Genomic DNA, 57671 nt, shown 5'->3' on the forward strand with positions numbered 1-57671 from the left:
TTTGTGTGGTGGGGGGGTTTGGAATATGTTTTTTGGTTTTGGTGGCTGGCGGAGCCTGCCCTATTGCGCATCTATACGCCATCGCCATGAGGCCTCAAAAAAAAATCCACCCGGAGCCACCAACCCACCGCCCCACCCCACCCCCAACCACACAACAACCCCCACCCCACAAAACAGCCCCCACCCCATCCCCAACCGAACAACAACCCCCACCCCTCACCGCAAACCCCACCCCCCGGCAACCGCGCGGCGCGGGCACCAGAACCACAACCGCACCCACCCACCCACCCACCCACCAACAGATCCAACCCGCACACCCGACATACCCGGAACCCTTGAAGCTGAGAGGGCACGGAGGCTTAGGCTGGGGCGATGAGGGCGTGGTTGCTGCGCGGGCTGGTGCTGGCGGTGGTGCACGCGGCGGTGCAGACCGGCGAGGCCTGGGTGCGGGCCGGCAACCCGGCGGCGATCGGCTGGCTGCGGCCGACGGCGCTGGGGGTGCTGGTGGGCGTGGCGGTGCTGTGGGCCGGCTTGGACGGCTGGCTGGGCCGGGAGCGCTACGGCATGGTGTGGTTCAAGGCAGCCTTGCTGGCGGGGCCGGTCGGCGGGGTGCTGGGTGTGATCGGCCAGGGCCTGTTCGTGGACGACACGGGCGTGGAGGCGCTGCCGGTGGCGATCACCGGCGGGGCCGCGTTCATCGCCCTGCTGGTGTTGGTGCCGGCCGGGATCGGATTGTTGATCGGGCGGACCGCCCGGCCGGTTGGTGACAAGCCGTCAGTTACCTCGGAACGCTGACAGGTCGCCGCCCTGCGGGTGGGAGTCCCAGTCGGCGTCGCTCGTCTCGGTGACGGGTGAGGAGTTGGCCGACACCGCCGCCGGCCCGACCGGCCACAGCTTGCCGTCGGCGACGAACGCGTACGGCCGGTCGGGCGCGTGCAGCACCGGGGCGCCGGCCTTGATGGTCGCCACCACGGGCAGCGAGTCCAGCCCCGGCACCGGCTTGTCCAGCACCTTCACGGCGATCTGCGCGGACACGGACCGCCGCTCGATCTTCACCAGCCGGCCGCCGACGACCAGCACCACCATCCGGTCCGGCGAGGGCATGGCCACACCGTCGGCAGTGGCCAGCGACCGGCAGCCGTCGGCGTTGGCGATGTCCAGCCCGAACAGGCGCAGCGAGGTCGGCCCGTCACCGGTGTCGCCAGTGGCCCGCACCACGTCGACCGGCACCCGCGTGCACGGATCCTCGGCCCCGGCCGGGGCGTGCCCGTCGATGCGGCGCACCAGCCCGGGGCCCTCCTTCCATGGCCCGCCGAGCACCACGTCCTGGTACGGATGCGTGGTGAAGTCCCTGTCCCAGAACGAGATCACCGTGCCCTTGCCGTCCACCTCATGGGCGAGGGCGAAGGCGTTGAGGGCGTCCACCCACATCCAGTCGGCGCTGTAGGCGTCGGAGATGGACAACGACCGCCTGTCATGGGTATTGGCGACATCCTGGAAACCCGTGGGGGTCAACGCCTGCACGCTGGTCGCGAACGTCGCGTCCGGCGACCGGAGCACGAACTGCCCGGCCCCGGCCGAGTTCGCGGCGCCGGCGGTGGTGTCGGTGAACATCAGGTAGAACCAGCCGTCCAGCCGCAGCACCGACGGCTGCCCGACGCCGTAGGTGTTGGCCCGCTTGACCTCCATCGACGGCAGGACGACGGGAGTGGGCTTGCGGTCCCAGTGCACGCCGTCGCCGCTGGTCGCCAGGCCGATGGCATTGCCGAACGGCGCGTCGCCGGCGGCGCCGGTGTAGTACATGTAGTAGATGCCGTTGACCCGGATGACCGAGGGGTCGCAGGTGTGCACGGCGTCGAATCCCTCGCCGGAGCCGTGCAGAACCGCCGTTCCGTCGGGGAAGGGCCCGGTCGCCGCGCTCGCGGCGGACGTCAGCACGTCGTCGCCGGGGACCCCGACGCCGGGAAGCTGACTGCACCACCAGATCCGATACTGACCGCCGTCCAGCACGGCCGTCGGGGCGTAGTTGTACGGGGCGGCCGGCCCGCCGGACAGCAGCGTGCCGGCCGACTGTCTGGCCCGGTCGGTGCGTAACGGGGCCTCGGCGGCGTCCGCCGCCGGCTGGTCGGGGTGCAGCTGCACCGCGGTCGGCGCGGGCGGCGGCTGGGTGGTGCCCTCGGCGCTGCCGCACGCCGCCAGCAGGACAGCGGCGGCTAGGTAACCGGCCGTGCTCGCCATGGCCCTGAGGGGTCTCGGCATGCCGGGGCTACCTCCACGATCAGGTGACAGGGACTCCCGGCCAGTCTAGGGAATCCCGTCACCCGTGTGGGTTACACGTTCCTGGCGATCCAGCGCAGCGCCAACTCGTACCCGTCCACGCCGAGCCCGGCGATCACGCCCTCGGCCACCGCCGAGATCACGCTGTGCTGCCGGAACTCCTCGCGCTTGTGGATATTGCTGATGTGCACCTCGACCAGCTTCGAGGTCAGCTGCGAGCAGGCGTCCCGGATGGCGATCGAGTAGTGCGTCCACGCCGCCCCGTTGAGCACCACCGGGATCTCGGCGTCGGCGGCCTCGTGCAGCCAGCCGATCATCTCGCCCTCGGAGTCGGTCTGGCGCACCTCCACGTCCAGCCCCAGCTCCTTGCCGGCGTTCACGCACAGCTCCACCAGGTCGGCGTGCGTGGTGCTGCCGTAGATCAGCGGCTCACGCGCGCCGAGCCGGCCGAGGTTGGGGCCGTTGAGGACAAAAACCCGCTTCACAGCAAGACCTTTCCGCTGGGCGTGTCGTCGCCGGCGATCACCGAGTAGGCGGCGGCGATCAGGCTCGGGTCCGGGCCCTCCAGCCGGCCCGGCTTGGCCAGCCCGTCCAGCACCACGAAGCGCAGCACGCCGGCCCTGGTCTTCTTGTCGTTGCGCATGCCCTCCATCAGCTGCGGCAGCGCGCCCGGCTCGTAGTTCACCGGCAGCCCCAGCGAGGTCAGCACGGTGCGGTGCCGGTCGGCGGTCGCGTCGTCCAGCCGGCCGGCCAGCCGCGACAGCTCGGCCGCGAACACCAGGCCCACGCTGACCGCCGCGCCGTGACGCCAGCGGTAGCGCTCGCGGCGTTCGATGGCATGGCCCAGGGTGTGGCCGTAGTTCAGGAACTCCCGCTGCCCGGCCTCACGCAGGTCGCCGGACACCACGTTCGCCTTGTACTGGATGGCCCGCACGACCAGCTCGCCGATGACCTCGCCGGTCGGGTCCACCGCCGCCTTCGGGTCGGCCTCGATCAGCTCCAGGATCCGCGGGTCGGACAGAAAACCGGCCTTCACCACCTCGGCCATGCCGGCGACCAGCTCGTTGGGCGGCAACGTCTCCAGCGTGGCCAGGTCGACCAGCACCGCCGTCGGCTCATGGAACACGCCGACCAGGTTCTTGCCGGCCTCGGTGTTGATGCCGGCCTTGCCGCCGACCGCCGCGTCGACCATGCCCAGCAGCGTGGTCGGCACGTGCACGACCTTCACGCCGCGCAGCCACGTGCCAGCCACGAAGCCGGCCAGGTCGGTCACCGCGCCGCCGCCCAGGCCGATCACCGCGCCGGTGCGGTCCAGGCCGATGCGGCCCAGGACCTCCCAGGCGAAGCCGGCGACCGCGAGCGCCTTGCCGTCCTCGGCGTCCGGGATCTCCACCCGGTGCGCGTCGATGCCGGCCTGCTCCAGCTCCTCGCGGACCGCCTCTGCGGTCGCGGTCAGCGTCGGCTGGTGCAGGATCGCCACCGTCGGCACGCCCTTGAGCGTGTCGACCAGGTCCCCGAGCAGCCCTCGGCCGACGATCACGTCATAGGGACGCTCGGCGGCGACGTGGATCCGGGTCGGTTCGGACATCAGCTTCCCTCGTTGTTGGCCAGCGCCGCGACGACCTCGTCGACGATGCCCGCCGGTTCGTGCTTGTCGGTGTCGATCTCCACGGTGGCGACCTCGCGGTACAGCGGCAGCCGGGCCTCCAGCAGCGCCCGGAAGGTGGCCCGGGGGTTCACCCCGGCCAGCAGCGGCCGCGCGGTCGACAGGCCGGTGCGGCGCACGCCCTCGGCCATGCCCACGTTGAGGAACACCACCGTGTGCTCGGCCAGCAGCTTGCGCGTCTCGTCGGCCAGCACCGCGCCGCCGCCCAGCGCCAGCACGCCGTCGTGCTCGGCCAGCGCCGACGCCACGGCCTCCCGCTCGATGCGCCGGAACTCCGGCTCGCCGTCGTCGGTGAAGATGTCGGAGATCGGCTTGCCGGCCCGCTCGACGATGTCGGCGTCCACGTCCCGGAACGCCACGCCCAGCCGCTGCGCCAGCAGCTCCCCGACGGTGGTCTTGCCCGCTCCCGGCGGCCCGACGACGACCGCTCGGGGGCTCACCACCGGTCCTGGAGCGACTTGAGGTAGCCCTCCACGTTGTGCCTGGTCTCCGACAGCGAGTCGCCGCCGAACTTCTCCAGCAGCGCGTCGGCCACCACCAGCGCCACCACCGACTCCACCACCACGCCGGCCCGGGGCACCGCGCAGATGTCGGAACGCTGGTGGATCGCCACCGCCGGCTCGCCGGTCTGCACGTCGACCGTGGCCAGCGCGCGCGGCACGGTGGAGATGGGCTTCATCGCCACCCGCACCCGCAGCGGCTCGCCGTTGGTGATGCCGCCCTCCAGCCCGCCGGCCCGGTTGGACCGCCGCGTCACACCGGTCACGCCCGGGCCGCGGTCGATCTCGTCGTGGGCCTGGCTGCCGCGCCGGTGGGCGGTGGTGAAGCCGTCGCCGATCTCCACGCCCTTCATCGCCTGGATGCCCATCAGCGCGCCGGCCAGCCGGGCGTCGAGGCGGCGGTCCCAGTGCACGTGCGAGCCCAGGCCCGGCGGCAGGCCGTAGACGATCGCCTCGATCACGCCGCCCAGCGTGTCGCCGTCCTTCTTGGCCGCGTCGACCTCGGCCACCATCGCCTCGGTGCCGGCCGCGTCGAAGGCCCGCACCGGGTTCTCGTCGATGGCCGCCAGGTCCTCGGGCTTGGGCAGCGGGGCGTCCGGCGAGCACTCGGCCGCGCCGATGGACACCACGTGGCTGACGATCTCGGCGTTGAGCACCTGGCGCAGCAGGTTGCGGGCCACCGTGCCCAGCGCCACCCGCTCCGCCGTCTCGCGGGCGCTGGCCCGCTCCAGCACCGGCCGGGCCTCGTCGAAGCCGTACTTCTGCATGCCCGGCAGGTCCGCGTGGCCGGGGCGGGGCCGGGTCAGCGGCGCGTTGCGCGCGGAGCCCGCCAGCTCGGCCGGGTCCACCGGGTCGGCCGCCATGACCTTCTCCCACTTGGGCCACTCGGCGTTCTCGATGTGCACGGCGATCGGGCCGCCCTGGGTCCGGCCGTGCCGCACGCCGCCGAGGATCTCGACCTTGTCGGTCTCGAAGTCCATCCGGGGGCTGCGGCCGAAACCCAGCCGACGGCGGGCCAGTTGCACCGAGAGGTCCTCGGTGGTCACGGACACTCCGGCGATCATGCCCTCGAGCACACCCACCAGCGCGGGTCCGTGCGATTCTCCAGCGGTGATCCAGCGCAGCACCCCTGGATCCTTTCACATCGGCCCGCGGACCGGCCGAGGCCGGCATCCCGGGCCGCACTGGGTGACGCGGGATACACCCACCGTCACCGTCCACTGAGGACGCGAGTGGTCCTCCCGTCGGAGGAGGACCACTCCCGCGAGCTCAGCGCTGCCAGGTGAACAGCGCCTCGCCGGCCTCCACCGGGCCGGGCTCGCGCACGTCGACCAGGTTCTCCGCGGTCGCGTCCAGCGCCACCACCGGGCAGATCGGCGACTTGCCGCCCTCCTGCACCGCCGCCGGGTCCCAGCTGATCACCGGCTGGCCCGCGCGCACCGTCTCGCCCTTGACCACGTGCAGGGTGAAACCCTCGCCCTTGAGCTTGACGGTGTCGATGCCCAGGTGCACCAGCACCGCGGCGCCGTCCGCGGTCGCGACCACGAACGCGTGTGGGTGCAACGTGACCACCGTGCCGTCCACGGGGGACACCGCGTCACCGGCCGCCAGCTCCGGGTGCACGGCCACGCCCGGACCGACCATCGCCTGCGCGAACACCGGGTCCGGCACCTCGGTGATCGGCGCAAGCACGCCCTTCACCGGGCTCAGAACCTTGGTGCTCACAGCAGATCCTCGATGTCGGAGGCGATGGTGTCCGCCTCAGGACCGACGATGATCTGGACCACGCTGCCGGCGCGGAGCACGCCGTGCGCGCCGATCGCCTTGAGCTCGGCCTCGTCCACCTTGGACCCGTCCTCCAGCTCGCAGCGCAACCGCGTGATGCACGGCTCGATCTCGATGATGTTGTCCGCGCCACCGATCGCGGCGATGATCCGAGCCGCCCTGTCGTCTGCCATTTGTGGTCGCCCGCTCTCACTAGTCGGTTGTGGACAAGACGTCCGCCAGTCGTACGCGAGTCGGCCGGATGGTGGCCGTCCGTGGCACGAACTCGTAACGGCGGTTGACACCCGGTCGCCCGGCGGCGCACCCTTCCCGCACCACTGGTCTAGACCGGAACGTACCAATGTTCGCGGCGAGGATCGACAGGTGGGGCCGAATCGAGACGAATCCCCAGGAGGTGCCATGGCCGCGTTCGACGGCGCGTCGGGCGCCCCGGACCGGATCGTCGACGGCCCCAAGCCCAAGCACGCCCAACTGCGGGAAATCCTGCGCAGGCTGGCCCAGCAGGACCTGCCGCCCGGCTCCCCGATCCCGTCCGAACGCGACCTCGCCGAGCAGTACGGCGTGTCGCGGCTCACGGTTCGGGCCGCGGTCGGACAGCTCGTGGCGGAGGGACTTCTGGCCAGGGCGCGTGGCCGCGGCACGTTCACCGCGCAGCGGCGGATGGAGGCCCAGCTCTACCTGGAGTCCTTCACCGACGACATGCGCAGACGGGGCCACGCGCCCAGCACCGAGGTGCTCTCGCACGGCCTCGAGATGCCTCCGCCGGCCGCGGCCGCCGCGCTGGGGCTGGAGCCGGCCGACCCGGCGTACCGGCTGTTCCGGTTGCGCCGGGCCGACGACACGCCGCTGGCGGTCGAGCGCGGGTGGTACAGCCCGCACCGGCTGCCCGGTCTGCTGGACCTCGACCTGACCCGGTCGCTGTACACGCTGATGGCCGAGCATTTCGGCGTGCAGCTCAGCCACGGCCGACAGACCGTGTGGGCCGAGGCGGCCGACCGCGAGACGGCGAGGCTGCTGGGGGTGCGCACCGGTTCGCCGGTGCTGGTGTTCCGACGGATCTCGACCGCTGACGGCGAGCCCGTCGAGGACATGACGTCCTGGTACCGGGGCGACCTCTACCAGGTAACCATGCAATTGGACCGGGGCGACCCGGGTTCCGGTCCGCTTTCCGCCCACGGAGGAAACCGATGAGTGCCAGCGCCCCCACGGTGGCCGGCGGCAACAAGGGTCTGGCCGGGCTGCAACGCCTCGGTCGGAGCCTGATGCTGCCGATCGCGACGCTGCCCGCCGCCGGCCTGCTGCTGCGGCTCGGGCAGGACGACCTGCTCGGCAGTTTCAAGAACGACTTCATGCAGAAGGTCGCGGCGATCTTCGCCGCCGCCGGCGGTGGCTTGTTCAACTACCTGCCGCTGCTGTTCGCGGTCGGCATCGCCATCGGCTTCGCCCGCAAGGGCGACGGCTCGACCGCGGTGGCCGCCGTCGTCGGTTTCGTGGTGTTCACCCAGGTCGTCCAGGTGTTCGCGCCGGTGGTCGCCAAGAAGGCGGGCGACACCCCCACGCCGCCCGGGGGTTGGCCCTACGGCGTGCTCGCCGGCATCCTGGTCGGCATCGTGTCCGCCCTGATGTGGCAGCGCTTCTACCGCACGAAGCTCCCTCCGTACCTGGCCTTCTTCGGCGGCCGCCGGTTCGTGCCGATCATCAACTCGGTGGTCATGCTCGTGCTGGGCATCGTCTTCGGCCTGCTGTACCCGATCTTCAACAACGGCCTGACCGCGTTCGGCAACTTCGTCTCCAACAACCCGGTCGTCGGCGGCGGCATCTACGGCGTGGTCAACCGGCTGCTGATCCCGTTCGGCCTGCACAACGTCATCAACTCCGTGGTGTGGTTCCTCAGCGGCCACTTCACCGGCGCCGACGGCAAGGACTACACCGGCGACCTGACCCGGTTCTTCCACGGCGACCCCACCGCCGGCGGCTACATGACCGGCTTCTTCCCGATCTTCATGTTCGCCCTGCCGGCGGCCGCGCTGGCCATCTGGCAGACCGCGAAGCCGTCCCAGAAGAAGATCGTCGGCGGCATCATGATCTCGGCCGCGCTGACCGCGTTCCTGACCGGCGTCACCGAGCCGATCGAGTTCTCGTTCATGTTCGTGGCGTGGCCGCTCTACGTCATCCACGCGGCGCTGACCGGCACCTCGCTGGCCCTGGTCAACGCGCTGGGCATCCACGACGGGTTCACGTTCTCCGCCGGCGGCATCGACTTCGTGTTGAACTGGGGCATCGCCCAGAAGCCCTGGCTGTTGTTGATCATCGGCGTGATCTACGGCGTGATCTACTACTTCGTGTTCCGCTTCGTCATCACCAGGTGGAACCTGCGCACGCCGGGCCGTGAGGACGACGCCGACGAGCAGTTGGAGGGCGGCGGCGCGGTCGCCGAGACCGCCCCGCGCAGCCGTCAGTCCAAGTAGGACCGCCACACCGCACGAAAGGGAAGACCATGCCGGAACTTCGGGTCACCGTGGCCAGCAAGGTTGGTTTGCACGCTCGGCCGGCCGCGCTGCTGGCCAAGGCGGCGGCCGGGCAGGCCGTGCCCGTCTCCATCCGCAAGGAGGGTGGCGAGCAGGTGGACGCCGCCAGCGTCCTGGGCCTCATGACGCTCGGCGCCATGCACGGTGACGAGGTGATCCTGTCCGCCGAGGGCGCGGGCGCCGACGAGGCGCTGGCCGCCGTCGCGGACGTCATCACCACCGACCTCGACGGCTGAGCCCACCCCCGCTCCGCTCCGTCCGATGACAGGAAAGGCCCTTTCACTGCCGTGCAGTGAAAGGGCCTTTCCTGTCGTTTCTTGCGGGGCCCGCCGAGGGTCAGCGCAGCAGCGGGGACAGGGCCGAGATGAGGGCGTGGCTGTCGGAGTCCTGGCTGATCTCCCAGGCCATCGCGCCCCGCAGGCCGGCGGCCTTGATCAGCGCGGTGCGCTCGCCGATCGACTTCGGGTCTGAGTACGTGATCACCGTGGGAACGGTTGCCACGTAAGGAGTCGCGCACGTGCCGTCGGCGTTGAAGGCGCCGCACAGGTTGTGCGCGCCGGCCGGGTTGAACAGCCAGGGCTCGCCGGCCTGGACGTTCCAGTTCCTCGCGTAGCCGTTGGCGCCGACGATCCCGGCGGTGTCGACGAGATCGTGGTAGGTCGGCTGGGGCTTGGCGTCCCAGGCCAGGCTGTTGGCGTCCTGGCCGCTGTTGTCGGCCTTGGCGTACAGCCCGCCGGCCCGCAGGTATTCGTTGCCGTAGAAGGGAACGCCGACAACGATCTTGTTGGCCGGCACGCCCTTGGCCAGGTAGTAGGCGACGGTGCCGACGGTGTTCCAGGTCGGGTCGGCGGCGCCGGGGTCACGACTGTCCCGGGTGAACAGCGTGTCCGGGGCGGCGATGCCGCCGCCGGGCACGTTGTAGTCGTAGGTCATGACGTTGACCCAGCTCATCGGCGCGACGGCGGCCGGGAGCTCCCAGTACTGGCCGGCCTTGGAAGTGGCCGGCAGGGCGGCGGTCAGCAGGTGGTCCGGCCCGAGCTGGCGACGGAACTCCTGCATCAGCAGCGTGGCGTTGTGCTTGTCGGCGGGGCCGTAGTCGACGTTGCCGCCGGCCAGCTGGGTCGGGTACTCCCAGTCGATGTCGACGCCGTCGAAGACGCCCTTGGCCGCGCCCGGGGCCAGGCCGGGGATGTCGCCGTTGACGAAGGTGTCCACACAGGACTTGACGAAGTCCTGCCGCCGCTGCGCGGTCGCCGCGACGTCGGCGAACCAGGTGGACTTGGTCCAGCCGCCGATGGAGATCTCGACCTTCAGACCGGGGTGGGCCTTCTTGAGCTTGAGGATCTGGTTGAAGTTGCCGAACAGCGCCTGCCCGGCGACGTCGCCCACGCCGTCCACGGCCAGCGACGCGTCGATCGGCCGCTGGTAGTCGGCCCACGGGTCCAGCACCGAGCAGCCGACCGCGCCGGTGGCCTTGTCGAAGGTGGGCGCGGCGAAGGCGTACTGGATGACGTTGATCTTGTCGGCCGGGATGTCCTTGACGTTGTAGCCGCGTCCGTAGACGTCCCAGTCGGCGAAGTAGGCCGACACGACGCGGCCGTCGTCGTGCCGGTTGGCCGGGGCGGCGGTCTGGGCGACGGCCGGCGCCGCCGTCAACGGGCCGGCCATCGCGACAACGGCCGCGGCGATGGCGACCCGACTTCTGGTGCTGCGGGGCATGGACAGCTCCCTGTTTGGTCTACACCAATTGGTGGCCACACCCTGCGCCCGGCGATCACGGGTGTCAAGAGGCCGAACCGGCGGCAAGCCAACCGTCCCAAGGGAATTGCCCGGGCGGATTGGGCCGGATCGGCCCGGGCGATGGCGGTGCGCGACGCGGCGATGACGGCCGGTGTCGACCGGAAATCCGCATTCGGCCTGGAGGTTAGACGGGGAGCGGGAGGTGGGTGGCGGTGGCGGAGCGGAGGGCTTGGCGCATGGCCTCGCGTGGGGCCTGCTGGCCGGTGAACCAGTGGACCTGGGCGAAGGCCTGGTGCAGCAGCATGTCCAGACCGGTGACGACCCGGGCGCCTCGCTCCCCCGCGGCCTGGGCCAGCGGCGTGGGCCACGGGTGATAGATGACGTCGAAGACGCAGCCGGCCCGGACGATGTCCCCGGCCACCGGCTCCACAGCCCCGGTCGGCACGGTGCTGACGACCAGCTCCGCTCCCCCGCACAGCGCCGCGAAGTCCACGGCGTCCCAGCGCACGACCTCGGCCGCGATGCCCACCCGTGCGGCGCAGGCCAGCGCCTCGCCGGCCCGGGCCGGGTCCCGCACGACGATCGTCGCGGACGGAATCTCCAGCGCCTCCAAGGCGGTCAGCGCCGCCGTGGCGGTCCCGCCCGCGCCTAACACCACGGCCCGGCCGCCGGACCGCACGCCGCCGGCCGCCCGCACGGAGCCGACGACACCCTCGACATCGGTGCAGTCGGCCAGCCAGCCGCCGCAAGCCCGCGGCACCAAGGTGTTGGCCGCACCGACCAGCTCGGCGACGCGGGTGCGCTCGGCGGCGTACGCCAGCGCGGCCCGCTTGCCGGGCATGGTCACCGCGACCCCGGCCCACTCCGGCCCCAGGCCGTCCATCAGCCCGGGCAGCTCGTCGGCCTCGCACCGCACCCGCGAGAACGTCCAGTCCGACAGCCCCAGCTCGCGGTACGCGGCCTCGTGCAGCACCGGGGACAGCGAGTGCTCGATCGGCGATCCGAGCACGGCGGCGCGGCGAGCGCCCACTAGAACACCCCGGCCGCGTGGGCCTTGTCGACGTTGGCGTTCTGGTCGGCCTGCGTCACGCCGAAGCAGGAGTTGCCGGCCTTGTCGCACTTGACGAAGAACAGCCACGGCCCGTCGGCCGGCTTCTGGGCCGCGTCGAGCGCGTCCTGGCTCGGCGACGAGATCGGCGTCGGGGTCAGGCCGACGTTGAGGTACGTGTTGTACGGGCCGGGCCTGTTCCGGTCCGCGGTCGAGGTGGCCAGCAGCGGCTGGTCGAGCACGTAGTTGATGGTGGAGTCGTCGCCCATCGGGATGCCCTGGGCCAGCCGGTTGTAGATCACCCGGGAGACCTTGGTGAAGTCGGACGTGATCGCCTCGCGCTCGATCAGCGAGGCGATGGTCAGGATCTGGTACGGCGACAGGCCGGTGTCCTGCGAGGTCTGCGGCAGCGTGCTCAGCTTGGCCGCGGACTGCGACAGCATGGACCGCAGCGTGGTGACGGCGTCGCCGCCGGGCCGGATGTCGTACACGCCGGAGACGATCAGGCCCTCCAGCCGGTGCTTCGGATCGGCCTTGGCCACCGTGGGCACGGCCCAGTCGGGGAGGCCGAGCTTCGCCGGGTCCGCGGTCTCCGCGGCCTTGTGCAGGTCGTCGGCGGACACGCACTTCTTGTCGCCGTTCAGCGTCACACAGCTGGCGGCGGCGATCTCGGACAGGATGCCGGGCTTGGTGGAGTTGTCGGGGTTCTTGGTGTCGTCGAGCTGCTCGCCCGCCTTGATCTGCACGTTGCCGACGCGGCTGGCCGGCGCGACCAGGCGGGTCACCGCCGCGTCGCCGGACATGTGCGTCTTCATGACGTAGTAGCCGGGCTGCACGTTGGCGACCTCGGTGTTGCCGGCCGATGCGTTGAGGAACGCCCGCACGGTGCGCACCACGTCGTCGGCCTGGAGCTTCTCGGCGATGTCCCGGGTGGTGGCCCCGTTGTCGATCTGGACCAGCACGTCCGAGTCGCCGTCGCCGCCGTAGTTGCCGTAGCCGCCGACGCCGAGGAGCACGCCGGCCCCGTAGTACGCGCCCCAGCCGCCGGCGATCAGCACCACCAGCGCGACGGCCAGCAGGATCGTCCGGCGGCGCGGCTTGCGCTTGCCGGCCGGCGCCTCCTCATCGCTCTCGAACAGGTCGAGTTCGTCGCCATCGTGCCCGTCGACCTGCCGGTCGTAGCGCTCGGCCCCATGGCGGTCGACATCGTCGTTCACGTCGTTCACGGCCTGCCCTCCCTGGCGAGTGCGGCGGCCCGCGCGTCCAGCCACGCCTGGAGGATCTCCACGGCGGCAGCCTGGTCGACGACGGCCCGCTGGCGCCGACCGCGCACGCCGGCGTCGGCGAGCACCCTGGTCGCGGTGACCGTGGTCAGCCTCTCATCGGCTAGACGCACCGGCATGTCGAGCCGTTCAGCCAGCTGGCCGGCGAACTCGGTGGCGATCTCCGCCGCCGTGCCGTGCCGGCCGGCCAGCGTCCGGGGCAGCCCGACGACCAGCTCCACCACCTCGTGCTCGGCCGCCAACGCCACCAACGCGTCCACGCTGCCCGCACGCGGCAGCGTGACCAGCGGCGATGCCAGCATCGGCGACGGGTCGCTCAACGCGACGCCGACCCGCACGGAGCCGACGTCGACGCCGAGCCGGCGGCCCGCGTCCGAGAGGTACTCGGGCTCGGGCCGCCGCCTGTCCTTGCTACGAGCCACGGATCTCCGTCCGCAGGGCGGCGATGGCGTCCGGAATGCCACTCGGCTGGGTGCCGCCGCCCTGGGCCAGGTCGGGCTTGCCGCCGCCCCGGCCGCCGATGGCCGGGCCGAACACCGGCACCAGCTTGCCGGCGGCCAGGCCCTTGTCCCGGCCGGCGGCGGTGGTGGCCACCACGAAGCTGACCTTGTCGTCGGCGGCCGAGAACAGGGCCACCACACCCGGCTTGTCGCCGAGCTTGGCCCGCACGTCCACGGCCAGCGTCCGCAGGTCGTTGCCGGACACGCCGGCCGGGGCGGCGGCGGCCACCAGGAAGGTGCCGCCCAGGTCCTCGGCGGCGTCGGCCAGCGTGCCGGCCGAGGACAGCAGCTGGGCCCCGCGCAGCTTCTCCAGCTCCTTCTCGGCCACCCGCAGCCGCTCGACCAGGGCCTCGACCCGGCCCGGCACCTCGGCGTCGGGCACCTTGAGCATGCCGGCCAGGTTCTGCACCAGGGCCCGCTCCTGGGCCAGGTAGTGGAAGGCCTCGATGCCCACGTAGGCCTCGACGCGGCGCACGCCGGAGCCGACCGAGGACTCGCCGATCAGCGTGATCGGGCCGATCTGCGACGAGTGCTCCACGTGCGTGCCACCGCAGAGCTCCAGCGACCACGGGCCGCCGATCTCCACCATGCGCACGGTCTCGTCGTAGGTCTCGCCGAACAGGGCGATGGCCCCCAGCCGCTGGGCGTCCTCGATCGTGCCGTACCTGACCTTGACCGGCAGGTCCTTGCGCACGGCCAGGTTGGAGACCTCCTCGATCTCCGACCGGGTCTCCGGCGACAGGCCGCCCTGCCAGGCGAAGTCCAGGCGCAGGTAGCCGGGCTTGTTGTACGAGCCGCTCTGCAAGGCCTTGGGGCCGAGCACCTGGCGCAGGGCGGCGTGCACGACGTGGGTGCCCGAGTGGCCCTGGCGGGCGCCGACGCGCCACTCCGGGTCCACCTTGGCCAGCACGTGCTGGCCCTCGACGACCTCGCCGCGGGCGACCCGGACCTGGTGCACCCACAGCTTGCGGGCGACCTTCTGGACGTCGACGACCTCCAGTTCGACGCCGTCGGCCACGATCAGGCCGGCGTCGCTGTCCTGGCCGCCGGACTCGGCGTAGAGCGAGGTGCGGTCCAGCACGACCTCGACGATCTCGCCCTCGCCGGCGCTGCGCACCCGCTGGCCCTCGCGGATCAGGCCGCGCACGGTGGCCTCGGTGTCGAGCTCCTCGTAGCCGGTGAACTCGGTGGCCCCCAGCTCCAGCAGCTCGCGGTAGACGGTCTTGTCGCCGTGGCCGGTCTTGCGGGCGGCGGCGTCGGCCTTGGCCCGGGCCCGCTGCTCGGCCATGAGCTTGCGGAAGCCGTCCTCGTCGACCTTGAGGCCCTGCTCGGAGGCCATCTCCAGGGTCAGGTCGATCGGGAAGCCGTAGGTGTCGTGCAGCTGGAAGGCCTTGTCGCCGGGCAGCACCGTGCCGCCGGCCGAGCGGACCTCGCCGGCGGCGGTCTCGAAGATGCGCGAGCCGGCGGTCAGCGTGGTGAGGAAGGCGTTCTCCTCGGCCTGCACCACCGACAGCGTGCGCTCGAAGCCGGTGATCAGGTCCGGGTAGGAGGGGCCCATCTCGTCGCGCACCACGGCGGCGAACGTACCCAGCACCGGCTCGGTGATGCCGAGCAGGCGGGAGGAGCGCACGATGCGGCGCAGCAGGCGGCGCAGCACGTAGCCGCGGCCCTCGTTGCCGGGCGTGACGCCGTCGTTGACGATCATGATGCCGCTGCGGGCGTGGTCGGCGATGACCCGGAAGCGGACGTCGTCGACCTCGTTGTCGCCGTAGCGCTTGCCCGACAGCTCCTCGGCCTTGGTGATGACGGCCCGGATCAGGTCGGTCTCGTAGACGTTCTCGACGTTCTGCAGCAACATGGCCACCCGCTCGACGCCCATGCCGGTGTCGATGTTCTTGGCCGGCAGCTCGCCGATCGGCTTGTGCCCGTACTTGGGGCTCTGCTCGCCGCGGACGTCCTGCATGAAGACCAGGTTCCAGATCTCCAGGTACCGGTCCTCGTCGGCGACCGGGCCGCCGTCCTTGCCGTGCTCGGGGCCGCGGTCGTAGTAGATCTCCGAGCAGGGGCCGCCGGGGCCGGGCACGCCCATGTCCCAGTAGTTGTCCAGGCCGTCGCGGCGCTGGATGCGCTCCGGCGGCAGGCCGGCGATCTTCTGCCAGAGCTCGATGGCCTCGTCGTCGTCCTGGTAGACGGTCACCCAGATGCGGTTGGGGTCGAAGCCGTAGCCGCCGTCGTCCTGGGACTTGGTGATCAGCTCCCAGGCCAGGGTGATGGCGCCTTCCTTGAAGTAGTCGCCGAAGGAGAAGTTGCCGGCCATCTGGAAGAACGTGTTGTGCCGGGTGGTCTTGCCGACCTCGTCGATGTCCGGCGTGCGCACGACCTTCTGCACGCTGGTGGCCCGCTTGTACGGGGCCGGGGCCTCGCCGAGGAAGTACGGCTTGAACGGCACCATGCCGGCGTTGACGAACAGCAGCGTCGGGTCGTCGAGGATGAGCGAGGCACTGGGCACGACCGTGTGGCCGTTGCGCTCGAAGTGCTCGCGGAAGCGCTTGATGATCTCGTGGGTCTGCACGGCTGGATTCCTTGCGATGTCAGGTGAAGGTGGGCGCGGAACGGCGGGCGGGGACTACTTGCCGCCCGCCCTGCGCGCTCGCGCCTCGGCGCTACGCGAGTAGCTGTAGCCGGTCTTCGCCTGCACCTCGCGGGCCAGCTCGTCCTCGCGCTCGCTCATGCCGGCCCGCACGTCGGCCCCGAAGGTGCCGATGGCGCCGGCCATCTCGCGCATGGCGTCACCCAGGTTCTCGGCCACGCCGGCCGGGGTGGCCTTGAAGGTCATACCAGCGACTTTACGCGTCACCACGACGCCGGCGGCGACGCCGAGGCCGAGCCAGAACAGTCGTCGCATCATCGCCTCCCACGCCTGGGTCGCCGGTTCTCCTTGGCCGCCGTCTTCGCGCGGCGGGCACGCACAGCCTTGCTGATCCCGTAGGAAAGCGCAGCCGCTTTCACCAGCGGGCCGCCCAGCGTCGCGGTGAACAGCGACGTGAGCGCCGAGACGTTGCCGCTGACCGCGCGGGCGTTGGCGGTGATGCCGTCCACCCGCTCCAGCTGGGTGTTGACGTGGGTCAGCGTGGTGTTCGCCTCGACGAACAGCGGCTCGCTGTTCTCGTGCGCCTTGCGGATCGCCTTGGTCGCCTCGTCCAGCGTGCGCCCGAGCTTGACCAGCACGATCACCAACACGACCACCACCACCAGCACGATGACGACGGCGGCCACCACCAGCGCGGTGATCCACTCCGGTGACACGGATCCTCCTAGGCGAGACTTGGGGTGGACGCCACCTTATCGCCCGGCATTTTCCCCACCCACCCCGACCAGCCCTCCCACCCCCAGAAGTTGATCTTGCCTGCTGATGATGCCAGGAAAGGCCCGATACTGGCGCTGGACGCAGTGAAAGGCCCGTTACTGGCGCTCGGTGCAGTGAAAGGGATGTCTTTCCTGGCGTTGGGGGACGTCATGAAGGGCCCCATGCTGACGTTGAACGCCAGGATCGGTCCCTTGATCTTGCCTGCCGGCGGCCCGAAGTGTCGGAAGGCGGCTTTCCTCCACTCGGAGTGGAGGAAAGCCGCCTTCCAAGCGGTGAAGGTGCGGTCAGACGGTGGCCAGGAGGCGGGGGGTGTCGGCGTGGAAGCCGGTGGGGGCGACGCGGCCGGCGCAGCGGCTGGAGCCGGCACGGTCGGCGGCCTCCTTGCCGATGGTCACCTCGTACACCCCGAACGGGCAGCGAACGGTCACCGTTCGGGTGTCATCGGCGTTGAGCCGCTCACCGGTGGCGACGGCGTCGTCGAGGCCGCGCAGGCCGGCGTGCCGGCGGACGACGATCTCGGCGTACTGGGTCCACTGGGTCGGCGATGCGGTGCGGCCGCGCAGCTGCTCCAGCTGCACCTGCCCCTTCAACGCGTCCTTGGCCACCAGCACGGCCTCGGCCGGGGTGAGCTGCCCGTGCAGGAAGCCGTCGGGCACGACGAGCAGGTTGCCGGCCCAGCGGTCGCCACCCACATGGCTGACCTCCCACGACAGGCCGGGGTGGTTCTCGGCCAGCGCGGCGGCGACGGGGCGGCCGAGCACGGCGCAGCACATGTCCTTGGCCCCATGGGTGCAGGCCAGGAACAGCGGGGTGGAGACCGGCTCGCCATGGCCGGGGCGACCGTCGACGACGGCCTCCAGGTCGATGGCGGCCAGCTCCGAGAGGTCGTTGATCACGAGACGTTCCAGCCAGCGGGCCCCGGGCACACCGCTGGCGACGAAGACCGTCCGTGTCGCCTGCTGGTCGCGCTGGTGCCGGCCGGGGGTGCGGATGAGCAGCGGGCGCAGGCCACGGGCCCGCAGCTGCTCCATCCGCCCCGCCGGAAAGGCCTTGCCCAACACGGTCTCCAACGCGTCGGCCGGCCACGGCCCGGGCTGCTCGATGAGCAGCCACGAGGTCATCAGGGCCGCGGTCCCGGCCGGGTTGCCACCGAGCAGCCTGGTCACGAAGGCACAGCCTCGTGCGGCATCCTCGGAAGTTACCTTAGGCATACCTAACTCTACACCGTTAGAGCGGAGACAGCACCCCGTGGGTGACCAACTCGCCCAGGAGTGCCCGAACCGTCCCCCGATCGAGGGTCGGCGCGCCGACCTCGACCAAAGTCTTGACGGACAACGGCTGCGCCGGCAGCAGCGCCTCCAGGATCGGAGCGGCGGCGGCCGCGAAGACCAGGCGTTTCCCGGCCGCCGACAGCGCGACCGTGGCCTCCGTCCGCTCCAGCACGGCCCGCGGCGCGACCAGCAGCACCTCCGCCTCGTCGCCCTCGGGCAGCAGGCCCGGGGTCGCCGTGAACGGCAGGCCGAGCCGGCTGTGCACGGGGGCCTGGGCGTCGCGGTCGGTCAGGAACCGGTCCACCACGTCGTCGGTCAGCCGCGCGACCAGCTTCTCCCGCAGCTGACGAGCCCGGTCGAGACGGTCCTCGGCCGACCCGAAACGCGGCAGGTCGGAGCGGAACAGCTCGTCCACCCGCAGCTGGTCGGCCAGCCAGGCCACCAGGTCCACGCCGGTCGCCCGGTTGAAGCCGATGGTCAGGTGCAGCGACTGCTCCCCGATAGCCGACACGTCGTGCCAGTGCCCGCGCGGCAGGTACAGCACGTCGCCGTCTTCCATCATGAAGTCGTCGATCGGCTCGCCCTCGGGGCGGGTCGGCAACTCGGTGTCCCGCTGCAACGGGAACGGGCGGCTCACGCCGTGCATGCGCCAGCGCTTGCGGCCGGCGATCTGGATGATGAACGCGTCGTGGTCGTCCCAGTGCACGTCGAAGCCGTGCGTGGCGCCCCAGCCGGCGTACAGGTTGACCTGGATCTTCTCCCGCAGGTCGTGCTCGAGGCCGGCGGCCAGCTCCCCCACCGGATCGAACATCTCCTGCACGGAGTCCACGACCAGGGTGGCGCCGGCCCGCAGCCGCTCCGACAGCGGCGCGTTGAGCAGCCTGGGCACCTGCCCGTTGCGGCGGGTGTCGACCATCTCGGTGTACGTGTGCACGGGCACCACGTCGCCGTCCTGGGCCAGCCGCAGCCGCGGGAAGTCCAGCCGGTGCTGACGCAGCGCCCGGTTCAGGTCGGCCCAGGGCAGCAGCTGGGCGAACCGGCCGGCCTGGCCGGCGAACCGCCGGTGGGTCCGGCCCTGCACCGCGGCAAAGAACTGGCTGACCTCGATCGGTGCGACGAGGTCAGCCAGGGTGGGAATGCCGGTCACTCAGTCGTTGCCGTCGTTGTCGGCAACCGCGCCGTTGGCCTTGCCGCGGTCGACCGCGGACTCGAGGGCTTCGACGCTGATCAGCAGGCCGCTCTCCATAGGAACCTCCCAGTTAGGGGACCCTGACGCGCCCAACTTACGGGCTGGCGGCGGCACGGTCATCGGTCAAAGGGGTGGCGAGCCGATCACTGCCCGCAATCAGTGGCCCACGTCGATTACCAGGCGATTCGGCGCCGTGAGAGTGAAAACGTGCACGGTGGCCGTGTGTTTGAGGCCGAGGCCGACGCTGAGCACGTGCTCGAAGTCGCCGATGATCGCCACCGCCTGGACGTTGGTCAGCTGCGGGGTGGTGATGGTGCGCGGGCCGGTGTAGGTGGGGTTGCCGTTGTCGTCGTAGCTGGTGGCGCCCTGCATCACCAGCCGGACGAACGTGGCGCCGGGGATGGTCACCGGCCGGCCGCTCGGGTCGTAGTAGAGCTGGCTGGTGAAGTCGTAGCTGTAGGTCGGCAGGCTGGTCAAGTCGAGCACGACGCGGTCGTAGGTGTCGTGCGCGCCGACCCGGATGTTGGTCAAGCGTGCGGCGGTGTCGCTGGGGGCGGCGCTGGCCGACGGGGCGACGGCGACGAGCGCGAGCAGGGCGAGCAGCAAGGCCGCCAGCGACTTGGTTCTGATCATGGCCTCTCCCGGACAAGAAGGGCTAATCCGACACCCACAAGACGTCCCGCTCCCGCCTCAGTTGCCCGGCTCGGCCAGGAAGTTTCGGGCGAGTTTCAGGGCGTGGTCCAGGGCCTGCGCGGCCGGCAAGTCGACGTCCGGCGAGACCCCGACGGCCTCCCAGTTGGTGCCGGACCTGGGGTTGATCGACCGGGCCTCGGGAATCGTGAGGTAGAGGTTGTCGGCCAGCTCGTGCCAGTCGGTGGGATGCGCGCCACCCCGGGTGGTCTCGCCCACGACGGTGGCCCGGCCGGTCTGCTGGAGGTCGTAGGCCAGCTCCTCGCCGCCGGAGAAGGTGATGGCGCTGGTGAGCACCCAGATCGGCTTGCGGCCGCCGAACTTCCGGCCCGGCACGTAGGGCGGGGTCCAGAACTGGGCGGTGGTCCCGTCGGCCCGCTGGTAGATGTCGTTGACGTGCGTGGAGTCGTCGAACAGGTAGCCGCAGATCAGCGACACCATCGCCGGATCGCCGCCGCGGCACCGGCGCAGGTCGATGATCAGCGCGTCGGTGTCGGCCACCAGCGTCATCGCCGCGGCGGCGAGGTCGCCGTGGGTGGCGGGATCGCGCAGCCGGGTGTTCTCGACGTAGCCGATGTTGCCGTCCAGGACCTCCACCTTGTCGAAGCCGTGCCTCGGGTCCAGGGCCGGCGGCGGCCGGTGCTCGTGCAGGAGCCGGAAGTGCTTGTCCCCGTTGACCGACTGGAGGTCGGCGGTGACCGCCGCGGCGAACGCGTCGATATCGGTCAGGTGGTCGTAGTCGTTGGCGCGCAACACCTCCACGACCTTCTCGGCCACGTCGGGGAAGACGTAGTTCTCGGTGATCAGGTCGATGGCGGCGTCGATCAGCTCGCGTCGGGAGGCCATCCCGCCACGCTAGCCACGCGGCGGGACGGCTTCCTCCCATTTACTACAGATCGCCGAGGTCGCCGCCGAGGTCGAGGCCGATGCCGGCGTGCAGGCCGGCCCGGCGCTCGATGACGAAGCGGTCGATCTCCTGGCCGTGGTTGGTCACGCAGCGCACCGTGATCGTCGACTTGCCGCCGAAGAACGCGGGCTGCACGTCCAGCGCGATGAAGGCGTAGCCGGTGTAGCGGACCCGGGACCAGGCGACGGTCTCGGTGACCTTGGCGCCGCCCTTGGCCCAGTAGTACGAAGGCACCTCGCGCAGCGGGATCTCGTGGCCGGCGTAGCTGTCGGGCGCCGGGAACGCGTACAGGCTGCGGCCGGCAGACCCGCAGGTGGCGTAGACGGTGCCGTCGCGGTCGGGCCGCACGATGCCGCCGATGGGCACCTCGGTCTTGACCTGGCCGGCGCGCATGGCGTCGCTGCGCTCGTAGACGTGGTTGTGGCCGTTGATGACCAGGTCCACCTCGTACCGGTCGAACAGCGGCGTCCACTGGTCGCGCACGCCGCCCTCGGAGGCGTGGTTCTTGGTCGTGGAGTAGGCGCAGTGGTGGAAGAACACCACGATGAAGTCCACGTCCGGCTGCGAACGCAGGTAGGCCAGGCGGCGCTTGAGCCACGCGGTCTGGCTGCCCTGGCTGTAGCCCAGGTTGTGCGGGATCTCGTTGGACACGTCGTTGGCGTCCAGGGAGATCACGCCGACGTTGCCGTAGATGAAGGAGTACACCGTCGGGCAGGACGCCGGGCCGTTGCCGGGGAAGTCCCAGCGCGCGGTCTGGCCGCCGTAGCCGTTGTCGGTGTAGAGCGCCTCCATGTCGTGGTTGCCGGTGGCGACCATCCACGGCACCTTGGACGCGACCGGCTCGATCTGGGTCAGGTAGGCGTCCCAGACCTTCGGGTCGAAGGTGTCGTGGTCGGCGTCCGGCTTGCCGCCGATCGGCTTGCCGGCGCCGTTCGGGTCGGCGTAGGCGATGTCGCCGGCCAGCAGGTGGAACACCGGGTTCTGCTGCGCCACGACGCCGTTCTCGGCCAGCGCGTCGGTGCTGACGCCCTGGTCGCCGAAGGCGGTGAAGGTGAACGGGCGGGTCGGCAGCCAGCGGGCCGGGGCGGTGCGGAAGGTGCTGACGGCGGTGCCGTCGAAGCCCTCGTGGCCGACCGAGTAGTAGTAGGTCCGGCCCGGGTGCAGGCCGCACAGGTCGGCGTGCAGGTAGTACTGGTCGTACGGCGCGATCACGCCGGGGACCTCGGAGTGCAGGGCCCGGACCTCGGCCGGGATGCGCTGGGACAGGTGCTTGGGGTCGGCGCCCACGCGCACGAACGGCTTGCGCACCGGGGTCGGCACCTGCCAGCCGACCCGCATCTCGGTGCGCGGGTTGCGGCCGAAGGCCAGGTGGCGGGCGGTCGGGGTGACCTGACTGCCCTCGGCGTAGGCGATGCCGGGCAGGAAGGCCGGGCCGGCGGCGACCGCCGCGCCGACCAGCAGGCCGCCCCGCAGCACACTGCGGCGAGACCTCAGGTAGTCGTGCTGTTCGGCCATGGACAGCCGGTTGGCCAACGCCTCCGGCACACCGGTTCTCGGGATCTCCATGGGCGCACATGCTTGGTAACGCACATGTACGGCCGGCGTACGCAAAGTGAACAAACGGGAGAAATTCGGACAGGTTTCCCCTTTAGGTCAACGGGCTATCCTTCCGCCTGATGATCAGGGACTTCTTCGCGGGCGTCGGCCTGCTGCTGCGGGGCTTCGGCATCGTCTTGCGGACGCCCCGCCTTCTGCTGCTCGGCGCGCTGCCGGCCGTGCTGACCGGCGGCCTGCTGCTCGCGCTGGTGATCGTGCTGGCGATCTTCGCGCCGGACCTGATCACGTGGGCCACCCCGTTCCTGGACGGCTGGGACCCCACCTACCGCGCGCTGGTGCGCGACCTGATCGGCGTGGCCCTGGTGGTGGCGGTGATCTTCTTCGGGCTGCTGCTGTTCGCCGCGGTCACGCTGGCCGTCGGCGCGCCGTTCTACGAGGCGATCGCCAACCGGGTGGAGAACCAGCTGGGCGGCGTGTCGACCGAGCACGACACCCCGTGGTGGACCGACACCCTGGACAACGCCAAGGTGGTCGGGGCGTCGGCGCTGCTGTCGGTCCCGATGTTCCTCATCGACCTGGTGCCGGGCATCGGCGAGGTCGCCGGGCCGATCATCGGCGTGTGCGTGAGCGCGTGGCTGTTCGGACTGGAGCTCAGCGTCGTGCCCTTCTCGCGGCGGGGCCTGCCGCTGGCCGCGCGCCGGCACGTGCTGGGGCAGCGGCGGGCGATGGCGTTCGGCTTCGCGCTGCCGGCCTACCTGCTGTGCCTGGTGCCGCTGTTGGCGCTGGTCGTGATGCCGGCCGCCACCGCGGGCGGCACCCTGCTGGCCCACCGGCTGCTGGAGGAACAGGCACAGGCTCGTTCCTGATTCGGCCGTTCGGCGTCGGAAAGGCTTTTCCAGGCCTAGGATGATCTTTCCTTCCGGGGAAGGGGCCTGCGATGCGGTGGCGTGCCTTGATCACGCTGGCTCTGCTGCTCGGCCTCGCCCCGCCGGCCGCCGCCGCGACCGAGGACTGCCGGGACGTGTCGCTGCCGGTGCGGCTCGACGTCCTGTTACCGGCCCAGGTCCACGGCCGGCTGTGCCAACCGCCCGGCGGCTCCTCTCGGGTGCAGTTGCTCGTGCACGGCGCCACCTACGACTCGCGGTACTGGGACGAGCCGATCGGCGACTACTCGTACGTGCGGCGCGCGGTCGCGCACGGCTGGGCGACGTTGGCCATCGACCGCGTCGGCTACGGGCAGAGCACACCTGAACCCAGCGTCCTGCTCACTGCCACCACCCAGGCCCTCACCCTGCACCAGGTCATCGGCCAGTTACGCACCTCCGGTTTCGGGAAGGTGCTGCTGGTCGGGCATTCCGTCGGCAGCGCCGTCGCGCTCATCGAGACGTCCCTCTACAACGACGCCGACGCCCTCGCGCTGACCGGCATGACCCACCGCGTGTCGCCCGAGGAACTGACCGCCGCCTTGGCGTTCATGGTCCGACCGGTCACTCTGGACCCGAGCTCGCTGGCCACCGAATACGACCCCGGCTACCTCACCACCGTGCCCGGCCAGCGGGCCGCCCTGTTCTACGGGCCCGACCCCGATCCGGCGATGGTCGCCTACGACGAGGCCACCAAGGGCGTCGTCTCCTCCACCGAGATGGCCGACGCCATCGCCCTCGGCTTCACCCTGCCCATGTCCCTGGGCATCCGCCTGCCCGTGTACCTCGTCGTCGGCGGCCACGACGCCCTCTTCTGCGGCCATCTCCTCGCCGCCGACTGCTCGTCCGCATCGGCCCTGGCCGCCGAGGAGGCCCCCTACTTCGCCAACGCCTTGAGCTTCACCGCCGCCACCCTCCCCGACGCCGGCCACGACCTCAACCTCACCCCCGACGCCCCCCTCTACGAAACCGCCCTAACCACCTGGGCCGACACCCCCTGAACCCCTCACTGTCCCGCTTGGCGTCACACCGAACTGCTGAAACGGATTCATCAGTTCGGTGTGACTGTGGGCGGGACTCGCCGGGGTCACTCTTGCCCGCGGATCACTTTGCGCAGGCGGGTGACGCGCTCGGAGAGGGCGCGTTCGTTGCCGCGGTTGGTGGGGGCGTAGTAGTCGCGGCCGATGAGGTCGTCCGGCGGGTACTGCTGGGTCAGCACGCCCTCGGGCACGTCATGCGGATACCGGTACCCCTGGGCGTTGCCGAGCTTCTTGGCCCCGGCGTAGTGGCCGTCGCGCAGGTGCGGCGGGACGGTGCCGATCGCGCCCTTGCGCACGTCGGCCAGGGCGGAGTCGATGGCCACGATGGTGGCGTTGGACTTGGGCGCGGTGGCCAGGTGGATGGCCGCCTGGGCCAGATTGATGCGGGCCTCGGGCATGCCGATCAGCTGCACGGCCTGGGCGGCGGCCACGCACACCTGGATCGCCGTCGGGTCGGCCATGCCGACGTCCTCGCTGGCGTGCACCACCAGCCGCCGGGCGATGAACCGCGGGTCCTCCCCCGCCTCGATCATGCGGGCCAGGTAGTGCAGGGTGGCGTCCACGTCGGAGCCGCGGATGGACTTGATGAACGCGCTGATCACGTCGTAGTGCTGGTCGCCGTCGCGGTCGTAGCGCACGGCGGCCTTGTCGACGGTGGCCTCCAGGGTGGCCAGGTCGATCACGTCCGCGCCGGTGGACTGGGCCGACTCGGCCGCCGCCTCCAGCGCGGTCAGCGCCCGCCGGGCGTCGCCGCCGGCCAGCCGGACCAGGTGGTCCTCGGCCTCCGGCGACAGCGACGGCGAGCCGCCCAGCCCGCGCTCGTCGGTCACGGCCCGCCGCACGACCTCCCGCACGTCCTCGTCGGTGAGGGATTTCAGTTGCAGCACAAGGGATCGCGACAGCAGTGGGGAGACGACGGAGAAGTACGGGTTCTCGGTGGTGGCCGCCACCAGCAGCACGATCCGGTCCTCGACCGCGCCCAGCAGGGCGTCCTGCTGGGTCTTGGAGAAGCGGTGCACCTCGTCGATGAACAGCACGGTCGCCTCGCCGCTGCGGCCCAGCCGCCGACGGGCGTCGTTGATCACCTCACGGACTTCCTTCACGCCGGCCGACAGCGCCGACAGCGCCACGAACCGGCGGCCGGTGGCCTGCGAGACCAGCGTGGCCAGGGTCGTCTTGCCGGTGCCGGGCGGGCCGTACAGCATCACCGAGGCCGGGGCCGCGCCCTCCACCAGGCGGCGCAGCGGGGCGCCCGGGCCGAGCAGGTGGTCCTGGCCGACGACCTCGTCCAGCGACCGGGGACGCATCCGCACCGCCAGCGGCGCGTTGGCCGCCAGCTGCGCCTTGCTCCGCTCCTCGACGTCGGCGCCGAACAGCCCGCCGTCGTACAACCCGTCGCTCATAAGTTCGACGTTACAACGCCCGTCGGTGTGGGATACTCGTTACCCGTGCCGTCAGCTTCCGTTCATCCGCGCGTCGTGCTGCTGGCCGGTCCCTCGGGTTCCGGCAAGTCCACCCTCGCCGCCCACCTGGGCTGGCCCGTGCTGCGCCTGGACGACTTCTACCGCGAGGGCTCCGATCCGCTGCTGCCCCGCGACGCCTCCGGCCAGGTCGACTGGGACGACGAGAACGCCTGGAACACCGCCGAGGCCCTGGCCGCGGTGGTCGAGCTGGCCTGCACCGGCCAGGTCGACGCCCCCGTCTACGTGCTCGGCGAGGACCGTCGGGTCGGCTGTCACCGCATCGAACTCGGGGACTCCCCGCTGTTCTTCGCCGAGGGCCTGTTCGCCGACCGGCTCGTCAGCGGCTGCCGGGAGGCCGGCGTGCTGGCCGACGCCCTCGTGCTGGCCCCGCCGGCCGGCCTGACCTTCGTACGCCGCCTGGCCCGTGACGTCGCCGAACACCGCAAGCCCGTGCCGCTGCTGGTGCGGCGGGGCCTGCGGCTGTGGCGGGAGCAGCCGGCGGTGGTGCGCCGCTGCCTGGACGCCGGCATGCGCCGCACCACCCCTCACCGGGCCATGGTCGACCTGGCCGGCCACACCACCGCGACCGCGTCCGCCGCCTAGCGCCGGGCCAGCTGGGTCCGCACCAGCGTGCGGGCCAGCTCCTGCGCGCTCTGCTTGGACAGCCCCGGGGCCGCCCGCAGCAGATCGCCCGCGTCGAACGCCGCGCCCGTGGCCAGGGCGTTCACCCAACGACAGGCCGGCACGAACTCCGAGCTCAGGTTCAGCGTCGTCGTCCGGTTGCCGTGCCCGCGATACGTGGTCACCTCGATCCGGGCCGTCTTCCCGTCGTCGGCGGCGATCCCCAACGCCGCCTGGCCGGCCCGTTCCAACGGTTCGTTCAGGTCCACCGGCCCGTCGTCGACCGGCGTCCGGCCAAGATCCCTCGGGTCGAGCCGCCCGATCGCCGTCCGCAGGACCTGCAACGCCTGCTCGTCCAGTTCGGGACGGTAGGCGTTCTCCCGCCAGTACAGGTCTCGCGCCAGCTCGTTGCGCACGACCGCGAGCACCGCGTCCAATCGGGACGGTGAGACGCACTGCAGGTGCAGGGACATCGAGTCACGGTCGGAGAACGTCGAGTGCCAGTACCCGCGCGGCACGTGCAGCACCGCGCCGGGGTCGAGGGTGAACTCCAGCGCCCCGTCGGGCATCTCCTTCGGCGTGACGCCCTCCGCGTACATCCGCAGCGACGCCGGCACCTTTTCTCCGACGCCCCAAGGTTGCTTGGGACCCGGCGCGAACTCGTTGGGCGCGATCCGCCAGGTCTTCCGTCCCCGCAACTGGATCGTCGTGACGTCCACGGTGTCGAAGTGGGTGGTGGTGACCGCGCTCGGCCGGTTGCAGAACAGCTCCACCTTGGCCGCGTTCGACGGCAGGCCGAAGTAGGCCGTGGCCTCCAGTTCGAGCTGGTGGAACTTCGCGATCTCGGTCAGGTAGACGGTCGTGCCGCCGGCGTAGATCTTGGCCGCGCTCTCCGCCGGGATCTTCGCCGCCGTGTGCTTGCCGTCCAGCCGCTGGAACCAGGCATACATCGTCGAGTCGCTCAGCTGGAAGACATCCTCCACGCTGTTCACGCCGATCGCCCGCATCGCCGCGTCCGCCCGCTCCTGGGACGCCGGCACGAACAACGGCTCGCGGCCGACCTCGCCCGCCCCGAAGTCCTCGATGCCCAGCGACCGGAACCAGTGCTCGAACCCGAGTGTGGTCATCCCGCCTCACTCCTCCCGGCGGAGCCCGCCAAGGGCCCGCTCATGGAGGAATTCCTCAATCCCGCCGTCACTGTCCACAACGGACACTTCGGCGATGACCAGGTCCTCGTTCACGGTGGTGTCCGCCATGTCGCCCTCCCTCACTCGCCTCGGCTGATAAGGCCGTTGATCGCGCGCTCGTCGAGGAATTCCTCAACGCCGCCAATGGATTCCTCGACGGTGACTTCTTCGATGATCGGCTCTGCCGCCATGGCGACCTCCTCAGGCCCGGTGGTGGTCGGACCGTAACCACGGGGTTCTCAACCGGTCAACGGCGGACAAGACGGCCGCCCGATCGGGCGGCCGTTCAGGCGGAAACCGGCCCCTACGCTGGCGCGGGGCGCAGTGGCCGACTAGGCGGGAATCGCCGCCACGGCGGTGATCTCCACCAGCTGGCCGGGGTAGCCGAGCATGCTGATGCCCAGCAGCGTCGAGCTGTGCGGGCCGGCCGACAGGCCGGAGGCGGTGACGACGTCCCAGACGGTGGTGAGATCGGAGGGCTGGTCGGCGACGACGTACACCGTGGTGTTGACAACGTGCTCCAGGTCGGCGCCGGCCTGGCGGAGTTGCTCGCGGAGGTTGGCCAGCACCTGCTCGGCCTGCCGGACCCGGTCGCCCGGGCCGACCAGCTGGCCGTCGGCGTCGAGGGGCACGCCGCCGGCGGTGAACACGAGGCGCTCCCCCGCCTCGACGACAACACTGTGCGAGTAGGCGGGCGGCGGGAAGAGCCCGGGAACGGTGCGGAAAGTGGACATGGCACCGGTTCTACCCCGTGCCCGGCCCGGAACCGCACCGGTTTTTCGCTACAGGGCCCGATCCGGCCAGTACGGCTGGCGCAGCACCTTCTTGAGGATCTTGCCGGTGGCGTTGCGCGGCATCTCGGTGACCACGTCGATGCTGCGTGGCACCTTGTAGCCGGCCAGGCGCTCGCGGGCGAAGGCGACGAGCTGCTCGGGGTCCACGGTGTGCCCGTCGGCCGGCTGCACGACGGCCTTGATCGACTCGCCCCAGCGGTCGTCGGGCACGCCGATCACGGCCACGTCGGCGACCGAGGGATGCTCGGCCAGCACCCGCTCCACCTCGGGCGAGTAGACGTTCTCGCCGCCGGTGATGATCATGTCCTTGACCCGGTCGACGATGTACACGTAGCCGCCCTCGTCGCGCCGGCCGACGTCGCCGGTGCGCAGCCAGCCGTCGGCGGTCAGCGTCTCGGCGGTGGCCTCGGGCTTGCCCAGGTAGCCGAGCATGGCTTGCGGCGTGCGGAACCACAGCTCGCCGACGGGGGCGTCGGCCAGCGTCACGGGGTCGACGATCCGCAGCTCGGCCTCGTCGACGGGCCGCCCGGCCGAGGCCAGCCGCTCGGGGTGCTCGGCGTCGCGGTGGTCGTCCGGGCTGAGCACGGTGATCGCCCCGGCCATCTCGGTCATGCCGTAGACCTGCACGAAGTCGGTGTTCGGCCACGCCGCCATGGCCGCCCGCAGCAGCGGCAGCGGCATCGGCGACGCCCCGTAGACCAGGCGCTTGAGCCGCCCGAACGCGCCGATCGCCGGCTGCCCGGCGGCCATCACCCCGGCCACGACGGCCGGCACCAGAAAGGCGTGCGTGCAGCCCTCGACGATCGCCCCGATCAGCGCCGGCCCGCCCGGCTCCCGCAGCAGCGTGGACGGAATGCCTTCGCGGAAACCGGAAATGGCGTAGCAGGTGCCGCCGACGTGGAACAGCGGCATGGCGACCAGGCTGCGCGAGCCGGGGCCGACGGGCATGGCCGACAGGGTGTTGCGGGAATGGGCGAGCACGTTGCCGTGGCTGAGGACCACGCCCTTGGGCCGGCCGGTGGTGCCCGAGCTGTACATGACCAGCGCGGGGTCCTCCTCCCGCACGTCGGCCTGGATGCCCACCGGCTCGGCGGCGGCGATCAGGTCCTCGTACCCGCTGAGCAGCACGAGTTCCGGCCCGTCGACGATGCCCTTGACGCCGGGCAGCAGGTCGTCGGCGACGAACAGGACCCGGGCGCCGGAGTCGCGCACGATGTAGTCCAGCTCGTCGGGGGCGAGCCGCCAGTTCAGCAGCGCGGTGGCCGCGCCGACCGACGCCGCGCCGAGCGTGACCTCAAGGCACGACAGGTTGTTCTTGTCCAGGTACGCCACCCGGTCGCCGCGCCCGATCCCGGCCGCCCGCAGCGCGCCGGCGACCTGCCGGATCCGGTCCCGCCACTGCGACCAGGTAAAGCTGCGACCCTCGTAACTGATCGCCTCGGCGTCGGGCGTCGCCTGCGCCCAGTGCTCGACCAAGTCCGGAAGCAGCCGCGCCTGTGCAGTCATGACGTGACTTTCGCACCACGGCCCCGAGCTGGCAATCGTGGACGCGCACATGGCCGCCAACAAAGGCCCGACCATTCAGCCGTGTCTGAAAAGTCCCATCCGGTGCGCCCGACGCCGGCAGAATGACCGGCCGACCGGATCGGACCGGCTGGGGGCTGGGGATATGCCGAGACAAGAGATTCTGGACGAGGGACCGCTGGGCGATTTCGCCGGGGCGCTGCGCCGGCTGCGCGACCAGGCCGGCAGTCCGACCTACCGTGAGCTGGCCAAACAGGCGCACTACGCGGCGTCGACGCTGGCCGAGGCGAGCGGCGGCCGCAAGCTGCCGAGCCTGGCCGTGACGCTGGCGTACGTGCGGGCCTGCGGCGGCGATGTCGACGAGTGGCAGGAACGCTGGCAGCGGGTGGCGGCGGAGCTGGCCGCACCGGAATCCTCCGACACCTGTCCCTATGTGGGTCTGGCGGCGTTCCGGCCGCAGGACGCGGAGTGGTTCTTCGGCCGGGAACGGCTGACCGAGGACCTGGTGGCCCGCGTCCGCGACGGTCGCTTCGTTGCGGTGTTCGGCGCGTCCGGCTCCGGCAAGTCCTCGCTGATCAGGTCGGGTCTGCTGCCCAGGCTCGCGGACACGCCGACGATCGTCTGCACGCCGGGGCCGCACCCGCTGGAGGAGTGCGCGGTCCGGCTGGCCGCCCTCACCGGCGCCTCCGCGCCCGTCTTGCACGAGGAGCTGCGCGACGACCCAACTGCCTTGCACCGGGCGGTGGTAGATGAACTCGTGCTGGTGGTGGACCAGTTCGAGGAGGTGTTCACGCTGTGCGAAAGCCCACCGGAGCGGGCCGCCTTCATCGCCGCCCTGCTGACCGCGGCGCGGGCCGAGGACAGCCGGATCCGGCTCGTGCTGGGCGTCCGCGCCGACTTCTACCCGCACTGCGCCGAGCATCCGGATCTGGTGGAAGCGTTGCGGGACGGGCAGTTGCTGGTCGGCCCGATGACCGCGGACGAGCTGCGGGCGGCGATCACCCAGCCGGCCGCGCACGCCGGCGGCACGGTCGAGGGTTCACTGCTGGCCCGGGTGATGGCCGACGCCACCGGGCAGTCCAACGTGCTGCCGATGGTGTCGCACGCCCTGCGGGAGACCTGGTTCCGCCGCCGCGGCACGACGCTCACGCTCGCCGGCTACGAGGCGTCGGGCGGCATCCAGCACGCGCTGGCCCGCACCGCCGAATCCGTCTACTCGCGACTCACGTCCGAGCAACAACGCTTGGTGCGCGGCATCTTCCTGCGCATGGTGTCGCCCGGCGACGGCACTCGGGACACCAAGCGCCGCATCGCCCGTGACGAACTCGAGTCCGGCTCGGAGGCCGTGCTGGAGCTGCTGGCGACAGCCCGCCTGGTCACGCTGGACGCCACCGGCGTGGAGATCACCCACGAGGCGCTGCTGCACGCCTGGCCACGTCTGCACGAGTGGATCAACAGCGACCGCGCCGGCCTGCGCATCCGCCAGCAGGTGACCACCGCGGCCACTGCGTGGCGGACCGAGGGCCGCGACCCGAGCGCCCTGTACCGGGGCAGCCGCCTGGCCGCCGCCCGCGAATGGGCCGCCGACGACCGGGAAGGCGTCACCTCGACGCCGCTGGTCCAGGAGTTCCTGACCGCCTCGGCACACCAGGCCAACCGCGCCGCCCGCCGGCTGCGGGTGGTGATCGCCGGGCTCGTGGCGCTGGTGCTGGTCGCGTCCAGCGCCGGCATCATCGCCTTCCAGCAACGGGACACCGCGCAGGCCGAGCTCAACGGCCGCGTCGGCATCCAGACCGCGTTGGAGGCCAAGCAGGTCGCCGCCAACAACACGTCGCTGGCCGCCCTGCTCGACCTCGCCGGCTACCGCAGCCAGCCCACCCCGCAGACCATCACCGACCTGCGGGACACCGAGAACGTGCCGATGTCCACGCCGCTGCCCGGCCACACCGGCAAGCTGCTGAGCGTCGCCTACCGGTTCGACGGCAAGGTCATGGCCACCGCCGCCAAGGACCACACCGTACGACTGTGGAACACCGCCGACCCCGGCCCGCTCGGCGCCCCGATCAAGCTGCCGGACAGCGTCAATTTCCTGGCCTACAGTCCCGACGGCAAGACCATCGCCACCGCCGACGGCGACAACGCCATCCGCCTGATCGACGTCGCCGACCCGGCGCATCCTCATGTCCTCGGGCCGTTGACCGGCCACACCAAGGCGCCGAACTCCGTTTCCTACGACCCGACCGGCCGGTACCTGGTCAGCGCCGCCGACGACGGCGCCATCCGGCTGTGGGACGTCGCCGATCCCGCGCACGCCCACGCGCTCGGCGATCCGGTGCCGGGCAACGACAAACAGGTCGACGCGGCGATCTACAGCCCGGACGGGCGGACCGTGGTCACCGTCGGCCACGACGGCCGGTTCCGGCTGATCAACGTGACCGATCCGCTGCACCCCGTGCCGTGGACCGATCCGGTGCTGGTAGATCCGGTGGGCCAGACCCGGGTGTACTCGGCGGCGTTCACCCACGACAGCCACCTGATGGCCATCGGCGGCGACGACTTCAAGGTCCGGCTGTACGACGTGACCGACCCCGCGCACCCGGCCCTGATCGGGCAGCCGCTGGTCGGACACATCAACACCGTGTTCGCGGTCGCGTTCGACCCCACCGGCCACATCCTGGCCAGCGGCGGCGCCGACCGGTCGGCCCGGCTGTGGGACGTCAGCGACCCGGCCAACCCGATCCAGCTGGGCCGCCCGCTGACCGGGCACTCCGCGTACATCTACGCCCTGGCCTTCAGTCCCGACGGGCAGTCGCTGGCCACCGCCAGCGCCGACACCACCGTGCGGCTGTGGCGGCTGCCGCAGACCACCCTGATCGGCCACGGCGCGTCGGTGTCCGGCGTGGCCTATCGGCCGGACGGCAAGGTGATGGCGACCTGCGGGGCCGACAACAAGATCAGGTTGTGGAGCATTTCGGACCCGTTGCATCCGTCCTTGATCACGACTCTTGCCGGGCACAGCAAGACGGTCCGGCGGGTGGAGTTCAGCGCCGACGGCCAGCTGCTGTCCAGCGCCAGCAGCGACTACACCGTCCGGCTGTGGGACGTCGCCGATCCTGTGCACGCCCATCAGCTGGGCGAGCCGCTGACCGAGGGCACCAACAACATGGAGCTGGGCGAGTTCAGCCCGGACGGCAAGACGCTGGTCACAGCCGGCAACGACGCCGTGATCCGCGTCTATGACCTGGCTGATCCGGCGAAACCGCGGCTGATGAAGTCCCTGACCGGACAGGCCAAGTTCGTCTACTGGCTCGACTACAGCGGCGACGGCGCGCTGCTGGCCAGCGCCGCCGCCGACGACACCGTGCGGCTGTGGGACATGCGCGATCCGACCTCGCCGGCGCTGCTCGGTTCGCTGACGGCCAACGCCAGCGGTGTGTTCGGCGTCGCCTTCAGCCCCGACAATCACACCATCGCCGTCGCCGGCTCGGACAGCTCCGTGCAGCTGTGGGACGTCTCCGATCCGCGCCGCCCGCGCCGGCTCGGCCTGCCCCTGTACGGCCACTCCAACTTCGTCTACTGGGTCGGCTTCAGCCCCGACGGCAAGACCCTGGCCAGCGGCTCCGGCGACTCGACGGTGCGGCTGTGGGACGTCGCCGACCCAGCCCATCCCAGCGAACTCGGCCAGCTCGTGTCGCACACCGGACAGGTGAACAACGGGGCGTTCAGCCCGGACGGCCAGTGGCTGGCCACCGCCAGCAACGACCACACCGTGCACCTCACGCCGATGAACGTGGACCAGGCCATCACCCGGATCTGCGCCACCACCGCCGGGAACCTGGACGCCCCGCAGTGGCAGCGCTACCTGCCCGACCTGCCGTTCACCCCGCCCTGTCGGTGACGTTCACTGTTCGCCGAAGCTTGTTCGGTTGGGCCGTGACGACACCGAACAACGCGAACGGCCTACACCTGCACGTGTGCTGCGCATCCATTTCACCGACGCGGACATCCGGCGGACCCGGGTGGCCGCCGGGCCCGATCTGCTCTGGGAGGCGGTGCTGAGCCTGACCAAGCTGCGGTCGGCTCAGCTGCCGAGCCACCACGCGTGGTGGCGCCGCGACGCCGCCCGGGTGCTCGGCGGCGCGCGGGGATGGCTGGACGTGCTGTGCGGGCTCGTGCCGGCCAAGGGCAACTTCCCCGACTTCCTCACGCCCTCGGCCGGCGACGGCAGCCACTGGGCCCGGCTGCTCGACACCCCGCCCGACCGGATCCGGGTCGACCTGGCCGCCGCCTACCGGAACCGGGCCCCGTCCGACTGGGTGCGGCGGCTCGCCGCCGACCGCCGGCGCACCGTGCTGGGCGAGACCGCCACCGCCCTGCGGCTCTACACCGAGCAAGCCGTCAGCCCGGTGTGGGACGTCGTCTGCCACGCCGTCGAGGTCGACCGCGCCTGGCGGGCCACCGCGCTGCTCGAAGGCGGCGTCGATCGACTACTGGCCGGGCTGCGGCCCGATGCGCAGTGGGACGGGGCGGTCCTCACCTGCCCGTATCCCGTCCCCCACAGCATCGAGCTCGGCGGCCGGGGGATCACGCTGCTGCCGTCGTACTTCTGCTCCGCCGTGCCGACCACGCTCATCGACGGCGACCTGGCCCCCGTGCTCGTCTACCCCGTCGCCCCGGTCCCCGGCTCCGACCAGATCGGCGGCCGCCTGGCCAAGCTGCTCGGCGAGACCCGCTCCCGGGTGCTCGGCCTGCTGTCGGTGTCGTGCACCACCACCCAGCTGGCCCACCGCGCCGGCGTCTCCCTCGCCACGGCCAGCGAGCACGTCAAGGTGCTGCGCGAGGCCGGGCTGGCCAGCAGCCAACGGCAGGGCCAGTCCGTCGTGCACACCTTGACCCCGCACGGCCGCACCCTGACCAGCGCCGGCCGCGACTAGCTCAGGATGCCTCTCGGTTGAGGTCTCCGAGCAGCTGCCAGGTGCGTTCCTGATCCGCGTCCGTGCCGAAGGCGCTGCCGACGACCACCTCGGTGGCGCCGGCGTCGTAGTGGGCGCGAATCGCCGCGGTGACGAGCTTTTCGTCGCCGATGGCCGCCAGCTCGATGCCGCTGGTGAAGCCGCCGAGGGCCAGAACCCGTTGGTAGGAGGGGAACTGGTCCAGGAAGCCGATCTGCGCGGCCGCCCGTTCACGGGTGGCGTCCACCTCGTCGGTGACCACGGCGTGGAGGAAGGAGACGACCCTCGGCGCCGGGCGGCCGGCGGCGGCCTTCAGCAGCGGCGGCACGATGTGCTCGGCCAGCACCTTCGGCCCGGCCAGCAACGGCAGCGTGCCGTCGGCCAGCTCGCCCGTGACCCGCAAGGCCTGTGGGCCCATGGCGGCAACCAGGATCGGCGTCGGCGTCGCGCCCGGCAGGGCTGACGGCATGGGAGTGGCGGTGGTGATCAGCTCGCCGCGGAAGTCGGTCTGGCCGGTTTCGAGGTACGGGCGCAGGGCCGTGAGGAACTCGCGCAGCAACGCGATCGGGCGGGTGTGGCTGACGCCCAGCGTCTTCTCCACGAACGGGCCCGCCCCCAGGCCCAGACCCAGGTGGAACCGGCCGCCGGTGGCCGCCTGGGCCGTCTGCGCCTGGGCCCCGACCAGCAGCGGATGCCGGCCGAACACGGGGATCGCCGAGGTGCCGACCTCCAGCGTCGGCACCTCGCGTCCCACGATCGCCGCCAGCCCCACCGCGTCGTAGTCGAACCGCTGCCCGAACCACGCCGACCGCACCCCCGCGGCCGCCGCCTTCCGTGCTTTGTCGACGACTTCGTCCACGTAGTTGGTAGCCGTGGCCGTCCCCTGCAACGTGATTCCGATGCCCATGGAGCCGACCGTAGCAGAGTCGGACCGCCGGTCCGGATTCTGGGACACCCGGATTCTGGGACACAAGGTCAGCGCAGCCGGGCGAGGGCGGCCAGGATCAGCTCGGCGCGGTCGAGGCGGGCGTTGTGGCCCATCAGGCCGATCCGCCACACCGAGGTCGCGAACGTGCCCGCGCCCGCCCCGATCTCGATGTTGTGGTCGGTGAGCAGCTGGTGGCCGACCTTCGTCCCGTCGACGCCGTCCGGCACCTTCACCGTGGTCAGCTTCCCCCTCGCAACCCGGTTGCCGCGAGTCAGGTGGGTGGCGGGGGTCGTGGCGCGGTGACGGGAGGGCGGGTGGTGCGGTTTACAGAGGGCTTGGGAAGTGGGAGGGGGCGCGGCTTTCGTTGTTCGGTTGCCGTTTGGGGGTGGCGCTTTTCAAGATTGGAAAGCGCTTTCCTGAAGGAATCTTCAGGTGGGACACGATAGGGTTACCGTTGCCCGACAATGGGAATTGATCTCCAATTTGTGCTATTATGAGGGTATGTCAGCGAACCCGGAAATGTCGGTCGACGCCGAGAGGTGGCGGCTGAGCGACGGGGGGCTGCGGGAACGTGGGAAGTGGCTGGAGGAGCGACGTAAGGCCGACTACCTGGAACAGATCGAGGTCGTGCGGGAATGGTGGAACCGCACCAGCCGCACCAAGGATGACCGGGCCGCGATCGTGGCGGATCTGGCCCTGGGGTGGAACATCACCCGAGGTGAGGCTCGGGAGCTGGTCCGCTTTGCGGAACTGTTCCAACGCGATGCCGTTCGGGACGTGGCGCAGGAAGAGCAGCTCAGCAGGCAGCATCTGGTCATCATGGACAAGACGCTGGCTGAAGCGCCCGAGCCGGACCGGGATCGCGTTGAGGCGGCGCTGGTGGAACACGTGGCGACCCTCGACCTCGGCCAGTTCAAGGACGCCGCCCACCGGATCCTGCTGCTGCTCGACCAGGACGGCAAAGCCCCCGACGACCGGGAGTTGGCCCAGCCCACCCGAGAGCTGAACATCCGCAAACGCCACAACGGTGCGAAGATCGACGGCTTCCTCGACCTGGAAAGCACCGCGCTACTGGAGACCCTCGTCAGCGGCCTGGCCAAGCCGACCTCGGCCGACGACACCCGCACCACCCCGCAACGGCAAGGCGACGCGCTCGTCGAGATCCTCGAACTGGCGGCGGGGTGCAAGGACCTGCCCGAGGAGGGCGGGGAGAAGCCGCACATCGCCCTCACCATGCCCCTCAAGGACTTCCAGGAGCAGCGAGGCACTGCCGATCTGGAAGGCATGGGGCCGCTCAACGCCGCCTCCGTTCGGCGGATCGCCTGCGACAGCACAATCTTCCGGGTGGTGCTGGGGGCCAGGTCCGAGGTGCTCGACATCGGACGGGCCAGCCGGACAATCCCCAACGCGATACGCAGAGCACTGATCATCCGGGACAAGGGGTGCGCGTTTCCGGGATGTGGAAGGAAACCTCGGCAATGCCACGCGCATCATGTGGTGGAATGGGCTGAGGGAGGGCCGACCAGCCTGGACAATCTGGTGTTGCTGTGCAGCGCTTGTCATCGGCTGATTCATCACAGCGACTGGACCGTCCGAATCAGCGAAGGGTTGCCGGAGTTCGGAAAGTCAGAACCCGGATAGGCCGGTGGGGGTGCCCACGCCGGTGGGGCCGTCCCAGCCGGGGCCGGAGACACAGAGCTGATGGGCGGAGGTCTGGCAGGAGTGGGCGGCGCCGTTCTGACCGGTGGACACGTCGGCGAAAGCGCCGGCGGGGGCCGAATAGAGGGTGGCGGGGCCGTCCACGGAGGCGGTGTGGCCGGCGCGGGCGAACATGGCGGCGATGAAGGGGGCGGCGGCGCTGGTGCCGCCGGCGACGTACCAGCCGCCGATGCCGTAGGAGTCGTAGACGGCCACGCCGGTGGCGGGGTCGGAGACGGAGGAGACATCGGTGGCGGCGCGGTGGCCGGAGCAGAAGGCGGACACCGCTTCGGGCTGGCCGTGGGCGGGCGGGAGATCGGTCTCGCAGCCGCTGCCGGCCTGGCTCCAGGCGGCGGACGAAAAGGCGGTGTCGGACTGGTAGAGGGCGGTGCCGCCGACCGATATCACGGTGGGCTGGTTCTGGGGCCAGTAGCCGTGGACCTTGCCCAGATAGCCGGAATCCCCTGACGAGGCCACAAAAGCCACGCCGGGATGGGCGAAGACGGAGCTGACGGGACCGGTGTTGATGTCCTTGGTGGACGGATAGCCGAAGCTCATGCTCACGGCGGAAGCGCCGAGGCCCACGGCGACGTTGACGGCCTTGGCGATCGAGGGGACGGCGGCGGAGGCGGGATGCAAGGCCGACAGGTAGAAATCCGTGGCGGGGGCCTGCACCAGCAGGATCTTGCACGAGGGGCAGGCGGCGGAGACCATCTCCACGTCCAGGGCCGTCTCGGCGGAAAGCTCCTTCTCCTCGTCGGAACCATTGGGAGTCAAGGGCGGACCGCCCTGGTAGTCGACGACCTTGAGGCAGCCGGACGCGGTGGTGCACGGGGAAAGACCGAACTGGCTGCGGTAGCGGGCCAGGTCGGACTCCAGGTCGGGATAGCCGCCGCCGTCGATGATGGCGACGGTGCCGGCAGTGCCGACGGAAGCATCGGGCAGGTGGTAGGCCGAGGCCAGCTCGGCGGCGCTATAACCGATGGGCACCGGGGTGGCGAGCGGGACGGCGGAATCCTGAGCGATCGTCACAATCTCGGAATCGCACACGTCGCAGGTCGCCACGACGCCGTGGCTGGACAGCAAGGTGCCGGACTGCACCAAGTGGTGCAGGGCGGTGACATCGGGAAAGACGGACACGTGCGGCGCGAGCAGCAGCGCGGCGGCGGCGATCTTCACGGCGAACAACGGTGACCTCCCGAGCACTCTGCGTGAACCCAGTGTCGGGAGAACCCGCGCACTCCGCGCTTCCAATCCATGGGCGTATCGGATACATTTTCGTATCGGCAGGAGGTGGCCGTGGCAGCGCCGAAGCGGGTGACGAAGCGGCGGGGCGAGACCCGTCAGCGGCTGCTGGAGGCGGCCCTGTGGGTGTTCGCGGAGCAGGGCTTCGGCCGCTCGACCGTGGAGCAGGTGTGCGAGCGGGCGGGCTACACACGAGGGGCCTTCTACTCCAACTTCGCGTCGCTGGACGACCTCTTCCTGGCCATGTGGGAGCAGCGGTCCACGGAGTTGATCGACGGGCTGCGGCAGGCCCTCGACGAGATGGACGCGTCCAGAGTCACGGACGTGCGAGGCGTGGTGGAGCTGGTGACGCCGGCGGTGCCGGTGGACGACACCTGGTACCGGATCACGGCCGAGTTCACGGCCCACGCGCTGCGCAACCCGGGGCTGCGCCGGGTGATGACGGCCCGCGAGGAAGCGATCAGCGGCGCGATCACGCCGGTGGTGGCGGAGCTGCTCGGCAAGATCGGACGAGAGACACCCGATCAGGTGGCGATGGGGCAGGCGCTGGTCGCGGTGCACGACGGCACGGCGGCGCAGTGCCTGCTGGAACCGGACAACCCGGCCGTCTGGCAACGCCGGGCCGACCTGTTCGAACGGGTCCTGACGGCCTACAGCATCAACAACGGAGGACGGTCATGACAATCGAGGCCGACGTCATCGTGGTCGGCGCGGGACTCGCCGGCCTGGTCGCCACGCACGAGCTGGTCAAGGCGGGCCGCAAGGTCCTCGTCGTGGACCAGGAGAACCGCAACAACCTGGGCGGCCAGGCCTTCTGGTCGCTGGGCGGCCTGTTCTTCGTGGACAGCCCGGAGCAGCGCCGCATGGGCGTGAAGGACTCCTTCGAGCTGGCCTGGCAGGACTGGCAGGGCTCGGCCGGCTTCGACCGCGAGGACGAGGACCACTGGGGCCGGCAGTGGGCACAGGCCTACGTCCGGTTCGCCACCGACGAGAAGCGCCAATACCTGAGCGAACTGGGCCTCAAGGTCACGCCGCTGGTGGGCTGGGCCGAGCGCGGCGGCGGCCCGGCCGACGGCCACGGCAACTCGGTCCCCCGCTTCCACCTGACCTGGGGCACCGGCCCGGAGGTGGTCCGGGTGTTCCTGGAACCGGTGCTGGCAGGGGAGAAGCGCGGGCAGGTGGAGTTCGCCTTCCGCCACCAGGTGGACGACATCGTCGTGGAGGACGGCGCGGCGGTCGGCGTGCGCGGCACGATCCTGGAGCCCACGGACCTGGAGCGGGGCAAGGCGTCCTCGCGGACCAAGGTGGGCGAGTTCGAGCTGCGGGCCAAGGCGGTGATCGTCTCCTCCGGCGGCATCGGCCACAACCACGACCTGATCCGGCAGAACTGGCCGACCGAGCGGATGGGCCCGGCCCCGCGCACGATGATCTCCGGCGTGCCGGCCCACGTGGACGGGCGGATGATCGCCATCACCGAGTCGGCCGGCGGGCGCATCGTCAACCGCGACCGGATGTGGAATTACACCGAGGGCATCAACAACTGGGACCCGATCTGGCCCGACCACGCCATCCGGATCATCCCCGGCCCCTCCTCGCTGTGGTTCGACGCCACCGGCAAGCGGCTGCCCTCGCCCAACTTCCCCGGCTTCGACACCAACGGCACGATGAAGGCCATCCTGGCCACCGGCTACGACTACTCCTGGTTCGTGCTGACCCAGTCGATCATCGAGAAGGAGTTCGCGCTCTCCGGCTCCGAGCAGAACCCGGACATCACCGGCAAGGACCTCAAGCTCACCCTGACCGGCCGGCTGGGCAAGGGCGCGCCGGGCCCGGTGGAGGCGTTCAAGGAGCACGGCGTGGACTTCGTGGTGTCGGACAACCTCCAGGAGCTGGTGGCCGGCATGAACAAGCTGTCGCGCGGCCCGCAGATCTCCTACGACGACCTGCTGCGCCAGATCCGGGCCCGCGACCGCGAGGTCCGCAACGCCTTCTCCAAGGACCTCCAGCTGATGGCGGTCACCAACGCCCGCCAGTACCTGGGCGACAAGGTGGCCCGGGTGGCCAAGCCGCACCGCATCCTCGACCCGGCCCACGGCCCGCTGATCGCGGTCCGGCTCAACATCCTCACCCGCAAGACGCTGGGCGGGGTGCAGACCAATCTCGACTCGCAGGTGATCCGGCCCGACGGCGAGGCGTTCCCCGGCCTGTACGCGGCCGGCGAGGTGGCCGGATTCGGCGGCGGCGGCGTGCACGGATACAACGCCCTTGAGGGCACATTCCTGGGCGGCTGCATCTTTTCCGGGCGGGCGGCCGGACGGGCTCTCGGCAAGACGCTCCGATAGGTGTCACAAATGGACGGGCGGCCCCCGTGAATGGGAGCCGCCCGTCGGCGTTCACGAATGAATCAGAATCCGGCGAGGCCGTTGGGCACGCCGACCCCGGTCGGGGCGTCCCAGCCCTTCTGCGCGGCGCACAGCGCGGGCGTCGCGGTCGGGCAGACGTGGGCCGGGGCGTTCTGGCCCAGGGTCACGTCGGTGAAGGCGCCGGCGGGCGCGGTGTAGAGGGTGTTGGGGCCGATCACCTGCGAGGTGTGGCCGCCCCGGGCGTACAGGCCGGCGACGAACGGCGACGAGGCGCTGGTGCCGCCGACGAGGATCCAGTTGTACGGCGAGCCGGTGAACGGCGCGAAGGTGTCGAACACGGCGACACCGGTGTTCGGGTCGGCGACCGCGGACACGTCGGAGGCGGCGCGGTGGCCGCCGCAGTTGGCGCTGACGGCCGGCGGGGCGCCGATGGCGCCGGGCAGGTCGGTCTCGCAGCCGCTGCCGGCCCCGCCCCAGGCCACGTCGGTGTAGCCGCCGCCGTTCTGGAACAGCGAGGTGCCGCCGACCGAGACCACCCACGGCAGGTTCTGCGGCCAGCCGGTGTGCACGTTGCCCTCGTAGCCGCTGTCGCCGGAGGAGGCCAGCACGGCCACGCCCGGGTGGAACAGGTCGCGCCCGGCCTGCCCGAACTCGACGTCGGTGTCGCTCGGGTACTGGTAGCTCATGCTGACCGCGGTCGCGCCCAGCTTGGCCGCGGTGTTCACGGCGTCGCCGAAGTCGGCCATGGCCGCGTCCAGGTGCGCCTTGGTGCCGTTGAGGGCGTCGCCGATGGGCAGCTGGAGCTCGATGATGGAGCACGAGGGGCAGGCGGCCGAGGCCATGTCCACGTCGAGGGAGGTCTCGACGCCGACCGACTCCTCGTAGTAGGTGTTCGGGAAGGTGGTGGCCGGAGTCAGCGGCGGGCCGCCGTGCTGGTCGGCCTGCTTGAAGCAGCCGCTGGCCGAGGTGCAGGCCGGCAGCCCGTACTGGGCCCGGTAGGCGTTGATGTCGGCCTCGAGGTTCGGGTACGCCCCGGCGTCGATGATCGCGATGGTGCCCTTGGCGCCGGTCGCGGCGGCGGGCAGGTGGTAGGCGGCGGCGAGGTCGTCGGCGCCGTAGCCGGCCGGAACCGTGGTCGACAGGGGTGTTTGCGACCCGGGTGCGGCGGTGACCAGCTTGGCCTGGCAGAACACGCAGGGCGCGAGCGTGCCGTGGGAACTGAGCAGCGTGCCGTTGTGGACCTGGGCCCGTAAGGACTGCACCTGCGGGGTGACGACATGGGGATCACCGGCCGCCGAGGCGACCGGGGCCAGCGCGGTCAGCGCGGCCACCACGGCCGCGCCGACTCCGAGCAGAGACGATCTGACGAACACTCTCGACACTGGTCCTCCTGAATTGGAAGAGCACATCCAACGTCGCGAGCGTACCCACAGAATTCAGTTGCGGACCGAGATCAACTATTCACGGAATTCTCTTGTGAATAATTGCTCCAGGTAGCCCACGACGATTGTCGTGAATCGCCCGCGGCTGTCCGGAACAAGACAGAAAAGGCGTAGGGAGCGAAGTCGTAACCGCGCCGCCATACCCACGGAATGCCCTTCAGCACGAGCCAGGCGACGTGCTGCCACGGGGCGACGACGCGGCCGCCGGCGCACACCAGGCTGACCGGCGACTCGACGGCGCAGCCGGCCCGCGTCAGCTGCTCGGCGAAGCCCTGGGCCAGCATGCGGTGCCCCAGCTCGGACGGGTGCAGCCGGTCGATGCTCCACGCGGCCAGGTCGTAGGCGCCGGGCAGGGTGTCCAGGTCGACGCAGCCCACGCCGCGCTCCACCACCACCGAGCGGATCACCGCGTTCAGCTCGTCGACCCGGCGGCGCAGCGCACGCCGCAGCACCTTGGGCAGCCGGAAGACCCGGGCATGGTCGTGATAGCTGGCCAGCACCACCACGGCGCCGGCGTCGAGCAGCCGGGCGACCACGTGGTCCAGGTCGGCCCGCAGCTGCCGGGGATCGAAGTCCGAGCGCATGGTGTCGTTCATGCCGGCGACGATCACCGCGGCGTCCGGCCGCAGCTTGGCCGCCATCGGCAGCTGCTCGTGCCGCACGGTCCCGATCCGGGCCCCGGTGCGGGACAGGTTCGTCAGGTCGCAGCCGCCGAGCGCGTCGGCCAGCAGCGGACCGAAACCGCGCCAGCCGCCCCCGGGCAGCGGATCACCGAGACCGACACTCGTCGAGTCCCCCAGCACGACGAGGCGTCCGACCGCGCGGCGGGCGGGCACACTCTCCGACATCGCCTGAACCGTCACCCGTCCACGATCACCCGCGGACAATCACTGCCGGTGATGGTCGGGTGGCGTGACGGGGACGGCTGGGCGAACAGTGCTTGTTGGCACTGTGCTTGTGGCGCCGCCTTCGGCGTCGCGGCTCGGCCCCCGGGTAGCCGATGCTGTGCTTGTGCCGCGCGTTCCGCGCGGGGCTCGGCCCCTCGTGACCCCTGCCTCGCCCAGGGCGAAGCAGGGGCGGGGCCTCGCGCAGATCAGCTGAAGGCGGGGAAGAGCGGCAGGTGGGCGGCCTCGGCGCCCAGACGGTCCACGATGGCGGCGGCGACCTGGTCGGCGTGCTCGGCCAGCGCCGGCCGCTTGGCCCGGGTGGCGTCGTCACGCAGCCGCAGCCACCGGGCGTGCAGGGCGCTGCTGCGCCGGGGCGAGGGCAGCCGGCTGGTGATCGGACCGTCGGGCACGCCCGGGCGCGGCAGGTACATCCAGGTCGACAGCCACACCCACAGCAGCTGGCCGTGCAGCAGCTTGGGCATCAGCACATCGTCGTCGTCCAGGTCGGGGAAGACCTGGCTGACCTCGGCCCGCCAGGCCGCGACCATGGCCTCGGTCATGCCGTTGGGCAGCCGGAACGAGCAGCCGCACAGCGGGAACGGGATGCGCAGCGCGGCGGCGTCCAGGGACACGTCCCGCACGCAGCCGCCCTCGAAGTCCAGCACCCGCAGGCCCTTGCTGGTGATCAGGTTGTTGTCGGCGCACGCGTCGGAGGGGCTGAAGGCGCGGTGCTGGTTGCTGCTGAGCAGCCGGCCGCCGCGCAGCGCGTGGGCCATGGCCTCGTCGCCGACGGTCACGCCGAGCACGGACCGCAGCATGTCCGGCAGCTCGGCCAGCGCGACCTTCGCGCGCCGGGCCACCGGGTCCTGGCCCGGACGGCCGCCCAGCCGCCGGGTCAGCGCGTCGAAGTCGGCCTCGCGGCCGGCGGTGGTGGCATGCAGCCGGCCCAGCGCCCGGGCCCAGGCCAGCAGGGCCCGTTCCGCGCCGCGGGCGTCGTGGTCGAGCAGCTTGTCGGCCAGCGTCGGGGCGCGGCCCAGATCCTCGAGCACGATCACCCGCAGGGTCGCGTCGTGGGCGATCAGCTCCGGACACATCCGGTCCTCGCCGCCCAGCGCGGTGAACAGCTGGTAGCTGACCGCCTCGTGCGGGAAGGGGTCGACCAGCTCGCCGACCGGTGGCTCGGCGTAGCTCTTCACCACCAGTGTCTTGGGCAGCGAGAACGGGGTCGACGCCACTCGAACCCGCAGCACGGTGGATTTCCCGCTACCGCGCAGGTCTTCCGGGTCCGCCAGTCGGATCGACGCCCCGAAACGCCTGCTGAGCACTGACTCTGCGGCCGCGACGGTCGCCACGACCTCGTTGTCCGCTGCCCCGGCGGCGTTGGCGGGGCCAGCGGTGGTCTCCACGCTCATCCCTTCCGACCCTACTCCTTCGAGTGCACAGCACGTCCACACGATCGGCACAATCGACTACCCGGAGCAGCCGCTGCACCCGTCCATGTTCGAGCATCACCGCGCTGGAATACGGCTTGGTAACGGGTTGGTGCCGCCGGGGGACGCCTGAACGGGTACCCCGGCCGACAATCCCTCGATCAGCCCTTGGTCTCGCCCTTGGCGACCGGCTTGGCGTCCACGCCGGCCTCCTTGCGCTGCTGGGCGGTGATGGGCGCGGGGGCCGCGGTAAGCGGGTCATAGCCGCCGCCGGACTTCGGGAACGCGATCACCTCGCGGATCGAGTTCTCGCCCGCGAGCAGCATGACGATGCGGTCCCAGCCGAAGGCGATGCCGCCGTGCGGCGGGGCGCCGTACTTGAAGGCCTCCAGCAGGAAGCCGAACTTCTCCTCGGCCTCGGCCTCGCCGAGGCCCATGATCGCGAACACCCGCTTCTGCACGTCCGGGCGGTGGATACGGATGGACCCGCCGCCGATCTCGTTGCCGTTGCAGACGATGTCGTAGGCGTAGGCCAGGGCCTTGCCCGGGTCCTCCTCGAAGCGGTCGATCCACTCCGGGGTGGGCGAGGTGAAGGCGTGGTGCACGGCGGTCCACTTGCCGCTGCCGACCGCCACGTCGTCGCCGATCTTGTCGACCGACTCGAACAGCGGGGCGTCGACCACCCACACGAACGACCAGGCCGACTCGTCGATCAGGCCGACGCGGCGGCCGATCTCCAGCCGGGCCGCGCCGAGCAGGGCCCGGGCGTCGCTCGGGTCGCCGGCGGCGAAGAAGACGCAGTCGCCGGCGTTAGCCCCGACCGCCTTGGCCAGGCCCTCGCGCTCGGCCTCGGACAGGTTCTTGGCCACCGGGCCGCCGAGCGTGCCGTCCTCGGCCACCAGCACGTAGGCCAGGCCCTTGGCGCCGCGCTGCTTGGCCCAGTCCTGCCAGGCGTCCAGGGTGCGGCGGGGCTGGTCGGCGCCGCCGGGCATGACCACCGCGCCCACGTACGGGGCCTTGAACACCCGGAAGGGGGTGTCGGCGAAGTACTCGGTGAGCTCGGTCAGCTCCAGGCCGAAGCGCAGGTCCGGCTTGTCGGTGCCGTAGCGGGCCATCGCGTCGGCGTAGGTCATGCGCGGGATCGAGCCCTCGATGGCGTGGCCGGCCAGCTCGCTCCACAGCGCCTTGACCACGGCCTCGCCGAGCTCGATCACGTCGTCCTGCTCGACGAAGCTCATCTCGATGTCGAGCTGGGTGAACTCGGGCTGGCGGTCGGCCCGGAAGTCCTCGTCCCGGTAGCAGCGGGCGATCTGGTAGTAGCGCTCCATGCCGGCCACCATCAGCAGCTGCTTGAACAGCTGGGGCGACTGCGGCAGGGCGTACCAGGAGCCGGGGGCCAGGCGGGCCGGCACCAGGAAGTCGCGCGCGCCCTCCGGGGTGGAGCGGGTCAGCGTGGGCGTCTCGATCTCGACGAAGTCCCGCTCCTCCAGCACGCGGCGGGCGATGCGGCTGGCCGCGCTGCGCATGCGGATGGCCTTGGCCGGGCCGCTGCGGCGCAGGTCGAGGTAGCGGTGGCGCAGCCGCGCCTCCTCGCCGACCTCCAGGTTGTCGTCGAGCTGGAAGGGCAGCGGCGCGGCCTCGGACAGCACATCGAACTCGGTGACCGTGACCTCGATCTGGCCGGTGGCGATGTCCGCGTTGTCGTTGCCCTCGGGGCGGCGCACGACCTCGCCGGTCACCTTGAGGCAGTACTCGGCGCGCAGCCGGTGCGCGCGCTCGGCCATCTCGCCCTCGCGGAACACGACCTGGGCCACGCCGGAGGCGTCCCGCAGGTCGATGAAGATGACGCCGCCGTGATCGCGCCGGCGCGCCACCCACCCGGTCAGGGTGACGGACTGCCCGGCCTGCTCGGCCCGGAGGGTCCCGGCCTCGTGCGTGCGCATCACGGGTGCAGCTCTCCTCGGATATTGCGGACGTTTGTGTCACCGGACAGGTTAGCCAACCTCGCCGAACGTGTTTCCCGCGGTGTCGTTGACGAAGTGGTCCAGACCACCTACGGTGTGAGTGAGCACACGCTTTGTCCCTTTTTTTCCGGGTCCCGCACGGTTCCCCGCCGCCGCCACCGTGCCGACCCCTCCTGCGGATTCAGGGAGCAACGCATGGCCAAGTTCGGAAAGCGGCGGCTGGCCGCCGGCGCCCTCGCGCTCGCGGGCCTCGTCACCGCCACCCTCGTCGGGGCCGCCCCCGCCTCCACCGCCGCCCCGGCCGCCGGCAACACGATGGTCGGCTACTTCACCAACTGGGGCATCTACGACCGCGCCTACCAGGTGAAGAACCTCCAGAGCAGCGGCACCGCCGGCAAGCTGAACGTGATCAACTACGCCTTCGGCAGCACCGCGGGCGGGCAGTGTTCGCTCACCGACGCGTACGCCGACTACCAGAAGGTGTTCGACGCCAGCACCAGCGTCGACGGCAAGGCCGACACCGGGCCGCTGTACGGCAACTTCGGCCAGCTGCGCAAGCTCAAGGCCCTGCACCCCGGCCTGAAGGTGGTGTTCTCGGTCGGCGGCTGGACCCTGTCCGGCGGCTTCACCCAGGCCGCGCAGAACCCCACCGCGTTCGCCAACTCCTGCTACGCCATGGTCAAGGACCCGCGCTGGGCCGACGTCTTCGACGGCATCGACCTGGACTGGGAGTACCCCAACGCCTGCGGCCTGTCCTGTGACACCAGCGGCGCGGCCGCGTTCAAGAACGTGCTGGCCGCCGTGCGGTCCAAGTTCGGCTCCGGCGCCCTGGTCACCGCGGCCATCACCGCCGACGGCAGCAGCGGCGGCAAGATCGACGCCGCCGACTACGCCGGCGCCGCGCAGTACGTGAACTGGTACAACGTGATGACCTACGACTACTTCGGCGCCTGGGCCGCCACCGGCCCCACCGCCCCCAACGCGCCGCTGAACTCCTACAGCGGCATCCCCACCGCCGGCTTCTACGCCGACGCCGCCATCCAGAAGCTCAAGAGCAAGGGCGTCGCCTCGTCCAAGCTGCTGCTCGGCATCGGCTTCTACGGCCGGGGCTGGACCGGCGTCACCCAGTCCACCCCCGGCGGCTCCGCCACCGGCGCCGCCCCCGGCAAGTACGAGGCCGGCATCCAGGACTACAAGCTGCTCAAGACCTCCTGCCCGGCCACCGGCACCGTCGCCGGCACCGCCTACGCCAAGTGCGGCAGCCAGTGGTGGAGCTACGACACCCCGTCCACCATCGGCGGCAAGATGAGCTACGCCAAGGCCCAGGGCCTCGGCGGCGCCTTCTTCTGGTCCGCCGACGGCGACACCACCAACGGCGAACTCGCCTCCGCCATGCGCGGCGGCCTCGGCTGACCCGCCCCCTACCCCCCGCGAGTCGCGCTCAGTTCGGTATGCCGCTAGGCGCGACTCGCGGGGATGGTGGCGGTCAGCCGTCGAGGGTCTGCCAGTCGCCGAAGCCGTTGGCGCCACCGGAGGCCGTCTGTTGGCTCATGGTCATCGAGCCGTCATCGGCCTGCGCGAACACCGCCATCCGGCCGTCGGGACCGGCCAGCGCCGCCGGCTGCGTGGAGATGAAGTTCCCGAAGTTGGCCCACTGCGTGTTGTAGGCGCCGTCCTTCACGGTCTGCTTGGTGCCGCTGACGCCGCCGTTGCGATTGCGCTCGAACACGAAGATCCGCGCATCACCGCCGGCCGCCGTCGGAGGCGCGCTGCCCGCGGCGACCGGCCCGAACCCGTTGTCGCCGCGGATGTTGTCGGGTTGAGTGGTCCAGTCACCGCCGGTCAGCTGATAGGTATGTGCGACGTACGAGCCCACCGGCTGAGTGTCGCTGTTGTTGGCCATCCGGTAGAACACGTCCAACCGGCCGTCGTTGTTCACGGCCACCGTCGGCGGGCTGGCCGGTTCGAACGCGGTCAGCGAGGGTTGGTAACCGTTGAAGTTGTCCTGCGGATCATGCTGGTACCACAGGCTGATCTTGCCGACGCCGTTGACGATGCTGTACGCGAACACCTCCATCCGACCGTCCGGATGGGTGACGGCGCTCAACCCGTCCTGAATGCCGTTCGGGCTACCCTGGAGATCGGTCCAGAGCGTCTCGAAGTGCTCATGGGACCCCGACTGCTTCTTCCAACTGATCCCGCCACCGCCGTTCTTGACGAACACCGCCAGCTGACCGTTGGCGTTGCGGGTCACCGCCGGGTAGCCGACCTGATTCGCGGTGTCGCTGCCCGCGTTGGGGTTGCCCAGCGACACCCACCGGTTCGACCAGGCCCCGTTGGGCTTGTCCTGCCAGGTGGTGATGATGTCCCCGGAATCGGCGTCCACCCCGAACACCTGGAGGGTGCCGTCGGTCGGATTGCTCACAATGGACAGTCCGGGCAGGACACGCGTGATGTCCCCGGCCGCCAGGGGGTTCGGGCCGACCCACTTGAGGTCGCCCTGCCGCTGCGCCCAGGTGAACACCTGGCCGTTCAGCGCGGCCACCACCTGGAACCGACCGTCCGCGTTGAGGGCGGCATAGTTGGTCCCGGTCCAGTAGCGGTGATACGTGCGCTGCGTCCACTGCGGATAGGCCGGAATATCATCGATGTTCATATCGTAGTCGGAATACAGATGGAAGGTTGCCTTCTTGTCGTCGCGCTGGCTCAGATCCAGATTCACCTGGGAGTCCGAGATGTTGTAGTCACGGTAGTTGACCAGCTGGAGCAGCCGCTCGCTCGCGGGGATGGCACGCACCAGCCGGCCGACGAGCTGCGCGACGACGAGGTGATCGGGATTGTCGGCCGCGTACCGAAAATCCGCGGTTGGATCCTGGGCGCGGATCACCGTTGGGTTGTACCGATTGATCAGTCCGCGCAGCACACCCTGCACCGCGTCCAGATCGTAGTCCTGCGGCTCGGTCACCTGGCTCATACTGGACAGCACGGTTCTGCGCGTCGCACCGTCGTACACCACGTGCGTCAGGTTGTCGCCTTGCCGCGAGTCACCTGGCCGAATGTCCGGGTGCGTTTGGTCGCCCGCCTCCGGCAGGTTCATGAAGACCAGCTTGATGTTGTTGTTGGTGCGCAGCGTGTCTTCTTCCACCTGCCTGCTGTCGCCGTCGCCGAAACCGATGGTGATGGCCTGCCGGTCCCACAGGCCGGGGTCATCGGGATTCGATGCGCCGGCGATGCCGGCCCAAGCCGCCATCGCGCCCAGCGCACGGCAGCCAGCGTAGTCCTCACGGTCCAGTTTCACCTTGCCTGGGCGTCCCGTGTTGCCCAGGTCGTTCGCACAGTCGTTCTTGTCTATGTCACGCAGTTCTCCTGCCGGGTCCCTGTCCTCTTCCCCGGCCGTGACGTACACCGTCGTGGTCGGACGGCCAGCGTTGACAGTGTCCTTCAGGTCCGGATTCATGAACAGCAGGTCGTCGTCCTGGTGCGCGACGATCTGCATATAGCGGCCGAACGGCGGGAGGGCCGCCGCGGCCACCGGACTCAGCGCCACGCCTTGCAGTGTTGTGCCCAGCAGCGACCCGGTGGCCAGCAGGCCGACCAAGGTTCGTCTTCTCACGAGCGCCACGCTTCCCTTCGCCTTACGATCCTGGGACAAATCAGGCACGACAGGGTTCGCAGTGACGTTCGCGCGGCCCCGCGGCGCACCGGACAGCCGGGTCCGGAAACGGCATCAGGGCAAAACAAAGTCAGCATGGAGCCCCCCTTGATGTGTCCGGCGCCACCCGGACCGACCGATCCTCTCAGCGCCGGAGTCACGGCGCAAGACTTGACGAGCCGCCCGGCCGAGTGCCGGAGTCCAGACTGGATTCGAGAACTACTCAGATTCGCCGGACAGCGGCGCGGTGAGACAGTGCTGCACGCAGGCCCCGACCATCGGGGCGACGGTGGCGAGGTCGGTGCTGGCCAACGGTTCCAGGCCGACGAAGTAGCGGGCCACCACCAGCCCCATCAGCTGGGAGGCGGCGAGGCTGGCCCGGAGGGCGGGGTTGTCCACGCCGAGCGCGGCGGCGAGCGGGGCGAGGGCCTCGGTGGTGAGGTACTCCCGAAGCATGCGGGCGGCGTCCTCGTGAGTGATGGCGGAGCGAACGAGACCGAGTAGGGAGCCGCGAGCCGAGGGGTCGTCGAGGCGACTGAGCAGCGCGAAGACGAGGCGCTCCCCCACGCCGGAGACGCCGCCGGCGAGAGCGTCGGCGACGAGGACGGGCGGCTGGGCCGGCAGGGCCAGGGCCGCGGTGAACAGGTCGGACTTGGTCTTGAAGAAGTAGTGCACGAGCGCGGGGTCGCAGCCGGCGCGGGCGGCGATGCGGCGGATGGTCGCGCCCTCGTAGCCGGACTCGGTGAAGCAGTCCCGGGCCGCGGCCAGGATCCGGGCCGGGTTGGCCGACGCGCCCGCCGGGCGCCCAGGTTTTCTCATCACGCGTTGACTTTATCTCGTCGAGCGGCGTACGGTTTTCTCATCAGGCGATGAATAAACCCTCTGGGGAGGCCGCCATGAACGACCTGCGGACGCCGGTGCTGGTGGTCGGTGCCGGACCGAGCGGACTAACCGTGGCCAATGAGCTGCGGCGACACGGGGTGCAGGTGCGGATCATCGACCGCGCCCCGGCCCCGGCCGCCACCTCCCGGGCGCTGGTGGTCCAGCCGCGCGTCCTGGAGATCTTCGAGGACATGGGCGTGGTCGACGAGGTGCTGGCCACCGGCAACGCGGCGACCAGCCTCAACATCCTGTTCCGGGCCGACGAGCGGTTCCGGATGCAGCTGCACGACCTGCTCCAGGACCCGGCCAACTTCACCAGGTACCAGAGCCTGTGGACGCTGTCCCAGGACGACACCGAGCGCATCCTCACCAAACACCTTGCGACACAAGGGGTGCGGGTCGAACGCGGCCTGGCCGTGACCGACCTGGTGTCCGACGAGGATGGTGTCACGGTCTCGGTCCGCACCGACGACGGCGTTGTCGACAAGATCCGCAGCCGGTGGGTCATCGGCTGCGACGGCGCGCACAGCACGGTCCGCCAGGCCGCGGGCATCCCGTTCGAGGGCTCGACCTACCAGGACGAGTTCATCATGGCCGACGCCGAGTTGGACTGGGAGCTGCCCGACGGCGACCTGTACGTCAGCCCCAGCCGCTCCGGCTTCGTCGCGGTGTTCGGCATGCCGGGCACGCACCGGTTCCGCATCTTCGGCAACGTGATCGTCGGCCCCGAGGGCCCCAGCGCCGAGTACAGCGAGCCGACGCACGAGGAGTTCCAGGCCATGCTCGACTCGCGGCTGCCGGTGCCGGCGACGGTCGTGAAGGAGCACTGGGTGAGCCGCTATCGCTTGCACCGCAAGGCTGTTCCGCGCTACCGGGACGGGCAGATCATCCTGGTCGGCGACGCCGCCCACGTGCACAGCCCGGCCGGCGCGCAGGGCATGAACACCGGCATCCAGGACGCCTACAACCTCGCGTGGAAGCTGGCGCTGGCCATTCGCGGCATCGCGGACGAGTCCATTGTGGACAGCTATCACGCCGAGCGGCACCCGGTCGGCGAGCGGCTGCTGGCCACCACCGACCGGTTCTTCACGATCATCTCCGGCCAGAACGCGGCGTCCAAGTTCATGCGAACCCATGTGGCGCCACGGCTGCTGACCCGGATCCTGGGCCGCAAGTCGTTCCGCAGCTGGTTCATCGGCACGCTCGCACAGCTGCGGACCAGCTACCCGGACAGCCCGCTCAACCGCCAGCGTGGCTCGGACTGGAAGGACGCGCCGGCCCCCGGCGACCGGGCCCGGCAGGTGGACGTGCTGATCGACGGCACGCCGACGCCCCTGCACAACCTCATGCACGGCACGCATCACACGGTGCTGCTGTTCACCGGCGTCGACAACAAGGCCCGGTCGGCGGTGGAGCTGTGCCGCATCGCCGAACGGATCGAGTGGGCGTACCCGGACCTGGTGCGGGCCCACGTCGTCAGCGCCGAGCGGTTCGCCGATCATCCTTGCGCCGTCGGCGATCCCGATCGGGCCGCGCACAAGCAGTACGGCATCGACCGGGCGGCGGCGTTCGTGGTGCGGCCGGACCTGCACATCGGCTACCGCGGCGCGCCGGCCGAGGACGAACTGCTGGCCGACCTGGTCCAGCGCCTACCCGGCGCTCACTCCTCGGCCGGCAACACGATGGGGCTCAACAGGTAACGCGACCGGTCCGCGATTGACCCCCACGCCAGCCGCGTCTCCCCCACCCGTAACGCCAGGAAGGCCCTTTCACTGCGCCTTGCGCCAGTATCGGGCCTTTCCTGGCATCACCGGCGCCGCGAAGGGACCGATCCTCACGTTGAACGTCATGAAGGGCCCCATCATGACGTTCAACGTCAGTATGGGGCCCTTCATGACGTCAGTTCACCCGGCGGCGGGCGTAGCGGCGGAGGTCCTCCAGCAGGACGTCGACCAGCGCCGGCAGCTTCTCCACGGCGAGGTCGTGCGGGCCGGCCAGGGCGACGGCGCCGACGACCATGCCGTGTTCCCACACGGGGGCGGCGACGGAGGCGACGCCGCGGAGCATGGGGCCGCTGTCCCCCATGGTGTAGCCGGCCTCGCGGACGCGGCTGAGCTCGGTGAGCAGGGCGAGGGCGCTGCCCCGGTCGTCGGGGTAGCGGGCCGCGACCAGCTCGTGGCGTTCCCGATCCGGCATGTACGCCAACAGCACTCGGCCCACGGCGGTCTCGGGCAGCGGGGTTCGCAGCTGCTGCACGGTGAGGTAGTTGAAGGGATCGTCGGTGCCGGCCCAGTCGGCGTACACGGAGGTGTCCCCGGTGCGCACGGCCAGCACGGCGCTGAGGCCGGTGCGGTTGAACAGGTCGACCAGGTCGGCGTGGTTGACGGTGGACACGAGCCGCTGCCCGGACCGCATGGCCAGCAGATAGGGCGCGGCCCCGAGCCGGAAACGCTTGCCGTCCTCCTCCAGGTAGCCGACGGCGACCAGGCCGTTGACCAGCTTCTGCACCGAGGACACGGGGGCGTGCAGGCGCAGCGCCAACTGGGTCAAGGTCAACCCGGTCCGCTCGGTGACCACGGCCTCCAGGATCTCCGCGATCCGGTCCACCGCCCGATGGTGCGGCCGCAGCTCGGCCATGATCGCCTCCTACCTATATAGGTAGAATCGTATCACATTGCGTAAAGCTGAGCGGCGGAGCAAAGTAGTTCACATAAGGCAAGCAACTGAGGAGGCGGAGAGCATGGGGGCTCTGGACGGCATCAGGGTGATCGACCTCGCGACCGTGGTCATGGGCCCGTACGCCACACAGATCCTCGGCGACATGGGCGCCGACGTGATCAAGGTGGAGCCGCCGACCGGCGATTCGAGCCGGTTGACCGCCCCGTACCGCAACGAGGGCATGGGATCGCTGGCCCTCAACGTCAACCGCAACAAGCGCGCGGTCTCGCTGGACCTGAAGAACCCGCGCGGCAAGCAGATCTTCCTGGACCTGGTCAAGACCGCCGACGTGGTGGTCACCAACATGCGCCCGGGCGCGCTGCGCCGGCTGGGCCTGGACTACGAGCAGCTGGCCGAGGTCAACCCGGGCCTGATCTACTGCAACGCGCAGGGCTTCCGCAGCGACTCGTCGCTGGCCGACCGCGCCGCCTACGACGAGATCGTGCAGGCCGCGTCCGGCACCGCCGACCTGATGCGCCGCGCCACCGGCACGCCAACCTACATGCCGACCATTCTCGGCGACAAGGTCAGCGGCCTGACCATCGTCTACAGCGTGCTGGCCGCCCTGGTGCACAAGCAGCGCACCGGCGAGGGCCAGCGCGTCGAGGTGCCGATGACCGACACGATGCTCGCCTTCAACCTGGTCGAGCACCTGGCCGGCCGCACGTTCGAGCCGGCAGCCGGCCTGATGGGCTTCTCCCGCTCGCTGTCGCCCGGCCACCGGGCCGTGCGGACCGAGGACGGCTGGGCCTGCATCCTGCCCTACAGCAAGCGCAACATCGAGGACTTCTTCACCGAGGTCGAGCACCCCGAGGTCCTCGCCGACCCGCGCTTCCAGGACTCGGCCAGCCTCGCGGCCAACTTCGACGCGTTCTACGACCTGATCGAGAAGTACGCCGCGCAGCGCACGACGGCCGAATGGGCACAGACCTGCGCCCGGCTGAGCATTCCCTTCGCCCCGGTGCTGGACCTGGACGACGTCACCGAGGACCCCTACGTCACCGAGGTCGGCCTGCTGGAGACCGCCGAGCACCCCACCGAAGGCACCTATCGGGTGATCGGCTCCCCCGTGCGGTTCTCGGCCACGCCTGCCAGTGTTCGCAGGCATGCGCCGCGACTGGGGCAGGACAACGACGAGGTGCTCGGCGAGCTCGGGTACTCGGCGGAGGAACTTCGTGAGCTGGCCGAGGCCGGCGTCACGGCAAGGAGGTAGTGGTGAAGGCATCGGAAGTGGCCCGCCGCCTGGCGACCCCGCTGACCGCGCCGGCCTGGGCGCCGGTCCGGTCGAGGTTCACCGACCGCGAGTACCTGAACATCGTCTATCGCACGGATCCCGAGGCGCTGCGGGCCGCGGTGCCCGAGCCGCTGGAGTTCGATGAGCCGCTGGTGCGGTTCGAGGTGATGAAGATGGGCGACAGCACCAGCTTCGGCCCGTACACCGAGTCCGGCCAGGTGATCCCGGTCCGGTTCGGCGACGAGCGCGGCGAGTACCTGCACGCCATGTACCTGGACAACGTGGCCGCGACCGTGGCCGGCCGGGAGATCAGCGCGTACCCCAAGAGCACCGGCTCGCCGCGGCTGTTCGCCGACACCGGCGCGCTGGTCGGCACGCTGGACTACGGCACGCAGCGGGTGGCCACCGCGACCATGGGCTACAAGCACTACGCGATGGACCTCGACCAGGCCAAGGCCGAGCTGACGCTGCCGACCTACATGGTCAAGATCGTGCCCGGCTACGAGCGCGAGCCGCGAGTCTGCGAACTGGTCCGCACCCAGATCACCGACATCACGGTGAAGGCGGCGTGGACCGGACCGGCCCGGTTGCAGCTGTTCCAGCACGTGTTGGCCCCGCTGGCCGACCTGCCGGTGCTGGAGGTCGTCTCGGCCAGCCACATCATCACCGACCTGACGCTGTCCGGCGTCCAGCCGCTGTTCGACTACCTGAAGGAGCGCTGACCATGATTCTCGCGATCGTCGGCGCCGGCACCATCGGCCTGTCCTGGACGACCCTGATGCTGGCCGAGGGGCACACCGTGCGCGTCACGGATCCCCGCCCCGACCTGGAGCAGGCCGTGCGCGACGCGGTCCGCGAGTTCGCCCCGACCGTGCCCGGATTCCTCGGCGACGTCGAGGAACTCCTGTCCCGCCTGGAGATCGTCGGCTCGGTCGAGCAGGCCGTCGACGGTGTGCACGCGGTGCAGGAGAACGGCCCGGAACGCCTGGAGTTCAAGCAGGATCTGTTCGCGACCATCGAGAAGGCCGCTCCGGCCGACGCGTTGATCCTGTCCTCCACCTCGGGGCTGACGCCGTCCTCGATGTCGGAGAAGATGGCCAACCCCGGCCGGCTCGTCGTGGGCCACCCGTTCAACCCGCCGCACCTGCTGCCGCTGGTGGAGCTGGTCGGCGCGGACGAGGCGGAGATCGGGCGGGCCAAGGAGTTCTACCACTCGCTGGGCAAGGTTGCGGTGGTGGTGCACAAGGAGATCCGCGGCCACGTGGCCAACCGCTTGCAGCGCGTGCTGTTCGAGGAGTGCGTGAACCTCGTCGAGCAGGGCGTGGTCTCCATCCCGGAGCTGGACGACATCGTCACCAACTCCATCGGCGTGCGGTGGGCCACGGTCGGCCCGTTCCTGGCCTTCCACCTCGGCGGCGGCCCCGGCGGGCTGCGGCACATGATGGCCCACCTCATGCCCTACATCCCCGACGACGTGCAGGCTCGCCTGGCCGACCAGGTCGAGACCGTCTATCCCCTGGCGGACAACACCAAGCGCGCCGAACTGCGCGACCGCCAGCAGCTCGAGATCATCAGCTTGAAGGGTCGTGACGACGATGTCCGGTGACTTCTACGACTTCCAGGGTCTGCTCACCGACGACGAGAAGGAGATCGTCGAGAGGACGCGGGAGTTCCTGCGCAGCGAGGTCGCGCCGATCGCCAACGAGTCGTGGGCCAACGCCGAGTTCCCGCACCAGATCGTGAAGGGCTTCGCCGAGCTGGACATCGCCGGCCTGGCCTACCGGGGCGGCCGCAGCCTGCTCACCGGCTTCCTGGCCATGGAGATGGACCGGGTCGACCCGTCCATCGCCACCTTCTTCGGCGTCCACAGTGGACTCGCCATGGGCAGCGTCAACCGCTGCGGCTCCGATGAGCAGAAGGAGCGCTGGCTGCCGGCGATGGCCCGGATGGACAAGATCGGGGCGTTCGCGCTGACCGAGCCCAACGGCGGCTCCGACGTCGCCGGCGGCCTGCGGACCACCGCCCGGCGTGAGGGCGACACCTGGATCCTCAACGGCGCCAAGCGGTGGATCGGCAACGCCACCTTCGCCGACCTGGTCGTGGTGTGGGCGCGGGACGAGGCCGACAACAAGGTCAAGGGCTTTGTGGTGGAGAAGGGCACGCCCGGCTTCGTCGCCACCAAGATCGAGCACAAGATGGCCCTGCGCACCGTGCAGAACGCCGACATCACGCTCACCGACTGCCGCGTGCCCGAGGCCAACCGCCTGCAGAACGCGCGCGGTTTCCGGGACACCGCCGACATTCTGCGGCAGACCCGTGGCGGCGTCGCCTGGCAGTCCGTAGGCGTCATGATGGGCGCGTACGACCTCGCGCTGGCCTACGCCAAGGAGCGCGTGCAGTTCGGCAAGCCCATCGC

General features: G+C 70.7%; 52 protein-coding genes (1 of these 52 running past the window's edge). 18 read left to right on the forward strand and 34 right to left on the reverse strand.

The window, feature by feature from the left end:
- Nucleotides 1-372: 372 nt before the first annotated feature.
- The gene (locus ACIG5F_RS34805) at nt 373-795 is read left to right on the forward strand and encodes a B-4DMT family transporter (RefSeq protein WP_396524196.1); all 423 of its coding nucleotides are present in this window, start codon (nt 373-375) and stop codon (nt 793-795) included.
- On the opposite strand, the gene ACIG5F_RS34810 is transcribed toward ACIG5F_RS34805, so the two are convergent.
- The 7 genes from ACIG5F_RS34810 to ACIG5F_RS34840 all read right to left on the reverse strand — a co-directional run bounded on the left by ACIG5F_RS34810 (nt 775) and on the right by ACIG5F_RS34840 (nt 6629).
- Nucleotides 775-2259 carry a beta-xylosidase gene (locus ACIG5F_RS34810; RefSeq protein WP_396524197.1) on the reverse strand — a complete coding sequence of 495 codons (1485 nt, stop codon included), beginning with the start codon at nt 2257-2259 and terminating at the stop codon, nt 775-777. The two genes, ACIG5F_RS34805 and ACIG5F_RS34810, sit on opposite strands and share 21 nt — an antisense overlap.
- Nucleotides 2260-2330: 71 nt before the next feature.
- Nucleotides 2331-2762, reverse strand: a complete 432-nt coding sequence (aroQ, locus tag ACIG5F_RS34815; protein WP_396524198.1) for a type II 3-dehydroquinate dehydratase — start codon at nt 2760-2762, stop codon at nt 2331-2333.
- Entirely contained in the window at nt 2759-3865 is a 1107-nt protein-coding gene (gene aroB / locus ACIG5F_RS34820; RefSeq protein WP_396524199.1) for a 3-dehydroquinate synthase, read from the reverse strand. Before aroB ends, aroQ begins: the two co-directional genes overlap by 4 nt.
- A complete protein-coding gene (locus tag ACIG5F_RS34825) occupies nt 3865-4383 on the reverse strand; it encodes a shikimate kinase (protein WP_396524200.1) in 519 nt (172 codons plus the stop codon). Before ACIG5F_RS34825 ends, aroB begins: the two co-directional genes overlap by 1 nt.
- A complete protein-coding gene (aroC, locus tag ACIG5F_RS34830) occupies nt 4380-5570 on the reverse strand; it encodes a chorismate synthase (RefSeq protein ID WP_396524201.1) in 1191 nt (396 codons plus the stop codon). Before aroC ends, ACIG5F_RS34825 begins: the two co-directional genes overlap by 4 nt.
- 142 nt (nt 5571-5712) lie before the next feature.
- Nucleotides 5713-6168, reverse strand: a complete 456-nt coding sequence (locus ACIG5F_RS34835) for a PTS glucose transporter subunit IIA (protein WP_396524202.1) — start codon at nt 6166-6168, stop codon at nt 5713-5715.
- Nucleotides 6165-6629 carry a glucose PTS transporter subunit EIIB gene (locus ACIG5F_RS34840; protein ID WP_396524203.1) on the reverse strand — a complete coding sequence of 155 codons (465 nt, stop codon included), beginning with the start codon at nt 6627-6629 and terminating at the stop codon, nt 6165-6167. Before ACIG5F_RS34840 ends, ACIG5F_RS34835 begins: the two co-directional genes overlap by 4 nt.
- Here ACIG5F_RS34840 and ACIG5F_RS34845 point away from each other — a divergent pair.
- Genes ACIG5F_RS34845 through ACIG5F_RS34855 form a run of 3 tightly spaced genes read left to right on the forward strand, consistent with a single transcriptional unit; the run spans nt 6628 to nt 8992 of the window.
- Complete coding sequence (locus ACIG5F_RS34845) at nt 6628-7419, forward strand: GntR family transcriptional regulator (RefSeq protein WP_396524204.1); 792 nt, start codon at nt 6628-6630, stop codon at nt 7417-7419. The two genes, ACIG5F_RS34840 and ACIG5F_RS34845, sit on opposite strands and share 2 nt — an antisense overlap.
- Nucleotides 7416-8696 (forward strand): PTS transporter subunit EIIC, encoded by a 1281-nt coding sequence (locus ACIG5F_RS34850; RefSeq protein ID WP_396524205.1) that lies wholly within the window; start codon nt 7416-7418, stop codon nt 8694-8696. The genes ACIG5F_RS34845 and ACIG5F_RS34850 overlap by 4 nt, the downstream gene beginning before the upstream one ends.
- A 29-nt stretch (nt 8697-8725) precedes the next feature.
- Nucleotides 8726-8992: an HPr family phosphocarrier protein gene (locus ACIG5F_RS34855; protein WP_396524206.1), complete on the forward strand. Its 267-nt coding sequence runs from the start codon at nt 8726-8728 to the stop codon at nt 8990-8992.
- A 100-nt stretch (nt 8993-9092) separates the two neighbouring features.
- Here ACIG5F_RS34855 and ACIG5F_RS34860 read toward each other — a convergent pair whose 3' ends face one another.
- The 12 genes from ACIG5F_RS34860 to ACIG5F_RS34915 all read right to left on the reverse strand — a co-directional run bounded on the left by ACIG5F_RS34860 (nt 9093) and on the right by ACIG5F_RS34915 (nt 22317).
- Nucleotides 9093-10475, reverse strand: coding sequence for a glycoside hydrolase family 18 protein (locus ACIG5F_RS34860; protein WP_396524207.1), 1383 nt, complete (start codon nt 10473-10475; stop codon nt 9093-9095).
- Nucleotides 10476-10680: 205 nt separating this feature from the next.
- Nucleotides 10681-11526: a shikimate dehydrogenase gene (locus ACIG5F_RS34865; protein ID WP_396524208.1), complete on the reverse strand. Its 846-nt coding sequence runs from the start codon at nt 11524-11526 to the stop codon at nt 10681-10683.
- A complete protein-coding gene (gene mltG / locus ACIG5F_RS34870; RefSeq protein ID WP_396524209.1) occupies nt 11526-12770 on the reverse strand; it encodes an endolytic transglycosylase MltG in 1245 nt (414 codons plus the stop codon). The genes ACIG5F_RS34865 and mltG overlap by 1 nt, the downstream gene beginning before the upstream one ends.
- On the reverse strand, nt 12767-13249 hold the full coding sequence (gene ruvX, locus ACIG5F_RS34875) for a Holliday junction resolvase RuvX (protein WP_396524210.1): 483 nt from the start codon (nt 13247-13249) through the stop codon (nt 12767-12769). The genes mltG and ruvX overlap by 4 nt, the downstream gene beginning before the upstream one ends.
- The gene (gene alaS / locus ACIG5F_RS34880; RefSeq protein ID WP_396524211.1) at nt 13239-15899 is read right to left on the reverse strand and encodes an alanine--tRNA ligase; all 2661 of its coding nucleotides are present in this window, start codon (nt 15897-15899) and stop codon (nt 13239-13241) included. The genes ruvX and alaS overlap by 11 nt, the downstream gene beginning before the upstream one ends.
- A gap of 54 nt (nt 15900-15953) precedes the next feature.
- Complete coding sequence (locus ACIG5F_RS34885) at nt 15954-16232, reverse strand: hypothetical protein (protein ID WP_396524212.1); 279 nt, start codon at nt 16230-16232, stop codon at nt 15954-15956.
- A complete protein-coding gene (locus ACIG5F_RS34890) occupies nt 16232-16633 on the reverse strand; it encodes a DUF948 domain-containing protein (protein ID WP_396524213.1) in 402 nt (133 codons plus the stop codon). The genes ACIG5F_RS34885 and ACIG5F_RS34890 overlap by 1 nt, the downstream gene beginning before the upstream one ends.
- Nucleotides 16634-16978: 345 nt before the next feature.
- Nucleotides 16979-17860 (reverse strand): sucrase ferredoxin, encoded by an 882-nt coding sequence (locus ACIG5F_RS34895; protein ID WP_396524215.1) that lies wholly within the window; start codon nt 17858-17860, stop codon nt 16979-16981.
- A 61-nt stretch (nt 17861-17921) separates the two neighbouring features.
- Complete coding sequence (locus tag ACIG5F_RS34900; RefSeq protein ID WP_396524216.1) at nt 17922-19112, reverse strand: cupin domain-containing protein; 1191 nt, start codon at nt 19110-19112, stop codon at nt 17922-17924.
- A gap of 198 nt (nt 19113-19310) precedes the next feature.
- On the reverse strand, nt 19311-19787 hold the full coding sequence (locus ACIG5F_RS34905) for a hypothetical protein (protein WP_396524217.1): 477 nt from the start codon (nt 19785-19787) through the stop codon (nt 19311-19313).
- Nucleotides 19788-19844: 57 nt separating this feature from the next.
- Nucleotides 19845-20690 (reverse strand): S41 family peptidase, encoded by an 846-nt coding sequence (locus ACIG5F_RS34910; RefSeq protein WP_396524218.1) that lies wholly within the window; start codon nt 20688-20690, stop codon nt 19845-19847.
- Between the two features lie 43 nt (nt 20691-20733).
- A complete protein-coding gene (locus ACIG5F_RS34915; RefSeq protein ID WP_396524219.1) occupies nt 20734-22317 on the reverse strand; it encodes a purple acid phosphatase family protein in 1584 nt (527 codons plus the stop codon).
- Nucleotides 22318-22427: 110 nt separating this feature from the next.
- Here ACIG5F_RS34915 and ACIG5F_RS34920 point away from each other — a divergent pair, with 110 nt between their 5' ends.
- Nucleotides 22428-23174: an EI24 domain-containing protein gene (locus ACIG5F_RS34920; protein ID WP_396524220.1), complete on the forward strand. Its 747-nt coding sequence runs from the start codon at nt 22428-22430 to the stop codon at nt 23172-23174.
- A 71-nt stretch (nt 23175-23245) separates the two neighbouring features.
- Nucleotides 23246-24232, forward strand: coding sequence for an alpha/beta hydrolase (locus ACIG5F_RS34925; protein WP_396524221.1), 987 nt, complete (start codon nt 23246-23248; stop codon nt 24230-24232).
- 86 nt (nt 24233-24318) lie between these two features.
- Here ACIG5F_RS34925 and ACIG5F_RS34930 read toward each other — a convergent pair whose 3' ends face one another.
- Nucleotides 24319-25674 carry a replication-associated recombination protein A gene (locus ACIG5F_RS34930; RefSeq protein ID WP_396524222.1) on the reverse strand — a complete coding sequence of 452 codons (1356 nt, stop codon included), beginning with the start codon at nt 25672-25674 and terminating at the stop codon, nt 24319-24321.
- A gap of 45 nt (nt 25675-25719) precedes the next feature.
- Here ACIG5F_RS34930 and ACIG5F_RS34935 point away from each other — a divergent pair, with 45 nt between their 5' ends.
- Nucleotides 25720-26337, forward strand: coding sequence for a uridine kinase (locus ACIG5F_RS34935; RefSeq protein ID WP_396524223.1), 618 nt, complete (start codon nt 25720-25722; stop codon nt 26335-26337).
- Here ACIG5F_RS34935 and ACIG5F_RS34940 read toward each other — a convergent pair.
- From ACIG5F_RS34940 to ACIG5F_RS34955, 4 genes are all read right to left on the reverse strand, one after another.
- Complete coding sequence (locus ACIG5F_RS34940; protein ID WP_396524224.1) at nt 26334-27482, reverse strand: JmjC domain-containing protein; 1149 nt, start codon at nt 27480-27482, stop codon at nt 26334-26336. The two genes, ACIG5F_RS34935 and ACIG5F_RS34940, sit on opposite strands and share 4 nt — an antisense overlap.
- Nucleotides 27483-27488: 6 nt before the next feature.
- The gene (locus tag ACIG5F_RS34945) at nt 27489-27611 is read right to left on the reverse strand and encodes a hypothetical protein (protein ID WP_396524225.1); all 123 of its coding nucleotides are present in this window, start codon (nt 27609-27611) and stop codon (nt 27489-27491) included.
- 263 nt (nt 27612-27874) lie between these two features.
- Entirely contained in the window at nt 27875-28276 is a 402-nt protein-coding gene (locus ACIG5F_RS34950; protein WP_396524226.1) for a RidA family protein, read from the reverse strand.
- A 48-nt stretch (nt 28277-28324) separates the two neighbouring features.
- Nucleotides 28325-29842 carry a long-chain-fatty-acid--CoA ligase gene (locus ACIG5F_RS34955; protein WP_396524227.1) on the reverse strand — a complete coding sequence of 506 codons (1518 nt, stop codon included), beginning with the start codon at nt 29840-29842 and terminating at the stop codon, nt 28325-28327.
- A gap of 163 nt (nt 29843-30005) precedes the next feature.
- On the opposite strand from ACIG5F_RS34955, the gene ACIG5F_RS34960 reads away from it, so the two are divergent.
- Both ACIG5F_RS34960 and ACIG5F_RS34965 read left to right on the forward strand, forming a co-directional pair.
- Entirely contained in the window at nt 30006-33758 is a 3753-nt protein-coding gene (locus tag ACIG5F_RS34960) for a helix-turn-helix domain-containing protein (RefSeq protein WP_396524228.1), read from the forward strand.
- Between the two features lie 76 nt (nt 33759-33834).
- On the forward strand, nt 33835-34794 hold the full coding sequence (locus ACIG5F_RS34965) for an ArsR/SmtB family transcription factor (protein WP_396524229.1): 960 nt from the start codon (nt 33835-33837) through the stop codon (nt 34792-34794).
- A 1-nt stretch (nt 34795) separates the two neighbouring features.
- Here the strand turns inward: ACIG5F_RS34965 and ACIG5F_RS34970 are convergent, their stop codons facing one another.
- On the reverse strand, nt 34796-35719 hold the full coding sequence (locus tag ACIG5F_RS34970; protein ID WP_396524230.1) for a TIGR03564 family F420-dependent LLM class oxidoreductase: 924 nt from the start codon (nt 35717-35719) through the stop codon (nt 34796-34798).
- Between the two features lie 68 nt (nt 35720-35787).
- Entirely contained in the window at nt 35788-35973 is a 186-nt protein-coding gene (locus ACIG5F_RS34975; RefSeq protein WP_396524231.1) for a hypothetical protein, read from the reverse strand.
- Nucleotides 35974-36241: 268 nt separating this feature from the next.
- Here ACIG5F_RS34975 and ACIG5F_RS34980 point away from each other — a divergent pair, with 268 nt between their 5' ends.
- Nucleotides 36242-37381, forward strand: a complete 1140-nt coding sequence (locus ACIG5F_RS34980) for a DUF222 domain-containing protein (RefSeq protein ID WP_396524232.1) — start codon at nt 36242-36244, stop codon at nt 37379-37381.
- On the opposite strand, the gene ACIG5F_RS34985 is transcribed toward ACIG5F_RS34980, so the two are convergent.
- The gene (locus tag ACIG5F_RS34985; RefSeq protein ID WP_396524233.1) at nt 37367-38617 is read right to left on the reverse strand and encodes a peptidase S8; all 1251 of its coding nucleotides are present in this window, start codon (nt 38615-38617) and stop codon (nt 37367-37369) included. The two genes, ACIG5F_RS34980 and ACIG5F_RS34985, sit on opposite strands and share 15 nt — an antisense overlap.
- 120 nt (nt 38618-38737) lie before the next feature.
- Between ACIG5F_RS34985 and ACIG5F_RS34990 the strand changes: the two genes are divergently transcribed.
- Nucleotides 38738-39364 (forward strand): TetR/AcrR family transcriptional regulator, encoded by a 627-nt coding sequence (locus tag ACIG5F_RS34990; protein ID WP_396524234.1) that lies wholly within the window; start codon nt 38738-38740, stop codon nt 39362-39364.
- Nucleotides 39361-41025, forward strand: a complete 1665-nt coding sequence (locus tag ACIG5F_RS34995) for an FAD-binding dehydrogenase (protein WP_396524235.1) — start codon at nt 39361-39363, stop codon at nt 41023-41025. Before ACIG5F_RS34990 ends, ACIG5F_RS34995 begins: the two co-directional genes overlap by 4 nt.
- 62 nt (nt 41026-41087) lie before the next feature.
- Here the strand turns inward: ACIG5F_RS34995 and ACIG5F_RS35000 are convergent, their stop codons facing one another.
- The 4 genes from ACIG5F_RS35000 to aspS form a co-directional block, all read right to left on the reverse strand.
- Nucleotides 41088-42428 (reverse strand): peptidase S8, encoded by a 1341-nt coding sequence (locus ACIG5F_RS35000; protein WP_396524236.1) that lies wholly within the window; start codon nt 42426-42428, stop codon nt 41088-41090.
- 71 nt (nt 42429-42499) lie between these two features.
- Nucleotides 42500-43336 (reverse strand): SGNH/GDSL hydrolase family protein, encoded by an 837-nt coding sequence (locus ACIG5F_RS35005; protein ID WP_396524237.1) that lies wholly within the window; start codon nt 43334-43336, stop codon nt 42500-42502.
- A gap of 245 nt (nt 43337-43581) precedes the next feature.
- Complete coding sequence (locus ACIG5F_RS35010; protein WP_396524239.1) at nt 43582-44787, reverse strand: hypothetical protein; 1206 nt, start codon at nt 44785-44787, stop codon at nt 43582-43584.
- 179 nt (nt 44788-44966) lie between these two features.
- Nucleotides 44967-46751 (reverse strand): aspartate--tRNA ligase, encoded by a 1785-nt coding sequence (gene aspS, locus ACIG5F_RS35015; protein WP_396524240.1) that lies wholly within the window; start codon nt 46749-46751, stop codon nt 44967-44969.
- Between the two features lie 213 nt (nt 46752-46964).
- On the opposite strand from aspS, the gene ACIG5F_RS35020 reads away from it, so the two are divergent.
- Nucleotides 46965-48182: a glycoside hydrolase family 18 protein gene (locus ACIG5F_RS35020; RefSeq protein ID WP_396524241.1), complete on the forward strand. Its 1218-nt coding sequence runs from the start codon at nt 46965-46967 to the stop codon at nt 48180-48182.
- A gap of 73 nt (nt 48183-48255) precedes the next feature.
- On the opposite strand, the gene ACIG5F_RS35025 is transcribed toward ACIG5F_RS35020, so the two are convergent.
- Nucleotides 48256-50367 (reverse strand): PIG-L family deacetylase, encoded by a 2112-nt coding sequence (locus ACIG5F_RS35025; protein WP_396524242.1) that lies wholly within the window; start codon nt 50365-50367, stop codon nt 48256-48258.
- 273 nt (nt 50368-50640) lie between these two features.
- Nucleotides 50641-51240: a TetR family transcriptional regulator gene (locus tag ACIG5F_RS35030; RefSeq protein ID WP_396524347.1), complete on the reverse strand. Its 600-nt coding sequence runs from the start codon at nt 51238-51240 to the stop codon at nt 50641-50643.
- A 77-nt stretch (nt 51241-51317) separates the two neighbouring features.
- On the opposite strand from ACIG5F_RS35030, the gene ACIG5F_RS35035 reads away from it, so the two are divergent.
- Entirely contained in the window at nt 51318-53003 is a 1686-nt protein-coding gene (locus ACIG5F_RS35035) for an FAD-dependent monooxygenase (RefSeq protein ID WP_396524243.1), read from the forward strand.
- A gap of 199 nt (nt 53004-53202) precedes the next feature.
- Here ACIG5F_RS35035 and ACIG5F_RS35040 read toward each other — a convergent pair whose 3' ends face one another.
- A complete protein-coding gene (locus ACIG5F_RS35040) occupies nt 53203-53940 on the reverse strand; it encodes an IclR family transcriptional regulator (RefSeq protein WP_396524244.1) in 738 nt (245 codons plus the stop codon).
- Between the two features lie 103 nt (nt 53941-54043).
- On the opposite strand from ACIG5F_RS35040, the gene ACIG5F_RS35045 reads away from it, so the two are divergent.
- The 4 genes in view from ACIG5F_RS35045 to ACIG5F_RS35060 are tightly spaced (at most 2 nt apart) and all read left to right on the forward strand, a layout consistent with a single transcriptional unit that may run on beyond the window.
- Nucleotides 54044-55234 (forward strand): CaiB/BaiF CoA transferase family protein, encoded by a 1191-nt coding sequence (locus ACIG5F_RS35045; RefSeq protein ID WP_396524245.1) that lies wholly within the window; start codon nt 54044-54046, stop codon nt 55232-55234.
- Between the two features lie 2 nt (nt 55235-55236).
- Entirely contained in the window at nt 55237-55977 is a 741-nt protein-coding gene (locus tag ACIG5F_RS35050) for an acetoacetate decarboxylase (RefSeq protein WP_396524246.1), read from the forward strand.
- A gap of 2 nt (nt 55978-55979) precedes the next feature.
- A complete protein-coding gene (locus ACIG5F_RS35055) occupies nt 55980-56861 on the forward strand; it encodes a 3-hydroxyacyl-CoA dehydrogenase NAD-binding domain-containing protein (protein ID WP_396524247.1) in 882 nt (293 codons plus the stop codon).
- Nucleotides 56851-57671, forward strand: partial view of an acyl-CoA dehydrogenase family protein gene (locus ACIG5F_RS35060; protein WP_396524348.1) — the 5' portion only. Its footprint extends 328 nt past the window's final position; the window shows 821 of its 1149 coding nt (coding positions 1-821); the start codon lies at nt 56851-56853; its stop codon lies beyond the right edge, outside the window. Before ACIG5F_RS35055 ends, ACIG5F_RS35060 begins: the two co-directional genes overlap by 11 nt.

The sequence above is a fragment of the Kutzneria sp. NPDC052558 genome, from assembly GCF_044547355.1.
Classification (GTDB): Bacteria; Actinomycetota; Actinomycetes; order Mycobacteriales; family Pseudonocardiaceae; genus Kutzneria.

Coding starts and splice junctions, on each gene's coding strand:
- ACIG5F_RS34960 (WP_396524228.1), top strand. CDS start 30,006: ATGCCGAGACAAGAGATTCTGGACGAGGGACCGCTGGGCGATTTCGCC.
- ACIG5F_RS34995 (WP_396524235.1), top strand. CDS start 39,361: ATGACAATCGAGGCCGACGTCATCGTGGTCGGCGCGGGACTCGCCGGC.
- ACIG5F_RS35030 (WP_396524347.1), bottom strand. CDS start 51,240: ATGAGAAAACCTGGGCGCCCGGCGGGCGCGTCGGCCAACCCGGCCCGG.
- ACIG5F_RS35040 (WP_396524244.1), bottom strand. CDS start 53,940: ATGGCCGAGCTGCGGCCGCACCATCGGGCGGTGGACCGGATCGCGGAG.
- ACIG5F_RS34915 (WP_396524219.1), bottom strand. CDS start 22,317: ATGGAGATCCCGAGAACCGGTGTGCCGGAGGCGTTGGCCAACCGGCTG.
- aroB (WP_396524199.1), bottom strand. CDS start 3,865: ATGTCCGAACCGACCCGGATCCACGTCGCCGCCGAGCGTCCCTATGAC.
- ACIG5F_RS34950 (WP_396524226.1), bottom strand. CDS start 28,276: ATGTCCACTTTCCGCACCGTTCCCGGGCTCTTCCCGCCGCCCGCCTAC.
- ACIG5F_RS34905 (WP_396524217.1), bottom strand. CDS start 19,787: ATGATCAGAACCAAGTCGCTGGCGGCCTTGCTGCTCGCCCTGCTCGCG.
- ACIG5F_RS35005 (WP_396524237.1), bottom strand. CDS start 43,336: ATGTCGGAGAGTGTGCCCGCCCGCCGCGCGGTCGGACGCCTCGTCGTG.
- ACIG5F_RS34840 (WP_396524203.1), bottom strand. CDS start 6,629: ATGGCACCTCCTGGGGATTCGTCTCGATTCGGCCCCACCTGTCGATCC.
- ACIG5F_RS35020 (WP_396524241.1), top strand. CDS start 46,965: ATGGCCAAGTTCGGAAAGCGGCGGCTGGCCGCCGGCGCCCTCGCGCTC.
- ACIG5F_RS34940 (WP_396524224.1), bottom strand. CDS start 27,482: ATGACCACACTCGGGTTCGAGCACTGGTTCCGGTCGCTGGGCATCGAG.
- ACIG5F_RS34810 (WP_396524197.1), bottom strand. CDS start 2,259: ATGCCGAGACCCCTCAGGGCCATGGCGAGCACGGCCGGTTACCTAGCC.
- ACIG5F_RS34845 (WP_396524204.1), top strand. CDS start 6,628: ATGGCCGCGTTCGACGGCGCGTCGGGCGCCCCGGACCGGATCGTCGAC.
- ACIG5F_RS34925 (WP_396524221.1), top strand. CDS start 23,246: ATGCGGTGGCGTGCCTTGATCACGCTGGCTCTGCTGCTCGGCCTCGCC.
- ACIG5F_RS34860 (WP_396524207.1), bottom strand. CDS start 10,475: ATGCCCCGCAGCACCAGAAGTCGGGTCGCCATCGCCGCGGCCGTTGTC.
- ACIG5F_RS34885 (WP_396524212.1), bottom strand. CDS start 16,232: ATGCGACGACTGTTCTGGCTCGGCCTCGGCGTCGCCGCCGGCGTCGTG.
- ACIG5F_RS34855 (WP_396524206.1), top strand. CDS start 8,726: ATGCCGGAACTTCGGGTCACCGTGGCCAGCAAGGTTGGTTTGCACGCT.
- ACIG5F_RS34850 (WP_396524205.1), top strand. CDS start 7,416: ATGAGTGCCAGCGCCCCCACGGTGGCCGGCGGCAACAAGGGTCTGGCC.
- ACIG5F_RS34980 (WP_396524232.1), top strand. CDS start 36,242: ATGTCAGCGAACCCGGAAATGTCGGTCGACGCCGAGAGGTGGCGGCTG.
- ACIG5F_RS34920 (WP_396524220.1), top strand. CDS start 22,428: ATGATCAGGGACTTCTTCGCGGGCGTCGGCCTGCTGCTGCGGGGCTTC.
- ACIG5F_RS35045 (WP_396524245.1), top strand. CDS start 54,044: ATGGGGGCTCTGGACGGCATCAGGGTGATCGACCTCGCGACCGTGGTC.
- ACIG5F_RS34805 (WP_396524196.1), top strand. CDS start 373: ATGAGGGCGTGGTTGCTGCGCGGGCTGGTGCTGGCGGTGGTGCACGCG.
- ACIG5F_RS34910 (WP_396524218.1), bottom strand. CDS start 20,690: ATGGCCTCCCGACGCGAGCTGATCGACGCCGCCATCGACCTGATCACC.
- ACIG5F_RS35010 (WP_396524239.1), bottom strand. CDS start 44,787: ATGAGCGTGGAGACCACCGCTGGCCCCGCCAACGCCGCCGGGGCAGCG.
- ACIG5F_RS35055 (WP_396524247.1), top strand. CDS start 55,980: ATGATTCTCGCGATCGTCGGCGCCGGCACCATCGGCCTGTCCTGGACG.
- ACIG5F_RS35035 (WP_396524243.1), top strand. CDS start 51,318: ATGAACGACCTGCGGACGCCGGTGCTGGTGGTCGGTGCCGGACCGAGC.
- ACIG5F_RS34955 (WP_396524227.1), bottom strand. CDS start 29,842: ATGACTGCACAGGCGCGGCTGCTTCCGGACTTGGTCGAGCACTGGGCG.
- ACIG5F_RS34930 (WP_396524222.1), bottom strand. CDS start 25,674: ATGAGCGACGGGTTGTACGACGGCGGGCTGTTCGGCGCCGACGTCGAG.
- ACIG5F_RS34970 (WP_396524230.1), bottom strand. CDS start 35,719: ATGGGCATCGGAATCACGTTGCAGGGGACGGCCACGGCTACCAACTAC.
- ACIG5F_RS34945 (WP_396524225.1), bottom strand. CDS start 27,611: ATGGCGGACACCACCGTGAACGAGGACCTGGTCATCGCCGAAGTGTCC.